The following is a 57,671-nucleotide window of genomic DNA, read 5'->3' on the forward strand; positions in this document are numbered from 1 at the left end:
TTCCAACAAATACTTTGAATTCTCCGGGTTCTGCTTTTTTCTTCAAATCGGCTCCGTAGAAAGCCAAATCATCGGGCGTTAACGTAAATGTGACCTTCTGCGATTCACCCGGTTTCAGTGAAATCTTCCGGAACCCTTTCAGTTCTTTTACCGGACGCGATACACTACCCACCAGGTCGCGGATATACAATTGTACAACTTCTTCACCGGCTACTTTTCCGGTATTCTGCACATTCACCGAAACATCCAGTTTTCCGTTCATGCTCATTTCGTGCGAGCTGAGCTCAACCGGCGAATACTTAAATGTAGTGTAACTCAAACCGTAACCAAACGGAAACAGCGGAGTTTTCTTTTGATCGGTATAATGTGACCAGAAGACAGTTCCTGTCGGATCGGGACGGCCTGTACTTTTGTGATTATAATAAATAGGTAATTGTCCAACGGCACGCGGGAATGAAACCGGTAATTTTCCGGAAGGATTGTAATCACCGAACAATACATCAGCAATAGCGTTTCCGGCTTCGGACCCAAGATGCCAGGCCTCAACAATAGCCGGAACGTGTTCCGCCATCCAGTCAATGACCAGCGGGCGACCATTGGTCAGAACGACAACCACATTGGGGTTCGCAGCGTAGACCGCTTTCATCAGCTGTTCCTGCAAGCCTTTCATCCTAATTTCGGTCTGACTGCGTCCTTCACCAGTTTGAAAGCAATTTTCGCCAACAGCCAAAACAACCACATCCGCTTTTTTTGCTATCTGACGAGCAGCACCAAATCCGGAACTATCGGTGGTATTGAATTTCAACTCCTTGGTAAAACTGGGCTGACCAATGGTTAACGGAGCACCTTCGGCATAAAGTATTTTATTGGGATCAGCAACCGCTCCTTTTACTCCTTCAAGCAATGATACCGCAGAACCGGTAATCGCCTGAGCTCTCCAACTTCCCAGGGGAGAATCCTTATCAGCTGCCAACGGACCAATCACCGCAATGGTTTGCCCTTCTTTCTTCAGCGGAAGCAGATGCTCATCGTTTTTCAACAGAACAATGGAATGACGGGCAACTTTCCGGGCTGCCGCCAAATGTTCCGGAGTAAGAATTTCGGTTTTCTCCCGATTCTCATTACTATACTTATATGGATCGTCGAATAGACCCAATTCGAATTTCACGCGCAGAATGCGACGAACAGCATCATCAATCAGCGATTCGTCCACTTTTCCTTCCTCTACTAACTTCTTCAAAGAAGTGATGTAGCAGTGACCTTCCATGTCCATGTCACTACCAGCTTTAATAGCCAGCTCGGCTGCTTCAGCTTTATTGGCTGCCACGCCGTGAGGAATCAGCTCGCCGATAGAGTTCCAGTCGGAAACCACAAAACCTTTGAAGCCCCACTGTCCTTTCAGGATGTCACGCTGCAAATGAGCACTGGCAGTCGCTGGTGTTCCGCCAATTTCGTTGAAAGAGTTCATCACGGTAGCGACACCCGCTTTAACAGCAGCTTCGAATGGTGGCAGCACGGTGTTTCGCAGCGTGTGCTCGCTGATGTCGACTGTATTGTAATCACGGCCCGACTCTACAAATCCATAAGCGGCGAAGTGCTTGGCACAGGCGGCCACGGTATTGTCGCTCGACAAGTCGTCGCCCTGGAAACCATGGACGCGGGCAGCAGCAAATTTAGCTCCCAGGTATGGATCTTCGCCCGAACCTTCCATCACGCGGCCCCAGCGTGCATCGCGACTGATGTCCATCATCGGGGCAAACGTCCACTGTAAACCGGAAGCCGATGCCTCAACAGCAGCTACATGAGCAGAAAGTTTTGCCAGTTCGGGTTCCCAGCTGGCTGCTTCGCCCAACGGAATCGGGAACATGGTTTTAAATCCGTGAATCACGTCGTAACCGAAAATCAGGGGAATGTGCAACCTGGAGTTTTTCACCGCCAGCTCCTGTGTTTTCCGGGTAGCTTCGGCCCCTACAACATTCAACATCGAACCAACGGCACCGGATTTAATTTCCTGTAACTGATGCTGTGCCGATGCTCCCTGCGGTGCGGGCCCGGTCATTTCCCATTGGCTAGTGTACTGATTTAACTGACCTATTTTTTCATCCAGTGTCATCTTCTTGAGAAGATCATTTACTTTCTTCTCAATGGCTTCATCGTTTGCTTTTGGCTTCAATGCGTACAAATTATTGCCCAGGGTTAGAAATACAAGTAGCAGAATCGCAGACCATTTCATGTGTTTTGTTTTTAATTGTTCAATTACCACATGGAACTCGCCACGACCATCCTGCTCCGATAGGAAAAGTTGATTCTCAGGGCTCGTTTCATGTTAATTTGTTTTAGTTATGTTATATCTGACAAGTTGAATCAACCCAATTGATCCGAAACAAAGGAACGACTTTTCTGTAAAAAACAGAAGTAATTGTACAATAAACAAGATGCCTTTTGAAGCAAAACATTTTCAAAAGCATACTAAACACTCGCATTCAACTGCTTCAAAACATATCAGAAGCTCCTAATAATTCCTATTTTCAACCATTCGAAAAGAGTAACCTTTCGGACCAACAATAACCATTTAACCATGTACAAGTATTTAGGAATTCTCTTGCTATTCCTGGGATCTCCTTTTTTCGCCAAAGCAGCAGTCGATGCAATGACCGTCCGGTATCTGTCGAATTATACTATAGAAAAAGGCCGGTTAACACTGGAAAAGAAAGTTGTTATCCAGATCAACAATCAGGAAGGACTAAAGTACGGAACTATCTATATTCCGTATACCGCAAAAGATAAGATATCCAAACTCGAAGTCCAGATTGAAAAACCCAGCGGAGAGCTAATCAGAAAAATAAAGAAAAGTGAGATTCAGGATGTCAGTGCTATATCCGATTTCTCATTGTACGAAGATGATTACGTCAAAAAAATTCCGGTTCGCTATAACCGTTTTCCCTTTCGCATCAGTTATTCGTACCAGATTTCCTACCACCGTTTTTTTCAGATTACAGACTGGATACCGATTATCGATACAGATGTTCCGACATTGAATGCAGAACTCCGCATTTCGACACCGCTTCATTATCCCATCAAAATTTACCGGCAACACATTGAAAAAGCAAAAGCGTCCGCAGATAACGAAACGATGACTTACCTCTGGAAAACCTCCATACCGAAAATTCCGGATGAAGAAGTTTTCTCGCCATCGGTCTACAGTCTTCTGCCCCGGGTCGAGGTGGTTCCTAAAAACTTTGAATACGGTAGCGCCGGAAGTTTTAGCAGTTGGCAAACTTATGGCAAATGGCAGTCGCAATTGTTAGAAGAGGCTGATGATCTTCCTGACTCAGAAAAAAGCAAAGTCAAGCAGATGGTTAGCCACCTTGATTCGCCGATAGAAAAAGCACGAAAGATTTATCAATATCTTCAGGACAATACCCGCTACATAAACGTGACGCTCGGTATTGGAGGCTTAAAACCTTATCCGGCATCCTACGTTTCCACCAATAAATACGGCGACTGCAAAGCATTGACCAATTACATGAAAGCATTGCTGGAAGCGGCCGGCATTCAGGCATACTGCTGCGACATTTACGCCGGCGGTACCCACCGACCTGTTCTCGACAGCTTTCCATCACAACAATTTAATCATGTTGTCCTGATGCTTCCGCTGAACCAGGATACCACATGGATTGAGTGCACCAACAATTCTATTCCTTTTGGCTATGTTGGAACGTCCATTCAAAACCGGAAAGCCTTTTTGATTGATGAACAGAACAGCCAACTGATTCATACGCCGTCGCTATCGCCTGAACAGGTTCAAAACAGATGCGTGATTGATTACAATGTACATCCGAATCAAAAATGCGAAGCACACTATCATTATACCTTCCGGGGAAATGCTTTTGGTCTTTTTAATCAGTTGTACACTTCTTATCCAGCCAATGTGCAGGAAGACTATATTCGGGACTTTCTTCCCGAAAGGGATTTTACACTGAAAAGCTGGAAACTCAGCAAGGCTAACAGGGAAGCATCGACAATTACGCTGGACGCTACGTTGGAGCTCAATCATTTTGGGAAAATGTACGGTGAAGACCTGGCTATTTCTCCCATTCCGTTAAGCATTCCGAGGTTTGAAGCTCCCAATGAGCGAAAACTCCCGGTTCAAATGAGCTATCCCATCTGCTCTCAGGATTCCATTGTATACCACTTTACCCAGCCGGTAAAACTCGACGAGATACCGGACTCCGTTTCCATTCATAATACATTTGGCTCTCTGGAAATGCAGGCAACTGCTACCGATAAGCAGCTGACACTGAAACGGCGGTTTATCATTAACGGAGGAGACATTGATTTGACTTCGTACCCTGCTTTTTACCAATTCATTCGAAACATTAAGTCGAAAACCAACCTGACATTTCTAACTACTACAAAATTATAATCTCATGAAAAAACATTGGCTAATTGCTCTTCCGCTGTTATTATCGTTTTCTGCTTCGTTTGGAGTAGTTCCTGACAAGCCCAGGTTCGTTTACGGGCAAATTACCAAAGAAGATTTAGAATTAAAATCTTCTGACTTCCCAGGAGATCCGGGCGCTGCATATGAATTCGACAGGGGTAAATCCGGATTTATCGTCAATAAACAAGAGTCGGGGTTCGATGTGACCTTCGAACGAAAAACACGCATCAAAATATTCAACAAGGCCGGATACGACTATTCGGAAATTGAGATTCCTCTGTACACGGATGGCAACAGTATTGAACAAATCTACAAACTGGAGGCCTGCACCTACAACTGGGAGAATGGCAAAATTACCAAGACACCACTCGACCTGAAAAATGTGTACGAAGAAAAAATAAATGCAAACTGGATAGACAAGAAATTCGCCATGCCGAATGTGAAAGATGGTTCTATTATCGAATATTCGTACACCATCATTTCACCATATAAATTCAACCTACACGACTGGTATTTCCAGCATCGGATTCCAACAGTGTACAGTGAGTATTCGGTAGCCATGATTCCATTTTATGAATATGTCTTTACACTTCAAAGTCCCGCAAATCCGGACGTACAAGAATCATACGAAGACCGGAGTATCAGCCGTCGTTTTGGTACCGTGGAATATCACAACATGATTCACCGGTTCGTTATGAAAGACGTGCCGGCTTTCGACGACGAAGAATATATTACTTCAGATGAAGACCACCTTCGGAAAATCGATTTCCAGCTTGCGGCTATTCATTTTTCCGATGGACACTCGACGGAAATCATCAGTACCTGGCCTGATTTGATTAAAGAGCTTTTGAAAGACCACGATTTCGGGAAATACATTAAATCCAGCAAATCGTATCTCAAAAAGAACTTCAATGAAAATGAGATAAAAGGCAAATCGGATAACGAAAAACTGGCTTACGCTGTCGATTACGTCAAGAAGAACTTTTCGTGGGATGGAAGGTATGGTAAGTTTGCCTCTAAATCGCTGAAAGAGTTCACCCGCGAACAAACCGGTAATATTGGTAACCTGAACCTCTTCCTGACAGCCCTTCTTCAACAAATGGGGATGGACGCCGAACCCGTTATACTGAGCACCCGCTCCAATGGTCAGATTCATTCGGAGTATCCCATGTTACAAGGATTTAATTATGTAGCTACCTTGGTGAAAGTGGGAGATAAACAGGTTCTGGCCGATGCTTCCGAACCATACTGCCCGTTCGATTTGCTGCCCGACCGATGCCTCAGCAACAAGGGACTGGTTGTTAAAGAAGATGCACAGGACTGGGTAAACCTTCGCACCTACATGCCATCGGCTACCATTGATAATATTCGGATTGATTTTACTTCTGACCTCGATTCTATCAAGGCCAAAATAACACGAAAGGCCACGTTATATGACGCATTCCGGTTACGAAAAACGTATAAAAAAGCCCCGGACAATTTGACCGAACCGTTCAAGGAGCATGGAATGACTATGTTGGGTGATGTGAGCACAGAAAATATGGATAACGCAGCCGAACGTGTTGGCATGCAGGTCGAGGTGCAATCACCGGATGAGATCATTAAGGATCGCATTTATGTTGCCCCTTTCCTCAACCTTCCCGTGTCGGAAAATCCGTTTAAACAGAATAGCCGAACGTACCCCGTTGATATTACGTACGCCAAAACCCGGACGTTTGTGGCCACTATCACCATTCCTGATGGTTATACCCTACAATCATTGCCAGACGAGTACACCGTCGACAACAAAAGAATTCACATTGAGTACAAAGGATTGCATTCGGGTAATCAGGTTGTGATTACCGGAACCTATGCTTTAAAAAGTCCGGTTTATGCTGCGTCCGACTATGGCAACCTGCAATTCTACTTCACACAAATCATCAAAAGATTCAACCAGAAACTGGTATTCGTTAAGTCAGATGGTCTGACAAAAAGCTAACAACAAAAGCCCGGTATAGCCGGGCTTTTGCTTTTTATCAAGTCATTTCTGTTAAACTAATCATACATCGTCAGCCTGGTACCCAACAATCTTTTAATATTTGAATTCAATGCTGGAATGCGTTTATCCAAATGTTTCCAATATTCAGTTGTATAGACGTGAGATGAAGGTAATCCCCAACCTGAAGAAGTCCTCTCTTTTTGCATTACTGATTTGGGGATATAATAGCTCTTCAAAACATAAAATTCACTAACTCTTTGAATGTTCTTGAATCTCTTCTCCTTTTTCTGTTTGAAAAAGTATTGATAATACTTTCGCCAACTTTCCAGATTCGCTCTGGAAGTCATTGATCTGCTTCCGGCATGATACGTTTCCACAACATCCTGATGAGTAATTCGAACATGGTATCCAAATAAGCTTCGCTCTCTGGCCTTAGCCGGAGCAATCCAGTCGATACTCATTTGTACCTGTTTTTGTGCTTCGTTTGTCCTAATGTGTCCGACCACTGCATTCTTCTTCATAATAAAAGTTTTTCCAAGACTATCGGTCGTCGTGTAGTCTTTATCAAATTGCCCGGGAATGGTTAGGGACTCGATGTAGGGAACGCTTAAGCCTCCCTCAGAAAGGGTTACTGCGTGTTTTTGGATAGCGTCAACTACTTTTTGATTTCTGAATGAACGGTAGGCGTCTTTCTGACATTTGAAACGTTTGCCATCATTCCAGGTAAAATATTTCACCATCCCGTCAGCAAAATATTCCGGAACACTGTCTTTTAGTTGGTAACTCCGGAAATAGCCTTCGAGTACCAACACCATCTTCTCTTTTTTATTCGTTACCGTAATCTCAGGAATTCTTACCTCACGGGAAGCCAGATAAACATTGCCGGCACGTTTCATGTCTTTCCAACTCATCATCCGATTTCCGTAACTAAGATGTTGTACAACCAGCGAGTCGCTGTTTTTCGCAAAACGATTGACCAACGTCGTATCTATCGTCCCTTCGGTATTGGATGTACCAACCAATCGACCGTCCGGAGCAATGAACTGAGCAAAGGGAATGGGAGACTCTTCTTTTTTGTCCATGACACTAATTTGAGCGTAGGATGAAGATGCCAGAAATAAAAAAAAAGATGAAGATGGTGAGTTTTTCACGGTGATTCATTTGGGAAAGATGAAGGGATAAATGTTAAGTCTCTTATATAGCAGATGCACTAAACGGTCAATGGGGATATTCATTCTGCCGAACTGATGTAACACTTTACTGTTCGGTTCTTTGCCTGATACAGAGTGACCCCATATTTTCCCATCAGCGTCCGCTGAAGTAGTTCCGTGCTGTCTTTCGGGATAACCCAGGTATATTTCGTTCGGTTTTTTGAAAGACAGTTCACTTTCATCGAATAGAGTTCCTCTATTTTATCCGCAAGACCTCTTATCGTTGCATCCTTTAAAACAAAACTGTTGGGTACTTCTTCTCTTTCATCCAACGCCGAGGTGTCTTCTTCCGCTTTCACAAACTGACTTCGGTATAATACCCAGTTTCCGGCAGGAACAAAAAAGAGCTGAGCTTTAAGGTTATATTTCTTCAGGACTTGCTGAAAGACAAAACGTCTGGCCATCTTGAAATCATCCATGCTTTCTTTATTCCTATCGGTAAAATGCAGGTCGATAACGCGGTTCGCAACAGCGGTATCTTCAAAAACAACTTCTTCCGGTCGAAAGCGTGCCAACTTAGCAGAAGCAAAACGTACCGTTGCATGCTTAAAGTCTATTCCGTTACGCCCTACCCTACTACCATTGTATACCGGTCCCTCAGCTTCTTCAATTGTTAACTGATATTTTCCCCGAGCAGCCACATTTCCAGGATAATCAATAACGACCTCGTTATCGAATATTTTATCTCTTGGCATTCCTGAATTAAATAGCAAGACGGGAAGAAGTAAGAAAATGGCATTGTGTAACCCATGCAACACGAATCCCCACCAGAATCCAAAGCGCACCCGCAGGTAACCCAAATTCAATCCGGCAAAAATCTGGGGTAGAACAAAGATTGGCGATAAAATAAGAATCGTTAACGTCACAGTGTAATTCTGCAAATGATAAAACCCAAACAGAATGGTAGTTAAATAAAAAACCAGCGCAGACTTTCGCCGCCAAAGCCTTCCGATAACGATATATATCCTGCGTTGGAAAACTAAATAGGTAGCCAGCAGCACCAGTCCGACTAGAACAGCAATAATATTCGACCGCACATCAAGACTGTGAATTGATACCAACAACAATACTCCATTGAGGTACAGCAATCCGATAAATGACAAAACAAAATTTCCTTTCTTGGGCCGCAAGTGCGTTCTGAATGTCAATTCCTCCAGTAACGGAATGAAAACAGTTACCAGCAGACTCCACTTGAGTAAACCCCATTTTTGATGAGAAATCGGAATTTTGTGCACCTTTACATCCGGAGCAACTACACCTCTCAATTGATATACAAGCCAGACTAACAGGGCACTGATGGCAATATCGACCACCAAAACAACCAAAAAATTCAGAAGTTTGGTGGTAAACCGTTTCTTCTTGTAGTTCAGATTGGGGTGTAACAGGAAATTCCAATAGGCCTTCAGGCTATTTTCGTTCGGGGTCATTTAGTTTTGTTTGTTAGGTTAGAATCTATAGTTCTTCTTGCTCTGTTCATCAGTAGTCTCACCGTTGAATCAAAGTCAATGCTTGCTTCTGTGAAAATTCCCAGCAGGAAAGACTATAGGAAAATATTGAATCGGAAGACTTTTCTCTAACATCGATAAAATTCAAATGCACAATTCGGTATTTCAAGGTTAAACTTCGATTAACGCTTCAGAAAAGAAAAACTGATCAACATCAAAAACATGATGTGATCAGTTTCAAATCCTGAAATCTTTTTCCCTCAAAATACACTTGCTATTCGGAGCAAAAAGTGGAGTGGAGAACTCCTCAATATCTGTCTTGGTCTTCGTTTGTTAATACCCGGATTTCGGAAAAGGTTACCCCCTTTTTCGAAAAAAATAAAGACTGTTTGAGATTTTCTTTGTTGACAAAACGCCGTTTTTGCGAGTAGCTTTTTCAATATCAACTACTTTCTTATGTTGATAACATTCGGAAAATCGCCCACAAAAAAAGAGGCCGCCAATAAATATTGACGACCTCCTGATTTATTATCGGAAAGCGACTGCTTACAGTACGCTGTCTACATCGTAATAAGTAAGTCCGAATGCCTCGGCAACACCTTTGTAAACGACTTTGCCGTCTACTACGTTCAGACCTTTCTTCAGCGAATTGTCTTCGCGGCAAGCCTGCTTCCAGCCTTTTTCTGCCAAATCGATAGCATGAGGCAAGGTAGCGTTGGTCAATGCCAGCGTAGAAGTACGCGGAACAGCACCCGGCATGTTGGCTACTGAATAGTGAATCACATCGTCGATTACGAAAGTCGGATCGTCGTGCGTTGTCGGACGGGTTGTCTCGATACAACCGCCCTGGTCGATAGCTACGTCAACCAGTACCGTACCCGGCTTCATGGTTTTCAACATGTCGCGGGTAATCAGGTTCGGAGCTTTAGCACCCGGGATCAACACGGCACCAATGATCAAATCGTGATCTTCAACCATCTTACGGATGTTGAATTCGTTCGACATCATTGTCTTCACGTTAGCCGGCATAATATCGTCGAGGTAACGCATGCGCCTCAGGCTTACGTCCATAATGGTTACGTCAGCACCCAAACCAGCAGCCATCTTAGCTGCTTCGGTACCTACAATACCACCACCAATGATCAACACTTTGGCTGGATGTACTCCGGGAACACCACCCAACAGCATTCCACGTCCACCGTAAGTTTTTTCGAGGTACTTAGCGCCTTCTTGAACCGACATACGACCAGCTACTTCCGACATCGGAACCAGCAACGGCAGTGAACGGTCGGGCAACTCAACGGTTTCGTAAGCCAAACATACCGACTTGTTGCGGAGCATGGCGTTGGTCAACGCTTCAGAAGAAGCAAAGTGGAAGTAAGTGTAAAGCAACTGACCTTCGCGAATCAATTCGTACTCAGGTTCAATCGGCTCTTTCACCTTGATGATCATTTCGGCCTTGCCGTAAACATCCTCAATGGTCGGGAGCATTTGTGCACCGGCTGAAACATATTCCTCGTCGGTGAAACCACTTCCCATACCTGCTGTAGCCTGAATATATACTTCGTGACCACGCTTAGTCAACTCTGCAGCACCGGCAGGCGTTAACGCAACCCGGTTTTCGTTGTTTTTAATTTCCTTTGGAACTCCTATTATCATGACTAATTATTTTTTGGGTATGTTCCAAAAATAGAGGAAATAATCACACTCTAATATGACGAACCCCCATAATTTTCAACTATTCAGCTTAAATTAACATATCACTCGTATGACCAATTTAAAACTCAATTTTTCATGATTGTTTGATAGTTTTTCCAATATTAATATTACAATAATTAAACATTCAGCCCGTTTGACTGACAATTTATAATATTAACTTTGCCTCTTCCAACATGAAAGTTATAAGATTGCAGGATGCCTAAAATTTCACAACGCGGGGATTTATTACCCGAATCATCGATACGGAAGCTGGTACCTTACGCAGAGAAGGCCAGGGAGCAGGGGAAGAAGGTTATACAATTAAATATTGGTCAGCCCGATATCAAAACCCCGCCACATGCTATTGAGCGTATCCGGAATTTTAATTTCGAACTGATTCCTTACGGACAATCGTACGGAAACGATTCGTACCGGAAAAAACTGGCCCAATATTACCGTAACCGGAAAATCGATGTCGAATACACCGATATTCTGATTACCACCGGCGGATCGGAAGCCATTTCATTCACCTTCATGGTTTGCTTTAACCCGGGTGACGAAATTATTATTCCCGAACCATTTTATGCCAACTACCGCTCGTTTGCAGTTGGTACCGATGTGGTTATCAAACCCATCACGTCACATATCGAAGACGGTTACCAGTTGCCTTCCATTTCGGAATTTGAAAAGGTCATCACTCCCAGAACAAAAGGGATCTTCATTTGCAATCCCAACAATCCCACAGGCTATCTATATTCCCGGGAGGAATTGGAACAACTGCGTGAGTTGGTGCTCAAGCACGACCTTTACCTGATTTCTGACGAAGTTTACAAGGAGTTCGTCTACGACGGATTTCAGCATCACTCGGTCATGGAACTGCCCGATATTGAGGAGCACGTTATCATGATCGACTCGGTATCGAAACGGTTCAGCGCCTGCGGTATCCGGATTGGGTCGGTTGTTTCGCGCAACAAAGAGCTCATTGCATCGATACTGAAGCTGGGAATGGCGAGGCTTTGTCCGCCCATACTGGGACAGGAAGTAGCGGAAGCTGCTGTCGACAGTCCGCCCGAATACATGGAAGAGGTGTACAACGAATATCTTCGCCGCCGAAATTACTTTATCAATGCCTTGAATGAGATTCCCGGTGTTTATTCACCCATGCCCCGCGGAGCATTTTACTCCATGGTGAAACTGCCCGTAGAGGACAGTGACCATTTCTGCCGCTGGTTGTTGGAAGAATTCGAACACAATGGTTCTACCGTGATGTTAGCTCCGGCTTCCGGTTTCTACAGCACCGACGATAGCGGGAAAAATGAAGTGCGCGTAGCTTATGTACTCAACGTGGAAGACCTGAAAGAGGCCGTAGCCTGCATTCGTGAAGCGCTTAAAGTTTACCCACAACGAACGCCGGAAGCAGAAGGCTAATGCTTCATTCTGCTGATTCGGTGACCCGATGTTGATAAAACTGACGGTAAACCAACCAACCGCTTAGCGCGAGAAGTATAACCATGGTTACCATGGAAGCATTCGGTCCGAAGGAGCCTCCGGTCATATTTTCATTACCGCGAAGCCAAACCAGGAAAATTCCGTGAGAACGTGGACTTCCGCTGACGGAAAATCCGAAAACCGGTCCCTGAACAAAGTTCCACAGGAAGTGGAGTCCGATTGGTGCCCAAAGATTTCTTCCGCGAATGCGAAGCAAACCGAGAACAATTCCTAGAAAGATAACATTTATCAGGGCTACGGCATTGAAACTCCGGTTGGCCATGTGCATTAATGCAAAAACCACTGCCGAAAACAGCACCGCCAGATAGACAGGCATCTGCTTTGTGTAATAACCGAGCAGGTACCCACGATACAAGAATTCCTGATACAGTGCCACAAAAAGGTAGTACAACAACAGATATGACAGGCTCTGCACGTGGAAATTGCCTTTCCCCAACCCTACCTGGTTCATAGACATAAGGATGAAGGTGACAACAACAATTGCTCCGGCACCCAGTAAACTACCGTAGCCGAATTGCTTTATTTTGAAACGACTTTTCAGCATTTCTACCATCGGACGCTTATCGATAAATCGGACTAGCAATAAAATAGTCAGAAGGGCGGCCAGAAAAGTTATCATGGCCATTATCATCTGGTTGTGGGGAACTTCGGCGTATGAACGCGGCGAAAATCCTGTACCTTCAATTTCTCCGCGCAGGAAGTAATACAATCCGGTAAGTCCCAGGAGTACTGCTACAAATACCACATGCAACAGGACAGTCCTGAGGAGAACAAGTAAGACTTTTTTCATCAGTTGGTTAGTTAGTTTGCCGATTTAACGGCCGGTTTTCCGGTTAGTGTAAAAAAAGAGAACCTGCCTTCAGGCTCTCTTTGTATTTCGGTTATAGTTGTTTGTCAATAATTTAATTTGCCATCTCACTCATGAATTTTATCCGAACCAGCCGGACTTCTTCTTCGCTATACTCCTCGCCCAGTTCAGCCATCGCTTCTTCCAATGAGTCACTTTCGGCATCTTCCCTGAAATAGGCAAAAATATCATCCACCTGATCATCATCAAGTACGTCGTGTAAATAATAGTCAATGTTCAGCTTCGTACCCGAATTCACAATGGCTTCTATTTCGCTCAGCAACGCGTCCATATCCTGATCTTTCGAGGAAGCTATTTCGTCAAATGGAATCTTCCGGTCGATGCTCTGGATGATGAATACCTTATTCTTCGATTTGTTGGCTACCGAACGGTACACCATATCCTGCGCCCGCTCAATACCTTTCTCTTCCACGTATTTGGCAATCAGCTCCACGAATTCTTTCCCATAACGTTTTGCTTTTCCCTGCCCAACGCCGGCAATTCCCTGAAGTTCTTCCAATTTTGTTGGGTACTGAATAGACATATCGGAGAGCGATGGGTCCTGAAAGATCACAAACGGTGGTAAATTGAGCTTCTGCGCCATTTTCTTACGCAACTCTTTCAGCATTTTAAAGAGTTCCGGGTCGCCGGCCGATGCACCCTGTGGTGGTGCCGGCTCTTCATCCGCTGCTTCGTAATCGTGATTCTTAACCACCAAAAACGACTGCGGATTTTTCATAAAATCACGCCCCGCATCTGTCAGTTTCAGGACACCGTAATTCTCAATATCCTTCCGGAGAAAACCAGCAATAATACACTGACGGAATACGGCATTCCACAATCGCACATCGTATTCTTTCCCAGAACCGAAAATTGACATTTCGTGATGACGGAAAGATTTTACAGCTGCGGTGTCGTTTCCAATCAGAATATTAACAATGTGTTCTCCCTTGAACTGTTCTTTTACCTCCTCAACCGCATTCAAGGCCAGAACCACCATCTCTTTGCCTTCAATCTGTTCCTTCGGGTTCATACAGTTGTCGCAGGCGCCACAGTTTTCGGTTTCATAATGTTCGCCGAAATAATGCAACAGGATGGTCCGGCGGCACAAAGCACTTTCGGCGTAAGCCACGGTATCTAGCAACAACTGCTGCCCAATTTCCTGTTCGGCCACGGGTTTGCCCTGCATAAATTTCTCCAGTTTCTGAATATCCTTATAACTGTAGAAAGTAATGCAATGCCCTTCTCCACCATCACGTCCGGCACGACCGGTTTCCTGGTAATAACCTTCCAACGATTTGGGAATATCGAAATGAATGACAAACCGAACATCCGGCTTGTCGATTCCCATTCCAAAAGCGATGGTTGCCACAATGACGTCTGCCTCTTCCATCAGGAACTTATCCTGGTTTCCCGAACGGGTAGCCGAATCCATACCGGCGTGATAAGGAAGTGCCCGAATGCCATTCACCTGAAGTGTGGCAGCCAGCTCCTCTACCTTTTTCCGGCTGAGGCAATATATAATACCTGATTTGCCGGGATTTCCCTTGATGTACTTAATGATTTGCTCAACAGGCTTCGTTTTCGACCGGACTTCGTAGAAAAGGTTCGCCCGGTTAAACGACGACTTGAAGACCTTCGCATCGAGCATCCCTAAATTCTTCTGAATATCGTGCTGCACCTTCGGGGTAGCCGTCGCAGTTAGCGCGATAATCGGTGCATGCCCTATCTCGTTAACGATGGGCCGTATCCGACGATATTCCGGACGGAAATCATGTCCCCACTCCGAAATACAGTGCGCTTCGTCAATGGCGTAAAACGAAATATTGACGTTTTTCAGAAACTCAATGTTTTCCTCTTTGGTCAACGATTCCGGGGCCACATACAGTAGCTTGGTCCGCTGTGCCAACACATCGTCCTTTACCTTTTGAATAGCTGTTTTAGTCAGGGATGAGTTGAGAAAGTGGGCCGCTCCTTCTTCCGTACTGAAACTGCGGATGGCATCCACCTGGTTTTTCATTAATGCGATTAGGGGGGATATGACAATGGCTGTTCCTTCCTGCAACAAGGCTGGTAACTGGTAACACAACGACTTTCCACCGCCGGTGGGCATCAAAACAAACGTGTCGTTACCGTCCAGCACACTCTCAATAATCTCCTCCTGCTGCCCCTTAAACCGGTCAAAACCGAAATATTTTTGTAATTGGGCAGAAAGAGAAACACCTTTATTCATAATCTAATCTCCTTTAACTCTTAAGGCCGCTCCGACATAGCCTCCACTAAGATATCTAAATAATATTAGTAGTACAAATTCGCTCCAGCCAGCAGAAGTTCAGGCAAAAAACGGTTTTCGATTTCAGCGCCCAAACCTAAAAAAAAAGGCCAAAGATTGTATATTTGTCTGGAATTTTATTGGAGTAACATTCTCCAAATTAAACCCAAACATGCTAATTTGAATCTGATGGCTGAACAGGAAAAATTACCTGGCGGAAAATCAACGAACGAAAATAGGAAAAAAAAGAATGAGGAGATGTCTTTCCTTGAACATCTGGAAGTTTTAAGGTGGCATTTGGTTCGTGCCGTGGTAGCCGTCGTCATTTTTGCTATCCTGGCTTTCGCCAATTACCACTTCATTTTCGATACGTTGATATTGAAGCCCAAGACACCGGAATTCGCCACCAACCAGTTTTTCAACTGGATTTCGCAGGTACTGAATATCCCGGCTTTGGCCATTAATGACAAGCCGCTACAGATTATCAATATTAATATGGCCGGACAGTTTGCCACACACATCAAGATTTCGTTGTTGGGTGGTGTTATCCTCGGATTTCCATACCTATTCTGGGAATTCTGGCGTTTCATTAAACCAGCACTGTACGAAAAAGAACAAAAATATGCCACTGGGGCGGTACTTTACAGTTCGGCACTTTTCATTCTCGGCATCCTGTTTGGTTATTACCTGATTGTACCACTATCAGTCAACTTTCTTGGCTCCTACGATATAAGTGATCAAATTACCAACCAAATCAACCTGAGCAGTTACATCAGCACAGTCAGTTCCATTGTACTGGCCGGAGGGGTTGTTTTTGAGCTCCCGGTAGCCATTTACTTCCTGAGTAAAGTCGGTCTGGTTACACCCGCTTTCATGCGGAGGTACCGGAGGCATGCATACATTGTACTCTTGCTGCTTTCGGCCATCATCACTCCGCCGGACGTATTCAGCCAGATAATGGTTTGTTTTCCACTGGTTTTCCTGTATGAAATCGGGATTGTTATCTCGAAACGCGTGGCCAATAAACGCGAAGAAGATTTGCTCGAAGCTTAACATGTCTCCGTCTGTTCATTATTTTTATCTTTGCAGTTCAATCCATTGAATTATGAAGCTTAGGGCTGAAAATATTGTTAAAAAATACCGGAAACGCACCGTTGTGAAAGGGGTGTCGATTGATGTGGAGCAGGGAGAAATCGTTGGGCTGCTGGGACCGAACGGTGCCGGAAAAACCACTTCGTTTTACATGATTGTCGGGCTGATCCGTGCCAACGGCGGCCGTATCTTCCTCGACGAAAAAGACATTACTTCGTATCCGGTGTACCGAAGAGCCCAGTTGGGCATTGGTTACCTCGCCCAGGAAGCTTCGGTTTTCCGCCAGCTAAGCGTGGAAGACAATATCAAGGCGGTACTGGAAATGACCAAGTTTTCGACAGAGTACCAGAAAGAAAAACTGGAATCGCTGTTGGACGAATTTGGTTTGCAACGTATCCGGAAAAGTAAAGGTATTCAGCTCTCCGGAGGTGAACGTCGCCGGACCGAAATTGCCCGGGCACTGGCTATCAATCCTGCATTCATCCTGTTGGATGAACCGTTTGCGGGAGTCGACCCCATTGCAGTAGAAGATATTCAGCAAATTGTTTACCGACTGAAAGACAAAAATATCGGCATCCTCATTACCGACCACAACGTACACGAAACCCTCTCCATCACCGACCGCTCTTACCTGTTGTTCGACGGAAACATCCTGAAAAGCGGAACAGCAGAAGAACTGGCAGCCGACGAAGATGTGCGAAGGGTTTATCTCGGAAAAAACTTCGAACTGCGGAAAGGCAGACGGGAAAATACGCCAGAGTAGATGCTCATTCCCGTCATTCCAAAGTGCTTAATTAATTGCTCACAATTTAGTTGTTTTAAAAAATAACACTATATTTGCACCGCCAAAAAAAAGCGGACGTGGCGTAATTGGTAGCCGCGCCAGACTTAGGATCTGGTGCCGTAAGGCGTGTGGGTTCGAGTCCCTCCGTCCGCACCATTACCTTAACCGCCTTCGCTTCCGGGTGCCGGATTGCCGAGGCGGTTTTTTAAATGGATGTTTTTAGCAGGAAGGGACGCTCGACGAACTCTTCCCTCAGGCATTTAAAATCACTCAAGAAAAACGTTATGAACATCACCAGAGAGAACATCGATGATTTGAATGCCGTTGTCAGGCTGACCGTTGAAAAAAACGATTATGAGGCAACGGTGAACGAAACACTGAAGGATTACCGTAAGAAAGCTAATATGCCTGGCTTCCGGAAAGGGAAGGTTCCTGCTGGGCTGATTAAAAAAATGTACGGAAAGTCGCTGCTGGCCGAGGAAGTAAATAAAATTCTCAGCCGCGAGCTCATGAAATATATCAGCGAAGAAAAACTGGATATTTTGGGCGAACCGCTTCCGAACGAAGAAAAGCAGCCAGCCATTGACTGGGATAATGACGAAAATTTCGAATTTGTTTTCGATATCGCCATGTCACCGGAAATCAATGTTACCCTTGACAAGCGTCGTAAACTTCCCTACTATGTCATCAAAGTTGATGAAGACCTGATTGACAAACAGGTAGAAAGTTACACCAACCGTTTCGGAACCAACGAGCCGGCTGAAGAAGTAGGCGAAAAAGAAACCGTACGCGGTGATTTCGCTGAGCTGGATGCTGACGGAAACGTAAAAGAAGGTGGTATCGAAGCCAACGATGTTTTGGTTTCCATCGACCTCATCAAAGACGAGGACATCAAGAAGAAATTCATGGGTGCCAAAGTAGGCGACGTGATTCGTTTCGATCCGAAAGCGGCTTTCCAGAATGACCACGAAGTAGGTCACATGCTGAACCTCGATCACGATGCTTCGCACGAGCTGGATGCCGAATTCAACTACACCATCAACGTGATTAACACGTTCATTCCTGCTGAAGTGAATGAAGAACTGGTAACCAAAATCTTTGGTGAAGAGTCGGATGTGAAGACCGTTGAAGATATGCGCAACAATATCGCTGAAGACTTAAAAGAAAACCTGAAGTACTCGAGCGATTACCGCTTCCTGGTCGATGCCAAGGAAACACTGACCAAAGGTGCCAAAATCGAGTTGCCGGAAGCTTTCCTGAAACGCTGGCTGGTAGCTACCAACGAAAATCTGACGGCTGAGCAGATCGATTCAGACTTCGAAAATTTCCGTACCGATCTCGAATGGCAGTTGATAAAAAACAAGCTTGGCAAAGAGAGCGAACTGAAAGTGGAAGAAGCTGAAATTCGTGACATGGCCCGCGAAATGGCACTTATGCAATTCCGTCAGTATGGTATGATGAACGTACCGGATGAGCACCTCGACCAGTTTGCCAACTCGATTCTTCAGAACGAAGAAGAGCGTCGCAGAATGGTAGAGAAAAAGCTGGAAGACAAAATTCTGGAAGTCATCAAAGAGAAAGTAAACATCGAAGAAAAAGAGGTGACCCAGGAAGAGTTCGACAAGCTCTTTGAAAAATAAACAGGGCAACCGCCTTTAATACCATATTTTTATAACTTTGTGGAGCGGGCTATCTTCCGTGCAATTCATGCACAGAGGATTGTCCGGCATCACAAAGTTTTTTTATTTAAATCAACCAAGTATGAGTTCAAATAGTGACGAGTTTCGTAAATATGCGACCAAACACATGGGGATCAGCAGTCTGACCCTCGATCGCTATAATTCTGTTTACGCCAATTATATTTCCCCAACCATTATTGAGGAACGTCAGATGAACGTTGCCTCGATGGACGTGTTCTCCCGTCTGATGATGGACCGCATTATCTTCCTCGGCGTTCCGATTGACGATTATGTAGCCAATATCATCCAGGCGCAGTTGCTGTTCCTCGAATCATCTGATCCGGGAAAAGACATCCAGATTTATTTCAATTCTCCGGGAGGTTCGGTTCACGCTGGTTTGGGAATTTATGATACCATGCAGTACATTGGATGTGATGTAGCCACTATCTGTACCGGTATGGCTGCATCGATGGCAGCTGTGTTAATGACTGCCGGAGCTGATGGAAAACGGTCAGCACTTCCCCACTCCCGTATTATGATTCACCAACCGATGGGTGGTGCTCAGGGACAGGCATCTGATATCGAGATTACAGCGCGTGAGATCCTGAAACTCAAAAAGGAACTGTATGAGATTATTGCCAAGCACAGTAATCAACCTTTTGAGAAAGTAGAACAGGATTCGGATCGCGACTACTGGATGACCGCTCAGGAAGCCAAAGATTACGGCATGATCGACGACATCCTGGTAAGAGGAAAAGAGAAGAAGTAACGCAGTAACGATTTCTTGAATAAGATTAAGGAGTGAAAAGCCGGTTGCTTTTCTGCTCCTTTTTTCGACAATACAGCATATGGATAGATGTTCATTTTGTGGTAGAGAGAAAAAAGATGTCAATCTTTTGATTGCCGGTATGGAAGGTCACATCTGTGACAACTGTATCGAGCAGGCTCATGCCATTATTGAAGAAGAATTCAAAAAGAGTGACGGATTCGACCTGACCGGTATCGAGTTGAAAAAGCCCAAGGAAATCAAAGACTTTCTCGACCAATATGTTATCGGGCAGAACGACGCCAAGAAGATTCTTTCGGTAGCTGTTTATAACCACTATAAGCGGTTGAACCAGAAGGTAGAGGATGACGGAACCGAAATTGAAAAATCGAACATCATCCTGGTTGGTCCTACCGGGACGGGTAAAACATTGCTGGCCAAAACCATTGCCAGAATGTTGCATGTTCCCTTCACGATAGTGGATGCCACCGTTTTGACAGAAGCTGGTTATGTGGGTGAAGACATTGAAAGTCTGCTCACCCGCCTGCTTCAGGCTGCCGATTATAACATCGAAGCGGCTGAGCGCGGCATCGTTTTCGTTGACGAGATTGACAAGATTGCCCGCAAAGGTGACAATCCGTCAATTACCCGAGACGTTTCAGGCGAAGGTGTTCAGCAAGGTTTGCTGAAATTGCTCGAAGGTTCGGTAGTAAACGTTCCGCCGCAAGGTGGCCGTAAACACCCCGAGCAAAAGATGATTCCGGTGGACACCAAGAATATTCTGTTCATCTGCGGAGGAGCATTCGAAGGTATCGATCGGAAAATCGGTCAGCGACTGAATACCAAAGTGGTGGGTTATAATGCCAGCAAGGATACAGCCCAAATCGACCGCGAGAACCTGCTGCAATATGTATCGCCGCAGGATTTGCGTTCGTACGGACTGATTCCGGAAATCATCGGCCGGTTGCCCGTACTTACTTACCTGAACCCACTGGATCGCGATGCATTGCGCCGTATTCTTATCGAACCCAAAAATTCTATCATTAAGCAATACGTTAAATTGTTTGAGATGGATAATATCAAACTCGAATTTGCTGACGAAACGCTCGATTTCATCGTTGACAAAGCCATCGAGTTTAAATTGGGTGCCCGCGGTTTGCGCTCCATCTGCGAGACGATCATGATTGATGCGATGTTCGACATGCCATCGACCGAAGAAGGTGAAGCCGAAGTGCTGATTGGCAAAGAATATGCCAGTGAAAAGATTGAGCGACTGGGTGCCAGCCGTCTCAAAGCAAGCTGATAATTTTTGTAACTATTATAAAAAAGGGTGCCCGTTTTCCGGACACCCTTTCTTTTTATTCGGGTAGTGCATCATCCGTGATGAATTTATCCGGAATCTCTTTTTGTGCTTTCGCACCGAGTACCCTGATTTTTTCAGCTGTGCGAACCAGGTTTCCACGCCCTGTATGTAGTTTGTTCATGGCCTTGTCGTAATTATCCCGGGCACTGTCGAGTCCCTTGCCAATTTTCTCCAAATCAGCGATGAAATTGACGAACTTATCGTACAAGGCTCCACTCTGCTGGGCAATATCCAACGCATTCCTCGTTTGATTCTCCTGTCGCCAAATGGAAGCAATGGTCCGCAACGAAGCGAGCAAAGTTGACGGACTCACAATCACAACTTTGTTGTCCCAGGCATAGCCAAACAGATCCTGATCCTGCTGAACGGCAATACTAAACGATGATTCGATGGGCAAAAAGAGCAACACAAAATCCGGTGCATTCAGATTCTTCGCCGAAGGATAATGCTTTTCACTCAGCGTTTTTACATGCGAGCGCAACGACAGCAAATGCTCTTTCATCGCTTTTTCGCGTTCCTCATCAGTTGTCGCATTGACGAGCCGTTCGTAGGCAACGAGCGAAACCTTCGAGTCGATAATCAAATGTTTCTTGTCAGGAAGGTGGACAATCACGTCGGGACGAATGGTTTTTCCTTCCATGTTCGTGTCGACCACTTCACGCTCAAACTCCTGTCCTTCCGTTAATCCCGATCTTTCGAGAACACGCTCCAACACAATCTCACCCCAGTTTCCCTGTTTCTTCACATCTCCTTTCAGCGCCTGAGTCAAATTTTGCGCATCGGTTGAAATCTTCAGGTTCAAATCCTGCAGCTTTTTCAATTCGGCTTTCAGGTCGGTCTGGTCTTTCAATCCTTTCTCGTAAGTGTCTTCCACTTTCTTCTCAAAGAGTTGGATTTTCTCTTTCAGCGGATTGAGAATGTCCGAGATATTCTTCTGGTTCACCGTCGTAAATTCCTTCGAGTTTTCTTTCAGAATCTTGCCGGCAATATTTTCAAATTCGGTCGTGAATTTCTTTTGCAGCTGCTCCAGTTCCTTGGCCTGATTTTCCAACCGCTCCTGCATGTTCCGCAAATCGGTTTGCGCTTCCGCCAGGTTCCGGTTCAGTATTTCGTTTTTGTCTCTTTCTGCATTCAGTACCTTCTTCGATTCTTCCAAATCGAGCTTCAGTGAATTGGTTTGCTGTTCCGCCAGCGATTTTTCCTTATCGGCGGAAGCCAGTTGGGTCATAAACTCTTGCTCGGCTTTGGCCAGATTTTGTGCACCGGTTACTTCGGCAGCTTTCGACTTGCCACGTTGAACCAGCCAGCCAATGACCACACCGACAGCAACTCCGATAACTAAAAAAACAATTTCCATCTTGCGTTGAGATTTCAGGTTTGCTTAAAGGTATAAAAAAAGCGCACGCATCGTTTCAACCGATGGTGCGCTGTGTATTTCGTTTCACTTATTTTCAGGGCATCCGGTAAATAATGGAATTGATAATCATACCCGCTCCAACCGAGGTGAGCACAATGTTGTCACCTGAATTGAAAGCATGATCTTCCATTTTCCCTTTACTGATTAAATCATACAACGTGGGAACCGTCGCCGAAGATGAGTTACCGAATTTCCGGATGGTCATCGGCATCAAATCTTTCGGATAACTGCGCTTGCCATAGAGCTTAAACAAACGTCCCAGGATCGCATCGTCCATTTTTTCGTTGGCCTGATGGATCAATACTTTGCTCACATCTTCCAAACCTAGACCTGCATCTTCCAAACTTTGTTTTACCACACCAGGAACAACGGATAAAGCATAAACATACACTTTGTTTCCCATCATCCGGATGTACAGTTCGTTGCCTTCGAAAGCCGGATTAACCGATTCGGCCATCTTCAGCCACTCTCCGCCATCAATTGCATCGGCGCGGCTGGCGTGTGAAATAATACCTACCGGGACATCGCTTTCGCGGGCTTCAACAATCACCGCTCCTGCTCCGTCGGAAAAAATCATCGAATCCCGATCGTGCGGGTCGCGTACCCGGGAATTCACATCCGAACCGATAACGAGGCCACGTTTGAAAGTGCCGCTCTTGATATATGCGTCGGCAACAATCATGGCGGTGGTCCATCCCGGGCAACCAGCTACTACATCATGACACATACACGACGGATTCTTGATATCCAGCATTCGTTTCACCCGGGTAGAAATGGGTGGCATGATGTCGGTGCGCGGATTATTGATGTCCATATCGCCAAAGTTGTTGGCCACAATCAGGAAATCAAATGATTCGGCATCGTAACCGGATGATTCGATAGCATCTTTCGCAGCGAAAGCAGCCAGATCGCTTGTTTTATGCTCCGGATTGGCATAACGGCGCTCTTCGATATTGGTGATTTCGTTGAATTTTTGAATGATCTCGGCGTTGGGCCGCTCAAACTTCTCTCCGGTTGCCGGGTCATGAAATTCCCAATCGAGGAAATGGTCGTTCGGTATTACTACTGGAGGAATATACGAACCACTACCGACAATAACGGTATAAAGCTTTTTATCCATACAATTTAATTTTTCCCACTCGGGGGAGTATTATGAATTCTTTCCAGTCGAAAATCAGTACCGTCAAATACTCCGTAAGAATACGACTTAATCCACTCTCCCAGTAAAAACAATTTGCTCTCCTCATTCAGGTCGTATTCGAGCGCCAGGTGACGGTGTCCAAAAACAAAATAATCAAAGTGCTTTCCTTCATTGATCATTCTCCGGGCAAACGAAATCTGTTCTTCGTTTTCTTCGCCCATAAATCTTGCCCCATCAACGCCGTTGGATAAACGGCTGTGTTTCGACCAGCGATGCGCCAGTCCAAAAGCAAAATTGGGGTGAAGCCTGGAAAATAACCATTGAGCTGCGCGATTATGAAAGAGAGCTTTGATAAACAAGTAGCCTTTATCGGAAGGATTCAGTCCGTCGCCATGTGCCAGGAAAAAACGTTTGCCCTTTATTTCGGTCTCAAACGGTTCCCGGTGAACAATGACTCCGGTTTCGGACGGTAAATAATCGAATACCCATACATCGTGATTTCCTGTAAAGAAATGCACGGGAATGCCTTTATCGGTTATTTCTGCTATTTTCCCCAATACCCTGACGAATCCACGGGGAGCGACTCTTTTGTATTCAAACCAAAAGTCGAAAATATCCCCCATCAGGAAAATCATCTCGGCGTCGTGACTTATCTCCTCGAGCCATGAGACAAACAGCTTTTCCCTTTCGGAATTGTCATTCAAAGCCGGCGCCCCAAGGTGCACATCCGATACAAAATATATTTTATTACGAGACGTCACCCTACTACCTGTATACGAATCTATTTCTCATTTCAAAATCACTGCAAAGATAGATGTAAAAACGAAGAATTCAAGAGTAAAAATGCTTCGCAGCACTGTTTTCATCCGGTATAAAAAGAAAAAAGACCAGCCAAAAGCTCGTCTTTTTCCGGATTATTTAAGTTGAAATATCACTTCAAATATTTTTGCAGTGTGTTATTCAGAGCCGGTCCCATCAGGTTTTTCGCCAGAATCGAACCATCCTTACCCAACAGGTAATTGTACGGAATGGTTTGGATATTGTAATTCCTAACAGCCTGTACACTTCCTTTCATATCGCCAACATTGGTCCAGGTAAGATGGTCCTGCTGAATTGCATTGAGCCATGCAGTACGGCTAGTGTCGATACTTACCTGGTAAATATCAAATCCTTTGGGATGATATTTCTTGTAATTCGCCACCAAAACCGGGTTCATCACACGCGAATCGCGATTCTGACCAGCCCAGAACTGAACCAGTACATATTTTCCGCGCATCGACGAAAGCGAAACGTCTTTTCCTTCCGGATTAGGCAGCGTAATATTCGGGCTGTTTTGTCCTTTCTGCTTAATCAGCTGCGTCATCTTTTGGTTATTTTGCTGACGCATAATATCCAGTGTATTGGAGTGCAGCGCTTTTACCTGGCTACTGTTAGGATACATCGCCGACAGCGCCGAAGCTGCTACTTTCATGGTATGCAAATCCTGCACAATAAAATTGCCATCGTCCCATTTCTGGTACAGCGCCATTACACTTGACAGAGAGAACGGGTGTTCCATCACAAATTTCTTGAGGTAGGCTGCGTGCTTGTTTTTCAGCGCGACATACTCATCGTTCCACTGCTTGCGCTCACTGTCGTAAGCTGCATCACCTTTGTGGGTATTAAATAGGTTCTTCAGCGAATCGAGTTGATGTTTTACATCGGTGTAATGAGTATTCAACTCCTTCACCAACTTTGAGCCGAGCGAACCTTTCACCGTATAATCTGACGGCAAATTCTTGTAACTTCCGGTAACCGTTGCCTGCTCGGTCGAATCGAGCAACAGAGTTACAAAGTTGTTATCGTTGAATTTCAACAGGTAGAATGTCGGCTCAGTAGCATTTCCTTTGAGCTCGAATTGTCCTTTATTGCTCACTTCTACCGAATCAACCGGAATCTGTGAACCGACTTTCAACTCATTCAGGTATATCATCTTCCCGCCGGCACCATTGATGGTTCCCGAAACAGAAAAATTGGTTTTCTCTCCGCATGAATAAAGCAGAAAAAGAATGGCTACTGCAAAAAACAATTTTTTCATGTGCTGTTTCTTTTCTTCAAAGGTTAAGGTGTCTTCTCGCCATTAAAAGACAAAAAGGTTTGTCTCACCTGTGGTTTTAGTCTTGCGTAATATTCTCATCCCGGTTTTACGCTTCGGTTTGCATGGCCGTATTCCGAAAATAGAAGAGCTATGCAGGGAGCAAAAATATAAATTCCACCGATAACTTGACATCTTCCGCAAGGTTTGTAAAACATTCCCTGCCGATTAGCTGTTTCTCTGAACCGCCGGCATACTTATTTTTCTTTACTTTTGTCGCGAATAAAATTTTACCACAAGTGGAGATTCATAACGGACTTGAACATTTTAATGCCAATAAACCGGTAATTACCATAGGAACGTTCGACGGTGTCCATCTGGGCCACCGACAGGTTATTTCCCGGCTAAAGGAGATTGCCGATTCCGTTAATGGTGAATCAGTGATTTTTACTTTCTACCCGCACCCCCGTCTGATTGTCAGTCCTGAAGAGAATACGTTGCGTTTGTTAACAACCCGTGACGAAAAAATTGATCTTTTTCGGGAAATTGGCATCGACCATTTGGTGATTTTTCCGTTTACAACGGAATTTTCCAAACTCTCCTATGAAGATTTTGTGAGAACCATTTTGGTTGGGAAAATGAACATCAGTCACCTGGTGGTTGGCTACGACCATAAACTGGGACGAAATCGGGAAGGAAATTACACAGTTCTGAAAGAACTTTCGAAGGAACTCAATTTTACCATTGAACAACTGGACGTTTTATTAATGGAAGATGTCAACATCAGCTCAACGAAAATACGTCAGTCGCTGGAAACAGGAAATGTAGCCAGGGCTAACCGATATCTGGGGTACGATTATACGCTAACAGGAAAAGTGATTGCCGGCAACCAACTGGGGCGTAAACTGGGTTTTCCCACCGCCAACATCGAAACGTTGGATGAGCATAAACTCATTCCTCATGACGGTGTTTATGCTGTCAGAGTAAAAATTGACAATTCCGATTATGAGGGAATGCTCAATATCGGTACACGCCCAACCATCAGTCATAATGCCGATCATCGGAGTATCGAAGTCCACATTTTCGACTTCAACCAGGATATTTACATGCACGAACTGACGCTCTATTTTGTTGGCAAAATCCGCGATGAGCATAAATTCGAATCGCTCGATGCTTTGCAGGAGCAATTGAAAAAGGACAAAGAGAGCGCACTTGAAATACTTTCGGGACAATAGGCTTTCATCCTCAAACATGGGTGATTATCAGTCTTCAGTTTCGTTCTATTTTTGTTAATTTTGTGAGATTATTAATACAGTTAAATAAATTATGAGTGTTGTAACTGATACCAAAACAGATTATAAAGTCAGGGATATTTCGCTGGCCGATTTCGGAAGAAAAGAGATTGAGATTGCTGAGAAAGAAATGCCCGGACTGATGTCCATCCGTGAAAAATACGGAAAGGAAAAGCCGCTCGCAGGTGCCCGTATCATGGGCTCTCTCCATATGACCATTCAAACGGCCGTGCTGATTGAAACACTTGTGGAATTGGGAGCTGAAGTTCGCTGGGCTTCGTGTAATATTTTCTCTACGCAGGATCATGCTGCCGCTGCCATTGCCGCTGCTAATGTTCCGGTATTCGCCTGGAAAGGTGAAACACTGGCAGAATACTGGTGGTGTACTGAGCGTGCGCTGGATTTCGGTGAAGGAAAAGGCCCGCACCTGATTGTTGATGATGGTGGTGATGCAACACTGATGGTTCATTTGGGTTACAAAGCCGAAAAAGATGCTTCTGTTCTGGAGAAAGAAGCAGAAGGTGAGGATGAAGTTGAACTTCAGAAAATATTGAAACGCATTCTGTCAGAAACTCCCAATCGTTGGGAAAATGCGGTTAAAGAACTGAAAGGTGTTTCGGAAGAAACGACTACCGGAGTTCACCGCCTGTACCAAATGATGGAGCGTGGCGAATTGCTGTTCCCGGCCATTAATGTGAACGATTCGGTTACCAAATCGAAATTCGACAATACATATGGTTGCCGCGAATCGCTGGCCGACGGTATCAAACGTGCAACCGACGTGATGATTGCCGGTAAAGTGGTTGTAGTTTGTGGTTATGGCGACGTTGGTAAAGGCTGTGCCCGCTCGATGCGTGGTTATGGTGCCCGTGTGGTCGTTACCGAAATTGACCCGATTTGCGCTCTCCAGGCTGCCATGGAAGGTTTTGAAGTAAAAACCGTGGAAGATGCACTGAGCGAAGGAAATATCTACGTAACCACTACCGGAAACAAAGATATCATTACCGCTGAGCACATGGCCAACATGAAAGACCAGGCAATCGTCTGCAACATTGGTCACTTCGATAACGAAATTCAGGTAGCTCAGCTGGAAAAATGGCCCGGAATCAACAAAAAGAATATCAAACCGCAGGTTGACAAGTATGAGTATCCTGATGGACACTCCATCTTCCTGCTGGCCGAAGGTCGTTTGGTGAACCTGGGATGTGCCACCGGCCACCCATCGTTTGTGATGAGTAACTCATTCACCAACCAGACACTGGCTCAGCTCGATCTTTGGAAAAATGATTATAAAGTTGATGTTTACCGTCTGCCCAAACACCTTGACGAAGAGGTAGCCCGCTTGCACCTCGAACAGCTGGGTGTGAAGATGACAAAATTGACGAAAGAGCAGGCTGACTATATCGGGGTACCGGAAAACGGACCGTTCAAACCCGAACATTACCGCTATTAATCAGTAGCCCAAAACATAAAAAAGGGATGATTGGCGTTCAATCATCCCTTTTTTATGTTTTTTTAGTTGTGGACCCAAAGTCTACCACCGGCTTGGTCAACCTTATATTGATGTAGATTCCTGGTGGAAGGTCCTTCAATCGGGTATCCCCCACCGAAAAGGCTGTATTGCGAACCGCAGCACGAACAGGTGGCAATGCCGCTGTCATCGGGCGTTACCGTACAACTTGCCTTGGCTTCGTACGGGCAGCAAGTGTCGAAAGCATAGAACCCGTTACCATTGTTCATAACAATAATTCCGGTATATCCCTGTGGAAAGACCTGGTAATTTCCGGGTACCGACAAATCGTTATTCGTCGCCAGGTTGATATAAAAATCCACCGGCACCTCAGGAATATACGATTGCTGATCCTTTTGACAGCTGTTGGCCGACAGAAGAAACAGTACGACCAAACTAATTTGCAGCCATGGCTTCGATAATCCCTTCAACATTTTTAGTATATTTAGCAACACAGCAGCAAATTTAGGAAAATGCTAAGCAACATGGTTTTACTTACACAAATAAATACAGCCGGCGTTGGCGATTATGTCTTTATCATTCTGATAATTGTTGTTTCCATTGTGCAGGCAATCAACAAGCAGCGCAAAAAGGAACGGATGAAACAGATGCAGGACAACGGCGGGAATAACGGTTGGGAACAACCAAAGCAGCAAAGAGAACCGTACAATCCGATGGATGAAAAACGTGAAGATCCGTTCGGGACGTTATTCGATCGCATGGAAGAGGTGTTTGACCCGGTACAGTACCCTTCGCAAGAGCCCGAACCGGAAATGGAAATGACCAATAATAAAGTAGGGCAACCGGAAATCAGTAACAAAAAAGTTGAAGAGATTATAACGAAAAGTCGGCAGGCGAAAATGCCGGGTGACATTACCGCTACATCGGTCTATCATAAAGGGAAAAAGGAACCACTCAAGAAAAGTATCCGACGGGATTTTGACCCGCGAAAAGCTGTTATCTATTCCGAAATAATCAACCGCAAGTATTGAAAATGGAGTAGTTACGTTTCGAACGGAAAAAACATTTTTTACAACATCCTTCGTGGGATATTCGGGAAAAACCTTAAATTTGTGTTTTACATCGAAGGAAGAGTTCCGTTTTTTTCGGGATTCTTCTTGTTTTTTTATGTGTTAACGAAAAATCTAAGTTAAATGGCAAAGGTTACGTATATAACTGCTGAAGGTCTAAAAAAATTGAAAGCTGATCTGGAACGCCTGATGACGGTTGAACGTCCGGCAATTTCAAAGCAGATAGGTGAAGCCATTGAAAAAGGCGATATTTCGGAAAATGCTGAGTACGATGCGGCCAAAGATGCCCAGGGTATGCTCGAAGCAAAAATTGCCAAACTTCAGGAACAGGTAGCCAACGCCCGTATTATCGACCAATCGAAAATTGACTGTTCATCGGTTCAGATTCTGAACAAGGTGACTATCAAGAATAAAAAGAATAATGCCGTCATGGCTTACACCATTGTTTCAGAACACGAAGCTGACTTGAAGGCTGGTAAAATCAGTGTGAATACACCAATCGCACAGGGTTTGCTGGGCAAGAAAGTTGGCGACGAAGTAGAAATTCAGGTTCCGTCGGGCGTGATTCCTTTCGAAGTGGTCAATATTGAAATGGGTGTTTAATACCGGTAAAAACGAAAGTTTATGGCAAGCATTTTCACGAAAATAGTCGAAGGCGAAATTCCGGCATACAAAGTGGCCGAGGATGAGAATTATCTTGCGTTCCTCGATATTTTCCCCCTGGCAAAAGGGCATGTACTGGTTATTCCAAAGAAAGAAGTAGACTATCTTTTTGATTTGGACGACGAGTTATACATTGGTTTGCAACTGTTTGCCAAACGAGTCGCTGCCGCGTTGAAAAAAGCCATTCCTTGTAAAAAAGTCGGAGTTGCTGTTCTCGGCCTCGAGGTTCCGCATGCCCATATTCACCTGGTACCCATGCAGAGTGAGAAAGACATCAACTTCTCCAATCCGAAATTGAAACTGTCGGAAGAGGAGTTCAAGGAAATTACGGAAAAGATTAAGAAGGAATTATAATACAGCCAACTACTGGCTTTGAAAAAAGAAGGGATTGCGATGGTAGTCCCTTTTTTTATTTGATTCGATCCGGATTTTTCCGGATAAACTCTTCCCAACTATTGTACGATTTCCCTTTGGCAGGATTTCTTCCCTGCAGGTAATGACAAACCGCTGCTGCCAACCCATCTGTCGCGTCCAGCTCTTTCGGGCGAATCTCCATGTTGAACATCTGCTTCAGGAAATAGGCCACCTGCTCTTTCGACGCCGAACCGGTACCCGTAATAGCTTGCTTGATCTTTAAGGGAGCATATTCAAATATGGGAACTCCGCGATACAGCGCAGCCGCCATGGCTACCCCTTGCGCCCGTCCCAACTTCAGCATCGACTGCACGTTCTTTCCATAGAACGGTGCTTCCAACGCGGCTTCATCGGGCTGGAAAGCATCGACCAAATAAAGGGTCCGCTCAAAAATATGACGAAGTTTCTGGTAGTGATCGCCAAATCCGGACGTTTTCACCACCCCCAACGTAACGATTTGGGCTTTCGTTCCGATGACTTTTACTACGCCATAGCCCATCACATTCGAGCCCGGGTCAATTCCTAATATGGTTTTTTCCTTTTCCAATACAGTTGAATTTCGTTTCGAATTTACCGGTTTATTAACGAAATGGGGTATAATTTTGAAAAAACTGAAAATCACGATTGTTCATTCACCACTCAGATTCGTACGTTCACCACTCAGATCGATACATTCATCAAAAAAACGGAAAATCGGGGTTACCCTACGACCAAAAACGGCATAAATAGTAAGACGTTTTATTTTATTGTCTTGCTGAAATGAAAGAACTAATCCCCGGGAAAAATGATTCCCGATTTCTGAGAACATGGAAACTACTGGCCATCGTTGCCATGGTTTATCTGACGACCATTTCCATTTTCTGGTACATGAAGAAATTCGATTTTGTTGTATTGGTTTTTGTTCTCTTCTCTGTTGTCCATTTTATGGTACGCACTGAAGAATCCTGACTTTTACTTCCTATCTCTAAGCGCCCGGTAATTTTTTCGTGCATCTTCGATGTAAACACTCCCGGGATGATGCAGAACGATGTCTTTGTAGATCGCTTCTGCCTTATCGGGAAGATTTAGCTCTTTTTCATACAACTCTCCCAACCTGAAACGCGCCTCATCACTGTTTTTTCCATCGGGATATTTTTTCAATAAATCGTTATACGCGCTCGCCGCTTCCTGGTACTTTTGAAGTTTGACCAATATTTTAGCCTTACGGGAAAGAACCTCCTCATTTAAATCGCTGTAAGGATATTTTTGTTGCAGAGAATCGAGTCGCAAAAGCGCTTCTTGAGGTCTGTTGCAGAAGCGGTCCAAATCGGCACGGGCCAACATCTGCAAATCGCTGTTGAGTGAATCGGGCGCCTCGTGATTTTCAATCAGCAACGAAAGTGCCAGCGCGTCGTTGGCGGTCAGTTTGGCTGTGCTCCCCTTTAAAACATCCATTTGGGCCTTCACCCAATTAAAATCGCCCATGTAATACGCCAACCGGGCTCGCTTGAATTTTGCCTCATCGGCCAAATTGGTTTCCCGCATCTCTTTAGCAACCTGCGCGTACAATAAAACGGCTTCCCAATAGTCGCCGGCACAAACGTTGCAATCAGCCAATTCCACTTTCAGCTTTCCTTTTTGTGTCGGGTTCAATCCCTGTATCTTTCCTGCTCTCTCCAGCAAATCGATGGCTTTGGCCGGCTGATGACTGTAAAACGCTAAAAACTTTGCGTAGTCTTCTATCAAAAACAATGTGCGACGGCTCTCACCCAGTTGATGAAATGTCATCTGAAACAACTGATCAAGGCTGTCAACAGCTGTTTTTCGAGACGTTTGAGCGGCCAGAAAACGCTGATAAGCGACCTGCGTTTGCCTCAGCTGCGCTTCTTCCCGGTAGGGATTGTCACCTTTTCGTTTTTTCAGGTAATCATATGCCCGAAGGGCTTCCGAATAGGCTTCACCTTTGGCTGCCAACTGTGCCAGGTTCAGTAAGGTGGACGCTTCATCGCCGGTTCTCCGGTCGAGCACCAGTGCCTGACTCAACGCGGCTGAATAGTTTTTTTGCTGAATGAGAAACCAAACAAACAATTTGTTGTACACTACATTGCCCGGATCGGACTGCATGCGAGCAAGAATCGTCTTCTGCATCTGGTCCTTTAACTCTCCGTCGATATCGTAATAGAATGCCGTCATTAACCGGCCCTCCACAGTAGTCAAAGCTTTCGGCTGCGATTTCAGCAGATCAAGATAAGCATCGAGCATCAACGGGTAATTCCGGGTACGGAAATAAATTTGCGCCAACTCGTAATGAAACTCCTGCGAAGGGAACTTCTTCTGTGCTTCCTGGTATACTTTCGCTGCCCATTCCATTTCGCCCAGTGTATAAAAAGCATTTCCAAGCTCTATAATACGCGAACGCTCGGGCTGAAGACCATCCAACGCCTGCTGATAATATTCCTCAGCACGTTTCGTGTCGCCCTCCCGACTGTACACATACCCCTGCCATACCAGGTATTTGGACTTTTTACTTTCCCTGAGTTTTTGCCGAATGGTTTTCAAAGCCGTCTTATAATCACTCGATTCGATCAAACAACGCAGGTAATACTCGAAATAGGCGTCGGCCCCGGAATCATCGTAAAGTGATTTGAAAAGAACGGCCGCCTTGTCATATTTCTGCTCCTGAAAATAACGGTTGGCCTGATCGCGAATCATCACTTTCTCATTCTTCTTCTGGGCAAAGCCCTGAGGCATACCCGCAAATAAGAAGATGAGCATAGAAAAGAAAAAATATATCGTAAAGGAATTTGGTCCCTTTTTCATTTTAAATCGAGGTTAGAAAATTCGTCGATCTCGCCGGCCGAGAATTTTTTATTATTCTTCCGGGCATTGGCAATGCTCACATTTAGCTCGAATCCGACCAGCAAAATGACCGCATTAAAGTATATCCAAATCATTACCACCAGCAACGTCCCAATCGAACCGTACAATTTGTTGTAACGCCCAAAATTATTGATGTAAAATGAGAATCCCAGTGAAGTAATCAACGAAAGAATGGCTGCCAGACTCACACCGGCAGAAATGAAACGAAACTTGGATTTCTTCGCTGGTGCGTAATAAAACAAAAACGCGTAAGTGAAAAAGAAGAGGGCACAAATGACTACCCATTTACCGACCAACAGCAAATAGTAGGTAAAGTCCTTTACCAGGATATGTTTGTCGACCAGAAAATTAAGCGCCAACTGCCCGAGAGTCATCAATGTGATCCCAACGGTCATCAGCAATGTAAGAATGATAACAAGGGCCAGTGAAACGACCCGCTGATTCCACCACGATCGAGTATCCATCTCATGTACAGTGGCATTGAAGGCAGAAATCAGAGAATCAACTCCGTTCGTTGCAAAGATGAGGGCGAAAAAGAAACCGAACGATAACAATCCTCCGTGAGGCTGCGTAACGATATCTTCCACCGTACTACTGATCGCCTCGAAAGCGTTCTGGGGTACAATGCTCTCGATCAAGCCCAGTAACTCCGACTGAAAGTTCTCGATCGGAACATACGGTATCAAAGTAAAGATGAAAATGATGGCCGGGAAAATGGCCAGTATAATGTTGAAAGCAATTGCTGAAGCCCTTGTCGTAATGGATCCGTTTTCAATTCCCTTCCAGAAAAACAGACCAACATCGTAAAGGGGAACATCTTCAAAAATTGGTAATGAAATTTTCTTTGCCCGCTCCCGAATGTGTTCCAGCCGCTTGCGGACATATTCCTTGAGTTCTGTCACAGGCATAAGCAGGCAATTGCGTAATTTTGGTTACTCTTTCTCGATGCGAAGCTGATGGATCAACGGCTTGTTATCCTTATTCTTCAGTAAGAAATATACCCGGAATGTTTCCTTATCAGTTTCCAGACTTCCAATGGCGTAGCGAGCATCTTCCTTGCCACCCTGGTGAATTACCCGGAATTGATTGGGTTTATTTTTTGCAAAAAAATCCTTCAGAATCTGTTCTGCCTGAGCCTGCGAACATACGTCTTCCCTGTTTAAAATGACAAGCTCAACATTATCGTTAAAATAAGCTGCCAACGTTTTTGCGTTCCCCGAGCTCAACCCGATAATAATTTGGTCCGGCATTTGTGCATATAGTGCGGTGGCCGGAAGGATAAACAGGAACAAGGCGATCAAAATTTTTCCTGCCTTTTTCTTCATATCGCTATATTTAGTTACCGAAACAGTCATGCAACAATCATGCAAAACATCAAGCAAGATACAAAAATATTGTAATTAGAAAGGGTCGAACAACGGCTCTCCTTTTAAATCGTTAAATTTAACCATTACAAAATAACTCAGGGAAATTGAAACATGAAAGTAACACTGGTAGTCATCGGTAAAACGGACAAGGATTATTTGAAGAAGGGAATCGATATTTACAGTAAACGACTATTTCATTATCTGCCATTTGAGATAAAAACTATCCCGAATATCAAGAATAGTAAGAATCTGAACACTGAGCAGCAGAAAGAAAAAGAGGGCGTCCTGATCTTGAATCAGGTGACTGCCATGGACCAACTCATTTTGCTCGATGACAAAGGGGAAGAAATGGGCTCTGTTGATTTCTCCAAATGGATGGAAAAACGAATGGTAGCCAGAACAAAACATCTGGTTTTTGCCATTGGTGGCCCCTATGGATTTTCTCCGGCAGTTAAAGCACGTGCCAACGGAAAGTTATCACTTTCGAAGATGACTTTTTCGCACCAAATGGTCCGATTGATTTTTATTGAACAACTATATCGCGCTATGAGCATCTTAAATGGCGAACCCTATCATCACGAATAATCCCTATGCGAAAACTCTGGCATCAACACCGGTTACTGCTTTTCTCTATTGTCTTTCTAGGCGTTGCCTGGTTCTGGGAGCACCTCCTTCTTAATAATGCTACGCTTCATCAGGAAATCGCCCACGTCGCCCACGTGATGGAAAAAAAGGAAGCAACCCTCAATCAAGTTTTAAATAATATTGCCAGTGACCCAACTAAAATCGCTTCGGAACGCTATTCGATTGACGCAGCCAACCGCTGGGACCAACTTGCTAAACAAGGAATTACATTCAATATTTTTCAAGGTGATTCACTGATTTACTGGACCTCTTCCGAAACTGCTTTCAATGACTCACTGCCCAAGGTTTCGGCAGACAACAGCCTGATTAAGAAGCTCCCTACCGGCTGGTATATGACTAAACAGCTAAACACCGATAGCCTTACGTTGGTAGGTTACATACTAATAAAACAGGTTTATCCGTACCATAATAAATATTTGCGCGACCATTTTCCGAGTGATTTCAGACTGCCTCCCGATTTCCTGGTCCACCCTCAACCTGCCTCTAACCCGGTTTACGATGTTAAGGACAGCAACAACCGATTCCTGTTTTCGCTGGAGCCTACCGGCGAATTGGTCACGCCGGAACATGACCTGTTTTTTCCCTCTGGGTTGTATTTCATTGCGCTGCTTTTCTTCCTCATCTACACTGTACAAATTCTAAACCTGCGCCTTCCCATCCGGGGGCCTGCAAAGATACTGCTCAGTATCGTCATCGCTTTTGGGATTTACTATCTTGTTAACCAACTCGACCGACCGGCTATTTTCGAGTACCTGCGACTCTTTTCACCGGTTTATTTTGCTGCCGGTTCGTGGTTGCCATCACTAGGTGAGTTTTTCCTGCTTTCCATCTTATTACTTTACGTCGCGCTGGTATTTTTCCGATCGTTGGATGTCAAAGATTTTCAGCATCCCAAATGGGGAAAGATTTCGCTCTTGCTTCCTTTTCTTTTTGCTGCCTTTTACTTCACTTTCAGCATCTTTCTATTCCAAATTCTCATCCTGAACTCCTCTATTAACTTTGAGTTTTACCAGGAAATGAGAATCTCTCTTCCCAACGTTTTGGGATTCATTTCACTGGTGCTTCAATGCCTGGGATTCCTTCTCATTGCTCTCCGTCTTCGGTTCATTGCCAGAAACATATTAAGTCTGAAGCAATACCTGGTTGCTGCCGTTATTTCTGCCTTGTTGGCCCTTGGGGTTTTTATTCTGGGCGGACATGCAGTCAACTGGTTTCCGTTTACTTTCTACATCATTATCATCACCGCACTTTATTTTATCCGTTACGACTCCCTGCTGAAATACCGGACGACCTTCCTGGTGGTTTATTCACTGTTGGCAGCCTTGCTTTTCGACCATATGCTTTTTGTGCATGTCAAAACGCGCAATACCAACATTCAGAAAGTACTGGCCGTCAACCTGGCATCGGAACGCGACCCGGCGGCCGAGCTTTATCTGTCTGATTTGGAGCCGCGTCTTCATCGCGACACATTGCTGCAAACACTTTTGGTACCGCCATATGATGTGCTCGAACAATACCTCAGAAAAAACTATTTCACCGGGTTTTGGCGCGATTACGATTTGCAGGTAACGGTTTGCGGAGACCAGGACAGCGTGCTGGTGAAACCCGACAACGACCTACATCCTTGTCATGCTTTCTTCGAGAACATGGTTTCGCAAAGCGGAGTGGAAATTCCCGGCAGCGATTTCTATTTCATGGATAAACTAAACGGGCGTATCTCGTACTTCGGGCAAATGGCGTTCAAGAGTGCAGTCGACGGGCGACCTCTGACCGTTTTCGTGGAACTGAATTCGCGACTAATTCCGGAAGGACAAGGATATCCGGAACTATTACTTGATGAACGGGCAGCCCGCAAGAATCGTCGTGACGGCTTCTGCTATGCAAAATACTACAATGACCAGCTGGTCGACCGAAGCGGAAAATTTGCCTACACCCTGTCTATCAAAGAATACCTTCACGGGAAAGGAGAATTTTATTTTTACGACCTCGACGGTTATTCGCATTGCGCATACCACATCAGTGGCAACAATTATACAGTCGTCAGTTACCCGAAGATGTCTTTTGTCAAGCGACTGGCATCGTTTCCTTACCTGTTTTTGCTGACTTATATCGCCGGACTTCTGGTGATCGGTCTGAATAATCCGAAAGGCTGGTATTTTTTCCGACGACACTGGGACTTCCGTCGAAAGATTCAGTTTTCCCTCATTTCAATTCTATTGGGAACACTGCTGATCATCGGATTTGGTATTATTGCCTACAACTACACACAGTTCAAGGCTTCCATCCAGGAAAACCTGAACGAAAAAATAAGGACGGTGTCCGCGGAGCTGGAAATGCGGTTGGGACGGGAAGATCAGATTTCGCCTGACATGGAGAATTATCTCGATTATGAACTGATTCAACTATCCGATATTTCCTGGGTCGATGTCAACCTGTTCGATACCACCGGGACGCTGATTGCTACTTCGCGGGATGAGATTTATGAGCGTGGTCTCACCGCTCCGAAGATGAATCCGCGCGCTTTCTACGCCATGTCGGTGGAACACCGGACTAACTATCTCCATCGCGAGAAACTCGGGAACATGACTTTCTACTCGTCGTATGTACCGGTCTTCAATAACAACAACGAGTTGCTGGGCTACCTCAACATTCCGTACCTCAGTAAACAGAACGAACTGATGCAGCAGATTTCCGGCTTCATCGTGGCGTTCCTCAACATCTACATTTTCCTTACGCTCATCAGCGTGATGGTGGCGGTTTTTATCAGCAGCCGCATTACATCGCCACTACGCACCATCGAGGAGAACCTGCGTGGTATTCAGTTAGGAAAAGCCAATGCCAAAATCGAATATCGTGCGAATGATGAAATCGGAAGGCTAGTGAAAGAATATAACCTGAAGGTGGATGAACTAGCCGAAAGTGCCGAACTACTGGCCCGCTCGGAGCGCGAAAGCGCCTGGCGCGAAATGGCCCGGCAGATTGCCCACGAGATAAAAAATCCGCTCACCCCGATGAAGCTGAGTATTCAGTATTTGCAACGAGCCCGAAAACAGGAAAAAGAAAACTTTGACGAGTATTTCAGGCAAGTGACCAAAACACTCATCGAACAGATTGAAACGTTGTCGGCCATTGCTTCGGCTTTTTCCAACTTTGCCCGGATGCCGAAAGCGCACTACGAAAAACTCGACCTTTGCGACCGGCTTCAGGAAGTGACCAACTTGTTTGACAACAACCCGCATGCCTCCGTTCTTTTCGAACAACCAACCACCTGTCCGGTATTTGTTCTGGCCGACAAAGAACAACTAAGTCGCGCTTTCATCAATTTGGTGAAAAATGGGATGCAGGCCATCCCCAAAACCAGAAAAGGTTTTGTTGAAATTAGTTTGCATACCGAAGAGGATTTTGCCCAGGTTGAGATTTCCGACAACGGAGTAGGAGTTGCTGAAGAGCTTCGGAGCAAATTGTTCGAACCCAACTTCACGACCAAGACAAGCGGCATGGGACTGGGACTCGCGATTACTAAAAGCATCATCGAAAATCTTGATGGAAAAATCTGGTTTGAAACATCTCCCAAAGAGGGAACCCGTTTCTTAATTCGGTTGCCAATTTATAGTAAAGAACGACATGAAAATCACGATTCTGAACGATAATACGGCTGGTAAAGTATGTGGTGCGGAACACGGTCTTTCTTTTCTGATAGAAGCCGATCAAACCATTTTGTTCGACACAGGCCCGTCAGATATCATCGTCCGCAATGCACGGATTCTGGGGATCGACCTGAAAATAATTGATGCCATTGCGTTGAGTCATGGGCACTGGGACCACGTCAACGGCCTGATGCACCTCGGGCATAAACCGCTCATTCTGCATCCTGATGCTTTTCTTTCCCGTTACCGGAAAGCAGACCATTCCCCCTTGGGTATGCCGGCAAGTCGTGATGAACTAACAAACAGGTTCGAGATTATCGAAAGTCGTGAGCCTTACCCGATTTCAGATGAACTTTGGTTTTTAGGAGAAATTCCACGCGTCACCGATTTCGAGGCGAAGGAAACACCGTTCGAATTGGAAGATGGAAGCGATGATTTTGTTCCTGACGATTCGGGAATGGTTGCACTGACCGACCACGGGCTCATTGTAATTTCGGGATGCGCTCATGCAGGCATCTGCAACATGGTACTGCATGCGCGGAAAGTGATTCCCGGTTTTCCGGTGTATGCTGTTATCGGCGGATTTCACCTCACCAGTGAAACAGAACGGGTGGAAAAAACCATTGAATTCATGAAAGAGCACAACGTAACGCGCGTTATCCCCTCGCATTGTACGGGATTGCCGGCATTGGCCCGTTTTTACCAGGAGTTTGGGTTCATGCAGGTCCGGACAGGAAATATCATCGAGTTGTAGACTATTCCGTTATTCATTTGTCCATCAAACAATCTATTTCCTGACAAATTGTAAACCCTTCCAGGGAAAACGACTCTCTTTCCAGCTCCGGAACCCGCTCTTCCAGCTAAAACGGGTATCATTCCAACTAAATTGAGTATCATTCCAGGTTCGGGGCCGGTTCTTCCAGGCATTGAAACAGTCTTTCCAGAGATTTGTATCGTCCCTGCAAGGAATAATATATCACTTTGATATGAAAATCAGCCCCTGTTATACAAACCGTCAGTCCATTTGAAATATTACGCCTCCTGTTAATATAATTACCGTCCTGTTGTACTATTTGTCAATCCATTCCGGTATATGGGCCGTCCTGTTACCTTTTTGATGCCCCTGTTCACATAACTGTTCGTCCTGTTGCATTTTAGGCATGCCCCGTTGAACCGGAAGAGCCAAAACCCGCGCCGGACCCCATTCCTGCCCGACAGGAATAACAAAACAGGATAAAGAGAAACAGGCTGAAAGCCTGAGATTCCTGAGCCCCCGGTAAATGGACAACAAAAATGAGGGAAGCCTGAAGGGCTTCAACCATCCAAACCCATATGGAGGAAACCTGTACCAGCCATACAGACCCGGATGACAACCCCGGCCGGAGTCCCCAAAAGACACAAAAAAAGCCGGTCAATTCCATATCATGCATGGAAAAAACCGACTTTTCGGGGTATATTTTTATTAATTAATAATCTCTGTACCCATGTAAGGAACCAACACTTTCGGCACGCGAATGCCTTCGGCTGTTTGGTTGTTTTCCAGCAGAGCGGCAACAATACGTGGCAATGCCAGTGCACTACCATTCAGTGTATGCGCAACCTGTGGCTTCTTTTGTCCTTCTTCGCGGAAGCGCAACTTCAACCGATTCGCCTGAAATGACTCAAAATTAGATACGGATGATACTTCCAACCAACGTTCCTGTGCAGCCGACCAAACTTCGAAGTCGTATGTCAGCGCCGAAGTGAAACTCATGTCGCCACCACAGAGACGCACAATGCGGAACGGCAGTTCGAGCTTTTCGACCAACGATTTCACATAGCTAACCATTCCGTCAAGCACTTCGTACGATTTATCGGGATGGGCCACCTGCACAATTTCCACTTTGTCGAACTGGTGCAAACGGTTCAATCCACGAACATCTTTTCCGTATGAACCTGCCTCACGGCGGAAACATGCCGAATAGGCTGTGTATTTGATAGGCAATTCCTTCGCATCCACAATCACGTCGCGGAAGATGTTAGTCACCGGAACTTCTGCTGTCGGAATCAGGTAAAGATTATCGGCAGTAGCATGATACATTTGTCCTTCCTTATCGGGAAGCTGCCCGGTACCAAAACCTGAAGCTTCGTTCACCACGTAAGGAGGTTGCACTTCGGTAAAACCATTTTCGCGGGCCTGATCGAGGAAAAAGTTGATAAGCGCACGCTGCAAACGGGCACCCCAACCTTTATATACAGGAAAACCGGCACCTGTAATTTTCACACCCAACTCGAAGTTGATGAGGTCGTATTGTTCGGCCAACTCCCAGTGTGGTTTGGCATTTTCGCCAAGCTCCGGTTTTACGCCACCTTCGTCAACGACCAAATTATCTTCAGCTGTTTTTCCGGCCGGAACCAGTTCCGACGGAATATTTGGCAACTGCACCTGCAGTTCCATCAACTCTTCATCTATCCGGTCGAACTCCTGATCCATCTCCTTGATCGACTCTTTCAGTTCTGCGGTACGGGCTTTAGCGGTATTAGCTTCATCGGTTTTTCCCGACTTGAATAACATGCCGATCTCCTTCGAGAGTTTATTCATTTCCGCTTTGCGCAAATCCACCTTATTCTGGGTTTCGTTCCGCTTCCGGTACAGTTCGAGAACCTGGTCAACAATCTCACGCGCGTCGAACTCCTTTACGGCTAAACGTTCGACTACCCAATCAGGGTTTTCCTGGATAAATTTCAGACTTAACATGGTCGGTATGTTATTTCAATAATTAACGGTTAATCGTAAATAGTTGACAAATTTAAGCATAAAAAAATCTCCTGCCTCATTACCGGAGTAACAAAACAGGAGATAAATATCGTTAAACTGAATACGGTCGTTTATTCAGCTTCTGTATACGGTTCTACCGATACGTAGGATCTATCGTTCCTTCTTTTCTGGAATTTTACGGTTCCGTCGATCAGGGCAAACAAGGTGTGGTCTTTACCCATACCTACGTTAGCACCCGGATGATGAGCGGTACCACGCTGACGTACCAAAATGTTACCTGCTTTGGCAACCTGGCCGCCATAAATTTTCACTCCCAGTCGTTTACTTTCCGATTCGCGACCGTTCTTGGAACTACCTACTCCTTTTTTATGTGCCATGGTAAAATGTTTTTAACGTTTACGCAACTACTTCAGCAATTTGAATTTGAGTAAAAGACTGACGGTGTCCGTTTTTTACCCGGTAACCTTTCCGGCGCTTCTTCTTGAAAACAATTACTTTGTCACCTTTTACGTGTGCAAGCACCTTGGCAGTAACCTTAGCCCCTTCCACTACGGGAGTTCCAATTTTTACTTCGCCTTCGTTGTCTACCAGCAATACTTTGTCGAACTCTACATCAGCGCCTTCTTCGTTAGGCAGACGATGTACAAAAACCTTCTGGTCTTTTTCAACTTTGAACTGCTGTCCGGCAATTTCTACAATAGCGTACATTTCTGTTCTTTTAACTGTTATGTCCGGAAGGCGGATACATTAATATATATCACTTGAAGAGCCAACTCGGATTTATTTGGATTGCAAAAGTATGCATTCTGGTTTTGATTACCAAAGTATTAACTAAAATATTTTTGATTTTACCAACGCTATAAATCAAACCGATATGCGGTTTGATCGCTTTAGCCCTTAAAATCCCTAAACTATTTTTATATTTGTTCTCATACATAGTCTTTATGATACCATTAAGACCTGATGAGAAAAATTAAACTTAATATTCTTGGATTATCCTACAGCCAAACCCAGTCGGGAGCTTATGCTCTCGTGCTGTCGGAAGATGACGGCAACAGGAGAATTCCAATCATAATCGGTGCTGTAGAAGCACAAGCTATTGCGATACAACTTGAAGGTTTAAAACCTCCCCGACCATTAACCCACGATCTGTTTTTAAACACGGCGCTGGCTTTTAATATCAATGTCGTCGAAGTTTTTATCCATAAACTGGAAGAGGGAATTTTCTATGCCGAGCTCGTTTGCGAACAAGACGGCAACCAGATAACTGTCGATTCCCGGACTTCGGATGCCGTTGCCCTGGCCCTCCGGTTTGAATGCCCTATTTATACCACCGAAGAGATTCTGGATAAAGCTGGCATCATTCTCGATTTCGAGGAAGAGGAAAACGAGGATGAAGAAAGCTCAGACAAAGAGATGGTCGGCCCGGAAGAGGACGAAGATTCAGACTACTCTGTCTATTCTACCGAAGAGCTCAACACCATGCTCGACAAAGCCGTCACGGAAGAGGATTACGAAAAAGCCTCCGAAATCAGGGACGAAATCCAGAAAAGAACAAAAAATAAGTAAGCATTTTAATAGGCATTTATGAGCAATACTAAAATGCGCTTAATAATGATGAACTTTTTAGAGTTCTTCGTATGGGGCGCTTGGATGATGACCTTAGGCACCTATGCTTTTGGCGTGAAACATTGGGATAGTGCTGAATTTGGCATTATCTTCTCTACAATGGGAATTGCGTCGCTGTTTACACCAGCGCTATTTGGTATTATCGCCGACAAGTGGATAAAATCAAACGTTTTGTTTGGCTTGCTGCATCTACTATTTGGACTTACGCTTTCCATATTGCCGATGATAAATAATCCGTGGGTGTTCTTCGCGGTCATGCTCTTAGCCATGTGCTTTTATATGCCAACCATTGCACTCAATAATTCAATTGGATTTGAGCTGCTTGTCCGTGAAGGGAAAGATCCGCAAATAGCGTTTCCTCCTATCAGGGTTTGGGGAACGATTGGTTTTATTGCCGCCATGTGGATTACCAATATCGTTAAACTGGTCATCCCTGATATTTTTACAAGAGGATATTTTGCAGGCTACAGCTTTTTGATTGGAACTGCCGGTGCAGTTGTTTTGTCAATTTTTACATTTACTCAAATTCCTTCCATTAAGCCCGAAAACAAAATAAAAGGTTCTACAAAACTGGTCGACAGATTAGGATTGCAAGCTTTTAGCCTGTTCAAAGATTCTAAAATGGCTGTATTTTTTATTTTTAGCATTTTGCTGGGAGCCGCACTTCAACTCACCAATGCTTATGGCGATGCATTCATTAGTAGTGTAAATCATCCGTTCACCAAAGAATATAGTACCATAATTCTATCTGTCTCCCAGGTATCAGAAACACTGTTCATTCTTACCATTCCATTCTTTTTAAGCCGGTTTGGTATTAAAAAAGTAATGTTGATGAGCATGTTCGCATGGATGTTGCGTTTTGGCTTATTCGGTATTGCGGGGCCAACCACGTGGGGCATTGTAGCAATTTTTGCTTCGTGTATTGTGTATGGTATGGCTTTCGATTTCTTCAACATTTCAGGAGCACTGTTTGTTGAAGAATCAACAGGTGAGAAAATTAGAAATTCAGCCCAGGGAGTGTTTATGATGATGACCAATGGAGTAGGTGCTGTGCTTGGGAATGTTGCTGCAGGATATGCTATAAAAATATTTTTTACCGGCAGCAATGGTTCGCTGGATTGGCCATCTATCTGGTATACATTCGCAATATATGCATTGATTGTTGCTGTTTTATTTATGGTTTTGTTTAAATATAAACACACTCCTAAAAAGAAATTGGAACTATCATGAATGAACAATGAGCTGAGCTCATTAAAATTTACACCCGTGAAACAATACCTCGATTTACTCCAGCATGTTCTCGATAATGGTGCTCCGCGCGAAGATCGCACCGGAACGGGCACGTTAAGTGTTTTTGGTCACCAGATGCGTTTCGATTTGTCGGAAGGTTTTCCGGTATTAACAACCAAAAAGCTGCACCTGAAGTCCATTATCCACGAACTGCTTTGGTTCCTGAAAGGCGAAACCAACGTGAAGTATTTGCAGGAAAACGGGGTACGTATCTGGAACGAATGGGCTGGAGAAGATGGAGAACTCGGCCCCATTTACGGTTATCAATGGCGTTCGTGGCCCACACCTAAAGGGGAACATGTCGACCAGATTTCCAGGGCCATCGACCAGATAAAAAACAATCCGCTTTCGCGCCGGATTATTGTGAGTGCCTGGAATGTTGGGCAGCTCGATGAAATGAACCTACCGCCATGCCATATTCTCTTTCAGTTTTATGTGAATGACGGAAAATTGTCGTGTCAACTATATCAACGAAGTGCCGATATTTTCCTGGGGGTACCCTTTAATATTGCCTCTTACGCTTTGCTAACGATGATGATGGCACAGGTTACGGGATTAAAACCGGGTGATTTTGTGCACACGTTGGGTGATGCGCATATTTATAATAACCACATGGAGCAGGTAAAACTGCAGTTGACCCGTGAACCGTATCCGCTTCCGCAGATGAAAATCAATCCGGAAGTGAAAAACATTTTCGATTTCAAATACGAAGATTTCGAGTTGGTGAATTACCAGGCTCATCCCCATATTAAAGGAAAAGTGTCGGTATGATTCATCAGAATATTTCCATCATCGTGGCCATTGCCAAAAACTATGCAATTGGCAGCAATAACAATCTGCTCTTCTATCTGCCCGACGATCTGAAACGTTTCAAGAAAATTACGACGGGCCATCCCATTATCATGGGAAAGAATACACTGCTGTCACTGCCCAACGGTCCGCTTCCCAACCGGAGAAATATCGTGATTTCTAAAACAATCGAATCATTCGAAGGTGTTGAGATCGTCCGGAGCATTGAAGAGGCGATTGAAAAGGTGAAAAACGAAGAAGAAGCATTTGTAATTGGCGGTGGAATGATTTACGAACAGTTCTACCCGGTAGCAGGAAAATTATACCTCACGCTGGTGCATGAGAAATTCGAAGCTGACACCTTTTTTCCTGAAATAGATTATACCGAGTGGGAAGAGCTGGAACGGGAAGAGCATCACGACAAGAAAAACGACTTCGATTACACCTACCTCACATTACGGCGTTAATCCGCTCAAATCACATTTCTCATGTAGGATTATCTTACCTGACGAAGCACCATGCGTCGCATCAGGTAGAAGATGCCGATTGTAAGAATAACCAGTGCTAATTCTTCCAACAATAATCGTCCGTTAAGATCGGGTAGCTCATCTTTCACAACCGAAAGAAACAGCTTACCATCCAGCCAGGAAAAGAAGATGAAAAAATTCCAGGTGATGTGAAAAATAATGCTGGAAAGAAGTGACCGGGTGACAACAAATAATAAGCCCGATACAGCCCCCAGCAACAACGCTGTAAGCAAATGTTCATTCCCCCATTGTGCCAACGCGTAAAGAAACGATGAGATGATAATCGCCTTGGTAACACTTAGCTTATTCAACATGTGTCCCAGTAAAATTCCCCTGAAAAAGATTTCCTCAATCAGCGGCAACAGGATGACAAACAAAACGAACGTCACCGGACTGGGCTCTAAACCAAACGCATGGAGATTAACTCCCCGGAGGGAGATAGGCTGTAGAAAATACAAAGGCCCAATGCCAAGAGCAAAAACGACCGTCAAAATCAGAATCAGTGGAATAACAAGTGTAGGTAGCGGCCTAATTCCCAAATCGGTTGTTTGAGCACCGCAAAATTTTACACCTGCGTTTAATATCAGGATGGTTACCGCCCATATTCCTCCGTGAAAAAAGAAATTATTGCCTTCCCAATGAACAAGCTTAGATATGCTCATCGGGATCCAAATGGCTAAAACGAGAATGAAGCCGACGGAAAACAGCCATTTTAGCTGAGGCAAATATTGTCGGTAATCGGAATTAAAACCAAATGTTTTTCTCATGATTCTAACTTCAACACATCTATCAATTTGGAAGATGTAAAAATGAAATTATGATCATAAATCGAAACGATCAACTTTTTTCCGTGAATGGCTGATTTTTTATGGTGAACGCCGTAAACTTTCTGACGAACGGAATTTCAAAACCAAAAAAATCCCCGGATTTTGCGTCCGGGGAGATATCTTGTTTAGTCGTCGAGCGATAAAAGTTTGCCTAAATTTTCAAAACGTTGGGTGTAATCAGAAATCGATCGTTTGATTACCTCAATGGCTTCATCGTGCTCATAAATATGAGTGATTTCCGAATTACGAACTTCGTCGGGAATATCCTTGTAGGTAAGGAAATAGTGCTTCAAGCGAATGATGATATTTTCCGGAACATCTTTTAGCGATTCATAGCCACCATAAACAAAGTCATTGTCCAACACGGCAATGATTTTGTCATCGGCCTCGCTCTTATCAATCATTCGGAAACCACCGATAGGACGCGCCGTTACCAGGATATCGCCGTGATGAATAGCTTTCTCGGTCAGCACCACAATATCAATTGGATCACCGTCACCCTTGATTCCGTTTCGGCCGGTTTTTTCACTACAATAGTCACCAACCAACTTGCCACAATAAGTCTGCGGGATAAAACCATACAGTGCGGGAACCACGTTGGAATACCGCTGGGGGCGGTCGATTTTCAGGTAGCCCGTATCTTTGTCTACCTCATATTTAACGGTATCTGTTGGAACCACCTCGATAAAAGCGGTCACTTTTTCCGGAGCATCACTACCGATATGCACTCCATGCCAGGGATGCGATTTGTACCTCAATCCCATCAGCCGGCCTATCGGATCCGAAAACTTATCTGCCATAGCTCATTTATTTTAAGACACAAAACTAAACAAAAGATTGAAGGACTGGTTCAAACCTCTTATGTTATTCAGTTGAACAACATATTATTCACTATCCAAGCTTCTTTCCTGCCACCACCACAATGGTTTTTTGCAGTTCATTTCCCTGATCGTCGATCAGTGTAATGACATGTTTTCCTACCGACGGACTCACCGGCATCTGATGCTTCCCGGTAGTTTCACCAAGATATTTATCATCGAGGTGCCAGTAAATCACAGCATCCGGATTGGAATGGGCTGCCTCCAAAATGACCTTGCCCGGCGAACCATCTAATTGTATCGGTACAAACACCTGGTTGTTTTCCCGCGGGTAAATCATCTCCATCACTTTCGAGGCAGGTGTTTCAGCACAGTCGGGCCGGAAAGGCGGCAGTGGTTTATACAGCGGATTCCTTCGTTTGTAATACCATTCCATCACAGGCGGCAGCACAAACCACGATTTGTGAATCATCTTGTCCACCGGTACACACTGACTTGTCACCTGCCACTTCCCAGTCGGATCAAGGTGTACCAGTCGATGAAAGGGACAAGCTTTCGTATGCAGGCCTTTCGGCATAATCCACGTCGTATCGGCATCGGTGCAATAGGGTCCCATCCGGTATCCGCTTTCGCGACATAAGGGAACTCTCACCATCTCATCCACCGGCTGCGTAAACCACTTTCCGGCAGGTAGCAAATGAAAAATATCGAACATGATGGGCGCTGCTGCTGTCGTTCCGGTCAATCCCGGACGACCTTCGCCATCAGCATTGCCGCACCAAACAGCTACGAGGTAATTCCGGTCGAGTCCAACGGCCCAGCCATCGCGGAAGCCAAAGCTGGTTCCGGTTTTCCAAGCAACCTTCCGGGAAGAGGCAAAGGATTCCCAACCGGCCTCTTCCGACGGACGATGCACTTTTAGCAGGGCTTTAAAAGTCAGCCACGCGGCTCCGGCCGAAATCGGAATATCTTTCGCTTCCTGCTTCGAATAACTTTTTCCCTGGTAAGACGGTTCCCTGAAATCGTTTTTTAGGGCCTTGCCATCCATTGTTTCATAATGTATCAGGATGCGTCCCAACGACGAATAGGCGCCGGCCAAATCCCACAAATCAACTTCGCCACCGCCCAGTATCAGCGAAAGTCCATAGTGATTAGCGGGATGATTCAGGGTAGAGAAATGCAGCCGTTTCATTAAGCCGTAGAACCGATCGACACTGAAGTCGCGCAACATACGCACAGCCGGTATATTCAGCGATTTCGATAAGGCCATGGAAGCGGGAACAGCTCCTTCAAATTTCAGATCGAAATTCTGCGGACTAAAACCACCTATGTTGGTCGGAATATCAGGAATTAACGTGTTGGGAAGAATCAAACCATCGTCCTGCATGGCTGCATAAAGAAAGGGCTTCAGGATACTTCCCGAACTTCTGGGAGCGGTTACCACATCCACATCTTCGCCATGTTCGCCGTTCCCCCTATCCGGATCGTTTCCCACATAAGCAAGCACCTCGCCTTTTTCCACATTCAGCACCAAAGCCGCCGCATTGAAAATACCGTTGGCTTTCAGGGCTACCAAGTGTTGCCGGACCACATCATTCACATGCTGCTGCAGATTCCTCTCTACGGTCGTCTTAATCCTTTCTCCGGGATGCTCTTTCAACACCCGGTTCAGCAACTGCGGAGCAATTCGCGGAATAGCATAAATTTTCTGAGGAAGCTCTTCCAGCTTGGCCAGCCGACAGGTCATCGAGTCGATCTTTCCTTGCTGCTGAAGCCGATCGAGCAACCGGTTTCGCTTGGCCAGCAATAGTTTGTTTTGTCTGCCGGGATACATCAGTGAGGGTGCGTTCGGCAAAACGGCCAGCGTCGTCGCTTCACTCCACGATAACTGGTCGGGACTGCGACCGTAATAACGCCAGGCCGCGGCATCCAGCCCGACGACATTTCCCCCGAAAGGGGCGTGAGAGACATACAAACGCAAAATCTCATCTTTGGAATAACGCACCTCGGCACGAACGGCCAGTGCCATCTCCACCAACTTTTGCCACAGGTTGCGCGGTTTTCCCTTCCGGGAAAGACGAATAAGCTGCATGGTGATGGTACTTCCGCCACTGACGATTCGTCTGTTACGGATATCCTGAATCACGGCGCGGCCCAGGGCAAACGGATTGACGCCGGGATGTTGATAGAAATGCTCATCCTCGAACGTGAGAACTGCCGTCTTGTATTTTTCGGGAACATATCCGATTTCGGGAAAACGCCACTGCCCGTCATCGGCAATGTGGGCACCGAGCAATGCCCCGTTTTGACTTTCGATGACGGTAGAGCAAGGATCCGAAAAAAGCGGATTGGGCAAACTGAACCACCAAAACACCATAAGTGCCAGCAATCCTGCCCCGACATACACTTTCCACTTTATCCGAACCCTCAACTTCCTCATGCTCATTCGTCCGCTTTCCGAAATCATTATTTTACGACTTCCACCCATTCACCCGGCCGCCGCGCCGTAATACGGTTATCGTACATGGCCTGGCAGAGGACTGACGGCAGATAGAATTTTCCTTCATATGCCGCATTCAGCATCACGCGGAACGTTTTTCGCTCATTCGGTTTCAACTCAAAATAGGTATTCACCCGGTCGTCACGGATATCCTGGTAATCGAATGCATCGTTCTTTAAAGAGCTCGGCACATCGTTCAACCGTTGGTTAATAATTTCCCATCCTGACGGGAAAATGGTTGTCAATGCCATCTCACGATAAATGCCACGTTGTCCCGGGTTTTGAACCGTAACAACGGCTACAAAATCAGTTCCCTGTTCCAGCTTCGACGGATCGATTTTGTTTCCCTGCATATCGGTGTAACGGACGTTCATGAACAGATTGCTTTGAACCGATGTGGTGTCACCCGTTACCGGAATACCTTCGGTCGTCACGCGGGCATACATCACATCAGATGTTTCATTCTTCACACTCAACTCCGCCGATTGATTATTTTTCAGGGCAATGGATTGCTGCCACAACGGTTTGTTGGTTTCCACCGCTTTCGCGGAAGATTGATTTACAGCAACACTTGCCTTCAATAGTTTGTCTGTCAGTTTTTGTTTGCCGGCAAATTCGGCGATCGCAATCAACGAATACGCAGTGGTCTGTGTGCTCATCCAATCATCGGTCGAGAGCTGATGTGCCAGTTCGGTTACCAGCGGGAACGCCTCTGCTTTCCGGTTCATCAACGAAAGTGTCTCCAGGATCATCGCCTCATCGCGCCAGTTGGAACCATATGTTCCGTACAATTCCCGGTAGGGTTTCACTTCCCGGCTGAGCCCGCTGATAATTTGCGATGACACTTCCGGCTGACCGGCCACCGCATAAGCAGCTGCCAAACGCCACTTGGCGATGGTGCTGACGTCTTTTTCTTCGCGTAAGCGGTTCATTGCACCCATGTCGGGATGTTGCGCCAATGCCAAAGTATACAACCGGTAGGCCTGAATGAGTGCCGATTGTCTGTACCGATTCGAACCATTTTCCCAGTTGCGGGCCATATTCTGCTGATAATTCAGCCATTTGCTCTTCATTCCGTAAGGCAGCGTATAACCGGCTTCTTCGGCCTTGAGCATGAAGTGCCCGGCATAATTGCTTCCCCATGGCGAAGCGTACGCCGACCCCGGCCAGTAACCAAACCCGCCGTTACTCAACTGGAAGGTGGTCAACTTATTCAATGCAGCCCGGATGTTATCTTCAATTTCCTGCTCTTTGTCCGACGGAATTTCAATCAAACGATCCAGCATCAGTTGGGGGAAAACGGCAGATGTTACCTGCTCGACGCAGCCATGCGGATAGTGAATCAAGTAATCCAACCGGCGGCTTAAATCGAGCGGCGGAATTCCTGAAAGTTCCAGACTAGCGGTGTTGGTTCCTTCCATTCCCGGTGCTTTGACCGGCGTTTCCCAGGTTTTTCCGGGCTGAATAAGCTGTTCTGAAACATTGGTCACCCGCGGATTGGACGGCCGGACGTTCAGCTTGATTTGATAACTGGCGGTATATTTTCCGCTTTGCGCGGTAATTTTCACCTCTCCGATACCGGTTTTATCAGCCACTTTCAGATTGAAACCGGCCAGTTGATCGCCCACTTCATCGAAATGAATTTTTTGTGTGCTATTGCCAACCGTGGTAAAGAGATTGTTCGTCTCAACTTTCACCGTCACATCCTTCACCTCCGGTTTCATGGCGAATACGTTCACGGGAAATTTTACTTCTTCGCCCGGACCGAGTACGCGCGGCAAGGTTCCCAGCAGCATCAGCGGCTTGATGACTTTCACCGACTTATCGGCATTTCCGTAAGCGCCGTCATTGCCGGCAACAACCATTACACGGACTGCACCGATGTAGTTCGGCATTTTCAGCGTATGCGTCTGTGTTTGATTTTTTCCTAAAGTGAATGGACCAATGAACTGCGCTACCGGCTCGAAACGATTGACCTTTTTCCTTTTGGAAGCCGCCAGATTCTGGTCGCCCCCTACAGCAAATGCCTTTTCCAAACGTGCACCGTAAGCGCCAATTACATCATCGTAATAATCCCAGGTTTTCACTCCCAAGGCTTCCCGTGCATAAAATACCGGCCAAGGGTTTGGCGTCTGGAAGCGTGTCAGATCGAGCAGACCTTCATCTACCACGGCCAACGTATAAGTCATTTTTCGACCGTTCTTTTCCGATACTTTTACCTCATACGGTTTTTCAGGAGCCAGTTCATCCGGCATCTCAATCTGCGGATTCAGGTGTGTTGTTGGATCTTCCACCATGATGGGGATGACGCCATATAGTCTTATCGGCGCATCATTTTCGGTTTGCGCGTGCGGCTGAATCAGGGAAATGTGGATAAAGATGTTAGGCGCCATGTCAGGTGTGACATCGAACTGGAAAGTTGTATTCTTCTCCTTCGTTTTCACCCAGAACATTTTCAGCACTTTCGAGCCGTTCTCCAGACTCACCAGCGCCCGGCCGCTCTTCCCGGAAGGAATGGTCACCGTCACTTTGTCGCCAACCTGATACTTATCCTTGTCGGCTTTGAATGCCAGCATGGTTGCCATGCCCTGCATTCCATCGGTGGCCCAGCCTCCCCATTTCGAGAAATAGGCGGTAATTCCCGTGCTGTGCCCGCTCACCGGATCTTTCACGTAAATCAGATAACGACCGTTGTCGTCCCAGTTTTTGTAAGGAATCTTCAACGAAACCTTTCCTTTCCCGTCCACGGTATTGACTGTACCCTGTAGCACCGGCCGGCGGTAATTGCCCGTCACATAACGCGCGAGGTGATCTTCGCCGGAATCCCACCACCAGCGCCAATCCACTTTGTACACACTAATTTTTAATCCCTTCCGGGAAATCGGTTTTCCTTCCGGATCGACCGTAACAATATCCAGCGGATAAGTGGTTTCAGTTTTGTACCAACCCGATTCGGAAGCCGGTAGTTTGATTCCCACAAAGGAGCTGTATGGTGTATATTTTATTTTCTGTACATCGATGCTGAAATCACCTGTCTCTTCGAAAACACGCGTCGTGAAGAAAGCATTCAACATTCCCGGAGCCGACGTCAGTTTGGGCAATTTAAAATCGACACCGGTCTCCCCTTTCTCGTCCAGCCTGCCATCGAAAATATTCTGCTCTTCCGATACCAAATCCTTCGAAGGATCATCGAAATGGTAGTTGGCGTATTTCGGAAATGCCGTTTTTATGGCTGAGAAATTGACAGCGATTCGCGCCTTGAGATTTTTAGCAATGCCGCCGTGCAGCCACGTCGCCTTCAATGTGCCGTGCAATGGCTCTGAAGAATAAACCAACTGCTTCGTATGAAAATCGAGATTAATTTTCAGCCGGTTGGGTTTCACGGTCTCTACTTTGATACGTTTCGTGAAGGTCTGTCCTCCGACTTTCAACACCGCGTGCCAATTCCCGGTAGGTGCATCAGCGTCGGTCTTCGTTGTGAAGCAGTAAAATCCGTTTTCTCCGGCCGTTTTTACCTGACGACTCATCGTCTGCCCTTTCGGATTGATAAACTCGAAAATGACCGGATGCTGTTCCGGCAATTGGTGGTTCTTATCTTCCAGAATAAACGTCAGGTAAATGCGGTCGCCGGGCCGCCAAACGCCCCGCTCTCCATAGATGTAGCCTTTAATTCCTTTCTGAACCACACCTCCCGATATATCGAAATTACTTAGCGACAGGGATGAGCCGTCATCTAACCGCAGATAAGCGTATTGACCGTCTTTCTCTGCTACCAGCAGGAAAGGCTTGTTTTTCAACTGAACCGTCGCAAAACCATCCGCATCGGTCGTCAATGTTTCCATTAGTTGATCCTGGTAGTTGTATATCTTCAACTGAACACCCGACTCAGGCTCGGTGGTCTTCAGGTTGCTCACGGCAAAATTCATCGACTTGTCGTTGCCGCCTTTGGCAATGATCCCCAGATTGGTTGCGAACAGATTTTTAGCAACAAAACGATTAGAGTTGTAATAGGAGACATTCTCCGGGTTATCGCGCTGCGACCAATCGTATCCGGACGGATAATAATAGTCGCTGTACCAGCCCGGTTCGTCCCACTGCTCCATCTCCTTTTCGCGTTTGCGGGATGCTTCCAGTTCATCAATGGACGACGTTTGGTTGTCGGGCAGTTGGCTCATTCCATACACCGAAAAATCTTTATGAAACCGAATCTGAACACGGTAAATCGCTCCCGGCTCAATCTTTATCAGCTTAGCTAAATCGATTTTGTAAGTATTCCAGTTCTTCAACTTCGAAAACGAGGAAACATTCAGATTGATTTGCTTTTGCAACACAAGACGTCCCACCCGTTTAATATCAGAACTTCCGTCGTATTGATTATCCTGGAAAAACTGGTGAATGTTGTTGGTATAGATTTTTATCACCCGTAAATCAATTGCCCGCAGGTTGACTGCTTCGAATGGCAAAATCAATCCTTCGGATGAAGGCATGATCGTTCCTTTACCGACGAACTTCACTGCCGGTTTCAAATCCTGAAAACGCACGGTTATATCGGAACTTTGTCCAAGTTTATAACCCAGCGCATTCCGGATTCCTTCCGAGATATAAATATGATGCTCACCGGTCAATTGCTCCGGCGGGAACACTTGCAGCTCATTGTTATCGACCACAAACCGGAGATTACTGCTCTTATCGATGGTGACCAGACCTTCCAGATTCTGATCCTTATCTAACGGATCGGAAAACCGAAGCGAGAGGTATTGCTGCGGCTGTTGCACCACACGAACATCGGTCACCTTAAATTCATCGAGGGCGGGCAGCTCCACCTTTTCCGAACCTTCTTTATCCACGCTCAGTGGCTTACCATTCCAACTAACATCCAATTCCTGGGTCGAATTGGTTCGCTGCAAGCTATCGGTCGTAAAGCGATGATTCCGTCCATCGCCATTGTGCTCCCACGTCAACGAAACGGGTTGATTATTCAGGGTCACCTTTATCAGCTGCTCCACCTTTTTATCCGATGCCACATCAGCCGTATGGACTGTTCCCGAAAGGTATTGCCATTTCAGATCCTGATCATCAAATGCCTTTACGGCGAGGTCATTCACCGCAAATGACTGTCTGATGGTCGTCACCGGAAACTTCATCACCTTAAACCGATCAGGAACATCGAGCACTTTACCCAATGCCACTTTCACCTCGTATTTGGTGTCCGACTTCATCGGCTCCGACGGTGTAAACGAGAGCGTGTGCGCATCCAGCCACTGAACGGTCCCCTTCACGGCAGGAGATAGTGTTATCAAACTGCCATCTGCCTCCGTTCCGGGCTGTTTCGGATTTTTCGGCTCTTTATTCAGCTCGACAACAATCGGTGCTTTTACCGAGATAACGCCGCTGGTATAGCGACTAACATATTGTCCGAATCCGCTATCCGGAGTCGATGATTGTTTTTTCCCTTTATCATTACATGACACAAGAATGGATAAAGCAACAAGAATTGTTGCCAATCGAAAGGCAAGTTTCATTTGTCAGGTCTGTTTTGAATAAACTTTTGTTTGAAATGGAATATCGACTCAAGATAAACATCTTTAAGGAGTGTTACGAACAAGATCCGAACACTTTTCAGACAAATTTATCGCTAAGTTCCCCAGTTTTCTTTATCGAGGCTCCGATACTGAATGGCTTCACCCAGGTGATCGGCCAGGATATTTTCCGAACCTTCCAGGTCGGCGATAGTGCGGGAGACCTTTAAAATCCGGTCGTAAGCGCGAGCCGAAAGTCCCATCTTTTCCATGGCATTCTTCAGCAACTGGCTCCCTGCCTCATCCGGGTTGCAGTACTTGCGAAGCATACGCGAACTCATTTGTGCGTTGGCATATATTTCAGTTCCCCGGAAACGTTCGGCCTGGATATTCCGCGCCCGAATTACGCGTTCCCGAATTTTTTCGCTGGGTTCGCCGGGCCGCAATTCCGCCAATTTGTTGAAAGGAACCGGCACCACTTCCAGATGAATATCGATGCGATCGAGCAACGGCCCCGAAATCCGGTTCAGATATTTCTGCACCATGCCGGGCGCACAGACACATGGCTTGGTGGGATGATTATAATAACCGCAGGGACACGGATTCATGGAAGCAACCAGCATAAAACTGGCCGGATATTCTACCGCGAAACGTGCCCGCGAAATACTAATAACCCTATCTTCCAGCGGTTGTCGCATCACCTCCAACACCGTACGCTTGAATTCCGGCAATTCGTCGAGAAAAAGAACGCCATTATGTGCCAGCGATATCTCACCGGGTTGTGGAAATGTCCCTCCGCCAACAAGCGCGACATCCGATATTGTATGATGTGGCGATCGGAAAGGGCGCATGGTCATCAGCGAGGTTTCTTGATCAATCTTTCCAACAACGGAATGTATCTTGGTCGTTTCGAGCGCTTCCTTCAGTGTAAACGGCGGAAGTACCGTCGGAATCCGCTTTGCCAACATTGTCTTTCCGGCACCTGGAGGGCCTATCATCAGTAAGTTATGACTGCCTGCCGCCGCTATCTCCAATGCGCGTTTCACATTCTCCTGCCCTTTTACATCCGAGAAATCGAAGTCACTGTGGTTGATGTTGGCGAAAAATTCTTCGCGGGTATTCACCACCGTTTCTTCCAATGTTCCGTTCCCGTTGAAAAAGGCAATCACCTCGCTGATGTTTTCCACACCATAGATTTTCAGATTATCAACAACCGCTGCCTCGCGGGCATTTTCTTTCGGAACGATGAATCCTTTAAAGCCTTCTTCCCGCGCCTTGATAGCGATGGGCAGAATTCCCTTGGCTGGCTGCAGTCCTCCATCGAGCGAAAGCTCGCCAATCATCACGTACTGTTCCAGTTCAGCATCGTTAATCTGATTAGACGCGGCCAGTATTCCCATGGCAATGGGCAAATCGTAAGCCGAACCTTCTTTCCGGATATCGGCGGGTGCCATATTGATAACGATTTTTTTGCCGGGAATCTGAAATCCGTTCATGCGCAAAGCAGATTCTATCCGTTGCTGACTCTCTTTCACAGCGTTGTCGGGAAGACCGACCAGAAAAAAACGAAGGCCAATAGTGACATCAGTTTCTATGGTAATAATGGTGGCATCGATTCCATGAACGGCGCTGCCATAGGTTTTCACGAGCATGGTTAGGTTATTTTTAGGTCTTGTTCTACTTAAGTTACTACTTTTTGTTAACTATTTTGTCACCCTATGCCAATTTTCTTTCTTAAACCAAACCAACTACACTTCTCATATTAAGCTATTTTATTGGTTATTGGACAAACAGTTCTGCCATCCCATGACGAAACGAAAATTACCGTTATCTTTGTATTTCGAACCAAAAATTGTGGTTATGGGA

General features: G+C 45.5%; 45 protein-coding genes and 1 tRNA gene (2 of these 46 running past the window's edge). 23 read left to right on the forward strand and 23 right to left on the reverse strand.

Annotation, left to right across the window (positions count from 1 at the left end):
- Positions 1-2,233: the 5' portion of a beta-glucosidase BglX gene (bglX, locus tag CLV93_RS02475; protein ID WP_106540572.1), read on the reverse strand. 44 nt of this gene lie to the left of the window's left edge; the window shows 2,233 of its 2,277 coding nt (coding positions 1-2,233); the start codon lies at positions 2,231-2,233; its stop codon lies beyond the left edge, outside the window.
- A gap of 345 nt (positions 2,234-2,578) precedes the next feature.
- Here bglX and CLV93_RS02480 point away from each other — a divergent pair, with 345 nt between their 5' ends.
- Together CLV93_RS02480 and CLV93_RS02485 are read left to right on the forward strand one after the other, a co-directional pair.
- Complete coding sequence (locus CLV93_RS02480) at positions 2,579-4,426, forward strand: DUF3857 domain-containing transglutaminase family protein (RefSeq protein ID WP_106540573.1); 1,848 nt, start codon at positions 2,579-2,581, stop codon at positions 4,424-4,426.
- A 4-nt stretch (positions 4,427-4,430) separates the two neighbouring features.
- On the forward strand, positions 4,431-6,422 hold the full coding sequence (locus CLV93_RS02485; protein ID WP_106540574.1) for a DUF3857 domain-containing protein: 1,992 nt from the start codon (positions 4,431-4,433) through the stop codon (positions 6,420-6,422).
- 56 nt (positions 6,423-6,478) lie between these two features.
- Here CLV93_RS02485 and CLV93_RS02490 read toward each other — a convergent pair whose 3' ends face one another.
- From CLV93_RS02490 to ald, 3 genes are all read right to left on the reverse strand, one after another.
- A complete protein-coding gene (locus tag CLV93_RS02490) occupies positions 6,479-7,504 on the reverse strand; it encodes a hypothetical protein (RefSeq protein ID WP_106540575.1) in 1,026 nt (341 codons plus the stop codon).
- A gap of 149 nt (positions 7,505-7,653) precedes the next feature.
- Complete coding sequence (locus CLV93_RS02495; protein ID WP_106540576.1) at positions 7,654-9,060, reverse strand: CPBP family intramembrane glutamic endopeptidase; 1,407 nt, start codon at positions 9,058-9,060, stop codon at positions 7,654-7,656.
- Positions 9,061-9,624: 564 nt separating this feature from the next.
- Positions 9,625-10,737 carry an alanine dehydrogenase gene (ald, locus tag CLV93_RS02500; RefSeq protein ID WP_106540577.1) on the reverse strand — a complete coding sequence of 371 codons (1,113 nt, stop codon included), beginning with the start codon at positions 10,735-10,737 and terminating at the stop codon, positions 9,625-9,627.
- Between the two features lie 255 nt (positions 10,738-10,992).
- Here ald and CLV93_RS02505 point away from each other — a divergent pair, with 255 nt between their 5' ends.
- On the forward strand, positions 10,993-12,204 hold the full coding sequence (locus tag CLV93_RS02505; protein ID WP_106540578.1) for a pyridoxal phosphate-dependent aminotransferase: 1,212 nt from the start codon (positions 10,993-10,995) through the stop codon (positions 12,202-12,204).
- Between the two features lie 4 nt (positions 12,205-12,208).
- Here CLV93_RS02505 and CLV93_RS02510 read toward each other — a convergent pair whose 3' ends face one another.
- Together CLV93_RS02510 and recQ are read right to left on the reverse strand one after the other, a co-directional pair.
- A complete protein-coding gene (locus CLV93_RS02510; RefSeq protein WP_106540579.1) occupies positions 12,209-13,075 on the reverse strand; it encodes a CPBP family intramembrane glutamic endopeptidase in 867 nt (288 codons plus the stop codon).
- Positions 13,076-13,187: 112 nt separating this feature from the next.
- Positions 13,188-15,365 carry a DNA helicase RecQ gene (recQ, locus tag CLV93_RS02515; RefSeq protein ID WP_106540580.1) on the reverse strand — a complete coding sequence of 726 codons (2,178 nt, stop codon included), beginning with the start codon at positions 15,363-15,365 and terminating at the stop codon, positions 13,188-13,190.
- A 228-nt stretch (positions 15,366-15,593) separates the two neighbouring features.
- Between recQ and tatC the strand changes: the two genes are divergently transcribed.
- The 6 genes from tatC (at position 15,594) to clpX (ending at position 21,028) form a co-directional block, all read left to right on the forward strand.
- On the forward strand, positions 15,594-16,457 hold the full coding sequence (tatC, locus tag CLV93_RS02520; protein WP_106540814.1) for a twin-arginine translocase subunit TatC: 864 nt from the start codon (positions 15,594-15,596) through the stop codon (positions 16,455-16,457).
- A 52-nt stretch (positions 16,458-16,509) separates the two neighbouring features.
- On the forward strand, positions 16,510-17,259 hold the full coding sequence (gene lptB / locus CLV93_RS02525) for an LPS export ABC transporter ATP-binding protein (protein WP_106540581.1): 750 nt from the start codon (positions 16,510-16,512) through the stop codon (positions 17,257-17,259).
- A gap of 92 nt (positions 17,260-17,351) precedes the next feature.
- A tRNA-Leu gene (locus tag CLV93_RS02530) sits at positions 17,352-17,436 on the forward strand.
- A gap of 128 nt (positions 17,437-17,564) precedes the next feature.
- Positions 17,565-18,920 carry a trigger factor gene (gene tig, locus CLV93_RS02535; protein ID WP_106540582.1) on the forward strand — a complete coding sequence of 452 codons (1,356 nt, stop codon included), beginning with the start codon at positions 17,565-17,567 and terminating at the stop codon, positions 18,918-18,920.
- 121 nt (positions 18,921-19,041) lie between these two features.
- Entirely contained in the window at positions 19,042-19,728 is a 687-nt protein-coding gene (clpP, locus tag CLV93_RS02540; protein ID WP_106540583.1) for an ATP-dependent Clp endopeptidase proteolytic subunit ClpP, read from the forward strand.
- A gap of 79 nt (positions 19,729-19,807) precedes the next feature.
- Complete coding sequence (gene clpX / locus CLV93_RS02545; RefSeq protein WP_106540584.1) at positions 19,808-21,028, forward strand: ATP-dependent Clp protease ATP-binding subunit ClpX; 1,221 nt, start codon at positions 19,808-19,810, stop codon at positions 21,026-21,028.
- A 55-nt stretch (positions 21,029-21,083) separates the two neighbouring features.
- Here the strand turns inward: clpX and CLV93_RS02550 are convergent, their stop codons facing one another.
- The 4 genes from CLV93_RS02550 to CLV93_RS02565 form a co-directional block, all read right to left on the reverse strand.
- Positions 21,084-22,445 carry a DNA recombination protein RmuC gene (locus tag CLV93_RS02550; RefSeq protein ID WP_106540585.1) on the reverse strand — a complete coding sequence of 454 codons (1,362 nt, stop codon included), beginning with the start codon at positions 22,443-22,445 and terminating at the stop codon, positions 21,084-21,086.
- A gap of 94 nt (positions 22,446-22,539) precedes the next feature.
- On the reverse strand, positions 22,540-23,625 hold the full coding sequence (locus CLV93_RS02555) for a 3-oxoacyl-ACP synthase III family protein (RefSeq protein WP_106540586.1): 1,086 nt from the start codon (positions 23,623-23,625) through the stop codon (positions 22,540-22,542).
- Between the two features lie 5 nt (positions 23,626-23,630).
- On the reverse strand, positions 23,631-24,407 hold the full coding sequence (locus CLV93_RS02560; protein ID WP_106540587.1) for a UDP-2,3-diacylglucosamine diphosphatase: 777 nt from the start codon (positions 24,405-24,407) through the stop codon (positions 23,631-23,633).
- Between the two features lie 170 nt (positions 24,408-24,577).
- Positions 24,578-25,723: a TlpA disulfide reductase family protein gene (locus CLV93_RS02565; protein ID WP_106540588.1), complete on the reverse strand. Its 1,146-nt coding sequence runs from the start codon at positions 25,721-25,723 to the stop codon at positions 24,578-24,580.
- A gap of 296 nt (positions 25,724-26,019) precedes the next feature.
- Here CLV93_RS02565 and CLV93_RS02570 point away from each other — a divergent pair, with 296 nt between their 5' ends.
- Positions 26,020-26,955: a bifunctional riboflavin kinase/FAD synthetase gene (locus tag CLV93_RS02570; protein ID WP_106540589.1), complete on the forward strand. Its 936-nt coding sequence runs from the start codon at positions 26,020-26,022 to the stop codon at positions 26,953-26,955.
- 91 nt (positions 26,956-27,046) lie between these two features.
- Entirely contained in the window at positions 27,047-28,465 is a 1,419-nt protein-coding gene (ahcY, locus tag CLV93_RS02575; protein WP_106540590.1) for an adenosylhomocysteinase, read from the forward strand.
- A 62-nt stretch (positions 28,466-28,527) separates the two neighbouring features.
- Here ahcY and CLV93_RS02580 read toward each other — a convergent pair whose 3' ends face one another.
- The gene (locus CLV93_RS02580; protein ID WP_106540591.1) at positions 28,528-28,956 is read right to left on the reverse strand and encodes a Rieske (2Fe-2S) protein; all 429 of its coding nucleotides are present in this window, start codon (positions 28,954-28,956) and stop codon (positions 28,528-28,530) included.
- Positions 28,957-29,007: 51 nt separating this feature from the next.
- On the opposite strand from CLV93_RS02580, the gene CLV93_RS02585 reads away from it, so the two are divergent.
- The 3 genes from CLV93_RS02585 (at position 29,008) to CLV93_RS02595 (ending at position 30,570) form a co-directional block, all read left to right on the forward strand.
- A complete protein-coding gene (locus CLV93_RS02585; protein ID WP_106540592.1) occupies positions 29,008-29,514 on the forward strand; it encodes a hypothetical protein in 507 nt (168 codons plus the stop codon).
- Between the two features lie 162 nt (positions 29,515-29,676).
- Positions 29,677-30,156 carry a transcription elongation factor GreA gene (greA, locus tag CLV93_RS02590; protein WP_106540593.1) on the forward strand — a complete coding sequence of 160 codons (480 nt, stop codon included), beginning with the start codon at positions 29,677-29,679 and terminating at the stop codon, positions 30,154-30,156.
- A gap of 21 nt (positions 30,157-30,177) precedes the next feature.
- Complete coding sequence (locus CLV93_RS02595; RefSeq protein ID WP_106540594.1) at positions 30,178-30,570, forward strand: HIT family protein; 393 nt, start codon at positions 30,178-30,180, stop codon at positions 30,568-30,570.
- Positions 30,571-30,625: 55 nt separating this feature from the next.
- Here the strand turns inward: CLV93_RS02595 and ruvC are convergent, their stop codons facing one another.
- Positions 30,626-31,177, reverse strand: a complete 552-nt coding sequence (gene ruvC / locus CLV93_RS02600; protein ID WP_106540595.1) for a crossover junction endodeoxyribonuclease RuvC — start codon at positions 31,175-31,177, stop codon at positions 30,626-30,628.
- A gap of 212 nt (positions 31,178-31,389) precedes the next feature.
- Between ruvC and CLV93_RS02605 the strand changes: the two genes are divergently transcribed.
- On the forward strand, positions 31,390-31,578 hold the full coding sequence (locus CLV93_RS02605; RefSeq protein ID WP_106540596.1) for a hypothetical protein: 189 nt from the start codon (positions 31,390-31,392) through the stop codon (positions 31,576-31,578).
- Positions 31,579-31,581: 3 nt separating this feature from the next.
- Here CLV93_RS02605 and CLV93_RS02610 read toward each other — a convergent pair whose 3' ends face one another.
- From CLV93_RS02610 to CLV93_RS02620, 3 genes are read right to left on the reverse strand one after another with little or no spacing between them, the layout of a single operon-like run.
- Positions 31,582-33,384: a tetratricopeptide repeat protein gene (locus CLV93_RS02610; protein ID WP_170108846.1), complete on the reverse strand. Its 1,803-nt coding sequence runs from the start codon at positions 33,382-33,384 to the stop codon at positions 31,582-31,584.
- 41 nt (positions 33,385-33,425) lie between these two features.
- Positions 33,426-34,397 (reverse strand): YihY/virulence factor BrkB family protein, encoded by a 972-nt coding sequence (locus CLV93_RS02615; protein WP_106540598.1) that lies wholly within the window; start codon positions 34,395-34,397, stop codon positions 33,426-33,428.
- Positions 34,398-34,421: 24 nt separating this feature from the next.
- Entirely contained in the window at positions 34,422-34,814 is a 393-nt protein-coding gene (locus tag CLV93_RS02620; protein ID WP_170108847.1) for a DUF4783 domain-containing protein, read from the reverse strand.
- A gap of 153 nt (positions 34,815-34,967) precedes the next feature.
- Here CLV93_RS02620 and rlmH point away from each other — a divergent pair, with 153 nt between their 5' ends.
- From rlmH to CLV93_RS02635, 3 genes are read left to right on the forward strand one after another with little or no spacing between them, the layout of a single operon-like run.
- Positions 34,968-35,441: a 23S rRNA (pseudouridine(1915)-N(3))-methyltransferase RlmH gene (gene rlmH / locus CLV93_RS02625; protein WP_106540600.1), complete on the forward strand. Its 474-nt coding sequence runs from the start codon at positions 34,968-34,970 to the stop codon at positions 35,439-35,441.
- A gap of 5 nt (positions 35,442-35,446) precedes the next feature.
- Positions 35,447-39,151 (forward strand): ATP-binding protein, encoded by a 3,705-nt coding sequence (locus tag CLV93_RS02630; protein ID WP_106540601.1) that lies wholly within the window; start codon positions 35,447-35,449, stop codon positions 39,149-39,151.
- Positions 39,126-39,902 (forward strand): MBL fold metallo-hydrolase, encoded by a 777-nt coding sequence (locus CLV93_RS02635; protein ID WP_106540602.1) that lies wholly within the window; start codon positions 39,126-39,128, stop codon positions 39,900-39,902. Before CLV93_RS02630 ends, CLV93_RS02635 begins: the two co-directional genes overlap by 26 nt.
- A 708-nt stretch (positions 39,903-40,610) precedes the next feature.
- Here CLV93_RS02635 and serS read toward each other — a convergent pair.
- From serS to rplU, 3 genes are all read right to left on the reverse strand, one after another.
- On the reverse strand, positions 40,611-41,885 hold the full coding sequence (serS, locus tag CLV93_RS02645) for a serine--tRNA ligase (RefSeq protein WP_106540604.1): 1,275 nt from the start codon (positions 41,883-41,885) through the stop codon (positions 40,611-40,613).
- A gap of 131 nt (positions 41,886-42,016) precedes the next feature.
- Complete coding sequence (rpmA, locus tag CLV93_RS02650) at positions 42,017-42,283, reverse strand: 50S ribosomal protein L27 (RefSeq protein WP_106540605.1); 267 nt, start codon at positions 42,281-42,283, stop codon at positions 42,017-42,019.
- 19 nt (positions 42,284-42,302) lie between these two features.
- Positions 42,303-42,614 carry a 50S ribosomal protein L21 gene (gene rplU / locus CLV93_RS02655; protein ID WP_106540606.1) on the reverse strand — a complete coding sequence of 104 codons (312 nt, stop codon included), beginning with the start codon at positions 42,612-42,614 and terminating at the stop codon, positions 42,303-42,305.
- Positions 42,615-42,869: 255 nt separating this feature from the next.
- Here rplU and CLV93_RS02660 point away from each other — a divergent pair, with 255 nt between their 5' ends.
- From CLV93_RS02660 to CLV93_RS02675, 4 genes are read left to right on the forward strand one after another with little or no spacing between them, the layout of a single operon-like run.
- Positions 42,870-43,475: a bifunctional nuclease family protein gene (locus tag CLV93_RS02660; RefSeq protein ID WP_106540607.1), complete on the forward strand. Its 606-nt coding sequence runs from the start codon at positions 42,870-42,872 to the stop codon at positions 43,473-43,475.
- A gap of 18 nt (positions 43,476-43,493) precedes the next feature.
- A complete protein-coding gene (locus CLV93_RS02665; protein ID WP_106540608.1) occupies positions 43,494-44,765 on the forward strand; it encodes an MFS transporter in 1,272 nt (423 codons plus the stop codon).
- A 36-nt stretch (positions 44,766-44,801) separates the two neighbouring features.
- The gene (locus tag CLV93_RS02670; protein ID WP_106540815.1) at positions 44,802-45,596 is read left to right on the forward strand and encodes a thymidylate synthase; all 795 of its coding nucleotides are present in this window, start codon (positions 44,802-44,804) and stop codon (positions 45,594-45,596) included.
- The gene (locus tag CLV93_RS02675) at positions 45,593-46,081 is read left to right on the forward strand and encodes a dihydrofolate reductase (protein ID WP_106540609.1); all 489 of its coding nucleotides are present in this window, start codon (positions 45,593-45,595) and stop codon (positions 46,079-46,081) included. Before CLV93_RS02670 ends, CLV93_RS02675 begins: the two co-directional genes overlap by 4 nt.
- Before the next feature lie 29 nt (positions 46,082-46,110).
- Here CLV93_RS02675 and CLV93_RS02680 read toward each other — a convergent pair whose 3' ends face one another.
- From CLV93_RS02680 to CLV93_RS02700, 5 genes are all read right to left on the reverse strand, one after another.
- The gene (locus CLV93_RS02680) at positions 46,111-46,908 is read right to left on the reverse strand and encodes a CPBP family intramembrane glutamic endopeptidase (protein WP_106540610.1); all 798 of its coding nucleotides are present in this window, start codon (positions 46,906-46,908) and stop codon (positions 46,111-46,113) included.
- A gap of 185 nt (positions 46,909-47,093) precedes the next feature.
- Positions 47,094-47,768: an inorganic pyrophosphatase gene (locus tag CLV93_RS02685; RefSeq protein ID WP_106540611.1), complete on the reverse strand. Its 675-nt coding sequence runs from the start codon at positions 47,766-47,768 to the stop codon at positions 47,094-47,096.
- 91 nt (positions 47,769-47,859) lie between these two features.
- Positions 47,860-50,232, reverse strand: coding sequence for a penicillin-binding protein 1C (gene pbpC, locus CLV93_RS02690; RefSeq protein WP_106540816.1), 2,373 nt, complete (start codon positions 50,230-50,232; stop codon positions 47,860-47,862).
- A 20-nt stretch (positions 50,233-50,252) separates the two neighbouring features.
- A complete protein-coding gene (locus tag CLV93_RS02695) occupies positions 50,253-55,808 on the reverse strand; it encodes an Ig-like domain-containing alpha-2-macroglobulin family protein (RefSeq protein WP_106540612.1) in 5,556 nt (1,851 codons plus the stop codon).
- Positions 55,809-55,921: 113 nt separating this feature from the next.
- Positions 55,922-57,457 carry a YifB family Mg chelatase-like AAA ATPase gene (locus CLV93_RS02700; RefSeq protein ID WP_106540613.1) on the reverse strand — a complete coding sequence of 512 codons (1,536 nt, stop codon included), beginning with the start codon at positions 57,455-57,457 and terminating at the stop codon, positions 55,922-55,924.
- A 208-nt stretch (positions 57,458-57,665) separates the two neighbouring features.
- Here CLV93_RS02700 and CLV93_RS02705 point away from each other — a divergent pair, with 208 nt between their 5' ends.
- Positions 57,666-57,671 carry the 5' portion of a hypothetical protein gene (locus CLV93_RS02705; RefSeq protein ID WP_146141930.1) on the forward strand. It continues 297 nt past the right edge of the window, so 6 of the gene's 303 nt are visible here — the first part of the coding sequence; it begins with the start codon at positions 57,666-57,668; the stop codon falls past the right edge of the window.

Source organism: Prolixibacter denitrificans (assembly GCF_003014495.1).
GTDB classification, from domain to species: Bacteria; Bacteroidota; Bacteroidia; order Bacteroidales; family Prolixibacteraceae; genus Prolixibacter; species Prolixibacter denitrificans.

What these genes read in the sequence shown, in the direction of transcription:
- CLV93_RS02480 (WP_106540573.1), top strand. Translation starts at nt 2,579, where the DNA reads ATGTACAAGTATTTAGGAATTCTCTTGCTATTCCTGGGATCTCCTTTT.
- CLV93_RS02485 (WP_106540574.1), top strand. Translation starts at nt 4,431, where the DNA reads ATGAAAAAACATTGGCTAATTGCTCTTCCGCTGTTATTATCGTTTTCT.
- CLV93_RS02490 (WP_106540575.1), bottom strand. Translation starts at nt 7,504, where the DNA reads ATGGACAAAAAAGAAGAGTCTCCCATTCCCTTTGCTCAGTTCATTGCT.
- CLV93_RS02495 (WP_106540576.1), bottom strand. Translation starts at nt 9,060, where the DNA reads ATGACCCCGAACGAAAATAGCCTGAAGGCCTATTGGAATTTCCTGTTA.
- ald (WP_106540577.1), bottom strand. Translation starts at nt 10,737, where the DNA reads ATGATAATAGGAGTTCCAAAGGAAATTAAAAACAACGAAAACCGGGTT.
- CLV93_RS02505 (WP_106540578.1), top strand. Translation starts at nt 10,993, where the DNA reads ATGCCTAAAATTTCACAACGCGGGGATTTATTACCCGAATCATCGATA.
- CLV93_RS02510 (WP_106540579.1), bottom strand. Translation starts at nt 13,075, where the DNA reads ATGAAAAAAGTCTTACTTGTTCTCCTCAGGACTGTCCTGTTGCATGTG.
- recQ (WP_106540580.1), bottom strand. Translation starts at nt 15,365, where the DNA reads ATGAATAAAGGTGTTTCTCTTTCTGCCCAATTACAAAAATATTTCGGT.
- tatC (WP_106540814.1), top strand. Translation starts at nt 15,594, where the DNA reads ATGGCTGAACAGGAAAAATTACCTGGCGGAAAATCAACGAACGAAAAT.
- lptB (WP_106540581.1), top strand. Translation starts at nt 16,510, where the DNA reads ATGAAGCTTAGGGCTGAAAATATTGTTAAAAAATACCGGAAACGCACC.
- tig (WP_106540582.1), top strand. Translation starts at nt 17,565, where the DNA reads ATGAACATCACCAGAGAGAACATCGATGATTTGAATGCCGTTGTCAGG.
- clpP (WP_106540583.1), top strand. Translation starts at nt 19,042, where the DNA reads ATGAGTTCAAATAGTGACGAGTTTCGTAAATATGCGACCAAACACATG.
- clpX (WP_106540584.1), top strand. Translation starts at nt 19,808, where the DNA reads ATGGATAGATGTTCATTTTGTGGTAGAGAGAAAAAAGATGTCAATCTT.
- CLV93_RS02550 (WP_106540585.1), bottom strand. Translation starts at nt 22,445, where the DNA reads ATGGAAATTGTTTTTTTAGTTATCGGAGTTGCTGTCGGTGTGGTCATT.
- CLV93_RS02555 (WP_106540586.1), bottom strand. Translation starts at nt 23,625, where the DNA reads ATGGATAAAAAGCTTTATACCGTTATTGTCGGTAGTGGTTCGTATATT.
- CLV93_RS02565 (WP_106540588.1), bottom strand. Translation starts at nt 25,723, where the DNA reads ATGAAAAAATTGTTTTTTGCAGTAGCCATTCTTTTTCTGCTTTATTCA.
- ahcY (WP_106540590.1), top strand. Translation starts at nt 27,047, where the DNA reads ATGAGTGTTGTAACTGATACCAAAACAGATTATAAAGTCAGGGATATT.
- CLV93_RS02580 (WP_106540591.1), bottom strand. Translation starts at nt 28,956, where the DNA reads ATGTTGAAGGGATTATCGAAGCCATGGCTGCAAATTAGTTTGGTCGTA.
- CLV93_RS02585 (WP_106540592.1), top strand. Translation starts at nt 29,008, where the DNA reads ATGGTTTTACTTACACAAATAAATACAGCCGGCGTTGGCGATTATGTC.
- greA (WP_106540593.1), top strand. Translation starts at nt 29,677, where the DNA reads ATGGCAAAGGTTACGTATATAACTGCTGAAGGTCTAAAAAAATTGAAA.
- CLV93_RS02595 (WP_106540594.1), top strand. Translation starts at nt 30,178, where the DNA reads ATGGCAAGCATTTTCACGAAAATAGTCGAAGGCGAAATTCCGGCATAC.
- CLV93_RS02605 (WP_106540596.1), top strand. Translation starts at nt 31,390, where the DNA reads ATGAAAGAACTAATCCCCGGGAAAAATGATTCCCGATTTCTGAGAACA.
- CLV93_RS02610 (WP_170108846.1), bottom strand. Translation starts at nt 33,384, where the DNA reads ATGCTCATCTTCTTATTTGCGGGTATGCCTCAGGGCTTTGCCCAGAAG.
- CLV93_RS02615 (WP_106540598.1), bottom strand. Translation starts at nt 34,397, where the DNA reads ATGCCTGTGACAGAACTCAAGGAATATGTCCGCAAGCGGCTGGAACAC.
- CLV93_RS02620 (WP_170108847.1), bottom strand. Translation starts at nt 34,814, where the DNA reads ATGAAGAAAAAGGCAGGAAAAATTTTGATCGCCTTGTTCCTGTTTATC.
- rlmH (WP_106540600.1), top strand. Translation starts at nt 34,968, where the DNA reads ATGAAAGTAACACTGGTAGTCATCGGTAAAACGGACAAGGATTATTTG.
- CLV93_RS02630 (WP_106540601.1), top strand. Translation starts at nt 35,447, where the DNA reads ATGCGAAAACTCTGGCATCAACACCGGTTACTGCTTTTCTCTATTGTC.
- CLV93_RS02635 (WP_106540602.1), top strand. Translation starts at nt 39,126, where the DNA reads ATGAAAATCACGATTCTGAACGATAATACGGCTGGTAAAGTATGTGGT.
- serS (WP_106540604.1), bottom strand. Translation starts at nt 41,885, where the DNA reads ATGTTAAGTCTGAAATTTATCCAGGAAAACCCTGATTGGGTAGTCGAA.
- rpmA (WP_106540605.1), bottom strand. Translation starts at nt 42,283, where the DNA reads ATGGCACATAAAAAAGGAGTAGGTAGTTCCAAGAACGGTCGCGAATCG.
- rplU (WP_106540606.1), bottom strand. Translation starts at nt 42,614, where the DNA reads ATGTACGCTATTGTAGAAATTGCCGGACAGCAGTTCAAAGTTGAAAAA.
- CLV93_RS02660 (WP_106540607.1), top strand. Translation starts at nt 42,870, where the DNA reads ATGAGAAAAATTAAACTTAATATTCTTGGATTATCCTACAGCCAAACC.
- CLV93_RS02665 (WP_106540608.1), top strand. Translation starts at nt 43,494, where the DNA reads ATGAGCAATACTAAAATGCGCTTAATAATGATGAACTTTTTAGAGTTC.
- CLV93_RS02675 (WP_106540609.1), top strand. Translation starts at nt 45,593, where the DNA reads ATGATTCATCAGAATATTTCCATCATCGTGGCCATTGCCAAAAACTAT.
- CLV93_RS02680 (WP_106540610.1), bottom strand. Translation starts at nt 46,908, where the DNA reads ATGAGAAAAACATTTGGTTTTAATTCCGATTACCGACAATATTTGCCT.
- CLV93_RS02685 (WP_106540611.1), bottom strand. Translation starts at nt 47,768, where the DNA reads ATGGCAGATAAGTTTTCGGATCCGATAGGCCGGCTGATGGGATTGAGG.
- pbpC (WP_106540816.1), bottom strand. Translation starts at nt 50,232, where the DNA reads ATGAGCATGAGGAAGTTGAGGGTTCGGATAAAGTGGAAAGTGTATGTC.
- CLV93_RS02695 (WP_106540612.1), bottom strand. Translation starts at nt 55,808, where the DNA reads ATGAAACTTGCCTTTCGATTGGCAACAATTCTTGTTGCTTTATCCATT.
- CLV93_RS02700 (WP_106540613.1), bottom strand. Translation starts at nt 57,457, where the DNA reads ATGCTCGTGAAAACCTATGGCAGCGCCGTTCATGGAATCGATGCCACC.